Raw genomic sequence first — 55,512 nt, forward strand, 5'->3', positions numbered from 1 at the left:
GGAGTCCGTGCGGCCGCCCGTGGTGGCCGGCAGCCGCCTGGACCAGGTGTGCATGGACACCCCGCCGTCGGCGTACGAGGCCGAAGTGGCCTTCTGGAGCCGCCTGTTGCCCGACTGGTCGGGCAGGCCGGGCTCCCGGCCCGAGTTCCACATAGTCGAGCCGCCACCGGGGCTGCCGATCCGTATCCTGCTCCAGCGGCTCGACACGGAGAGCGCTGTCCGCGCCCATCCCGACCTGGCCTGCGGCCCGGACATCGACGCCGTACGCGCCCGGCACGAGGAGCTCGGCGCGGTCCTCGTCGCCCGCCGACCGCACTGGACGGTGATGCGTGACCCGACCGGCGGCCTGTACTGCCTGACCGGGCGCGACACGGAGACGGGCGGGCTGCCACGAGCCGCTTCCCGGGCCACCGGACCGACGTCCGACCACTGAGCGCCGGGCCGCTTACGGCCCCTCTCCCAGCGGCGCGCCCACCCGCAGGTTCCACCGTCCCGCCCGGCCGCTCAGGTCCACGGCGGTCAGCGGACGCACGTCGAGGCGCCAGAAGGCCGGTTCCGGCAGGCCCAGCGCACGCACGAGCAGGGCTCGCACGACGTCGGGTTCCACCACGGCGGTCACCCGCCCCGGAGTGCGGGCGGTGTCCTCCAGCCAGGCCCCGGCCCGGTCGCACAGCTCCCGCACCGTCTCCCCGCCGTGCGGGGCATGGGCCGGGTCCGCCAGCCAGGACGCGACCGCGTCCGGCTCGGCGGCCGTCACCTCGGTGAGGGTCCGGCCGCGCCAGCGGCCCACGTCGAGAGCGGCGAGCGCGGGTACCTGGGGCGCGGGCAGGCCCAGCGCCTCGGCGGTCTGCCGGCACCGGGTGGAGGGCGAGGCCGCCGAACGGCCCGCGCCCGGCAGCAGGGCCGCGACCGACCGGGCCCGGCGCACCCCGGCGGCGTCCACCTCGCAGCTGCCGTCGTCGAACCGCGCCTCGCGCAGGGCCGAAGTGATCGCCGGTGAGACCAAGGTCACTCGGCTGGTCATCGGTCTCCGCTCGGTGAGGTCAGGAGGTCGGGGCGGCGGGGGCTTCGGGTTCGGGTTCCTCTTCGGTCTCGGCGGCTTCGGTCTCGGCGGCTTTGTGCTCGGCGGCCTTGTGCTCGGCGGCCTTGTGCCGGGGGCCCGGTTCCACGTACGCCTCGCAGCGCGGGTCGTGACACGGGCCCGGTACCCAGCGCGGGACCCACGCGCCCAGCGTCTTGTGTCGCCGGATGACGGACTGCACTGGCTGCCCACAGGTGGGACAGACACGTTGTTCCCGGTCCATGCCTCCAGAGTAGGGCGGCACGGACCCGAGCGCTCCCCGCTGTACGTCGGTGTTGGTCAGCGTTCCCTGTCGTACGTCCGTACGACCGCGCCGTTGCCGAAGGAGCGCACCCCGCCGAGGGTGAAGCGGGCGACGTCGAAGCCGGCGCCGAACATCGGCATGCCGGCGCCGTAGACCATCGGGTAGGTCTTGATCACGAGTTCGTCGATCTCGTCGAACAGCTCGCCCGCGAGACGGGAGCCGCCGCACAGGTAGATGTCGAGGCCGCCGTCCTCCGCCTTCAGCTCGCGGACCCTGTCGAGCAGGCCGTCCGCGATGATCTCGACGTCCGGGGAGGGCGACTCGCCGAGGGTGCGGGAGGCGACGTACTGGCGCAGGTGCGCGTACGGGCTGGTGATGTCCTCCTTCAGCGCCACGTCGTAGCTGGCCCGGCCCTGGATGACCGTGTCGAACCTCTTGTTCTCCAGGTCGTCGAAGCCGAGCGCGCGGCGGCCGGGGGTCGACATGGTCTCCGGGTGGTCCGTCTTGAGGAAGTCGAGGAACTCCTCGTCGACGTAGGGGAACATCGCCGCGGCGTCGCCGTTCACGTCTCCGATGAAGCCGTCGACGGAGCAGGCGATGAAGTACGTGAGCTTTCGCAAGTGGGGCTCTTTCCGTAGGCTGGCTTCCGAACCACTCCAGTTGTAGTACTTCGGATGTAGTGGTTGCAAGCGGGTTTCCCGGTGTTTCGGGAAACGGAGCCAAGTGAGAGAGAAGGTTCCGCATGGCCGGAAATCCGGAGCGCCGGGCAGCCCTGGTGGACGCCGGGGTGGAGGTGCTCGCGCGTGAGGGCGCGCGAGGGCTCACGTTCCGCGCGGTGGACTCGGCGGCCGCGGTGCCGGTGGGCACCGCGTCCAACTACTTCACCGGGCGCGACGACCTGCTGAGGCAGATCGACGCCCGGCTGCACGTCCGGCTGGCGCCCGACCCCGAGGTGCTGGGCGCGCTGCTGGCGAAACCGCGCGACCGCTCCCTGGTCACCGCGTTCATGCACGACCTGATGGCCCGCGCGACCCGTGACCGGAGCGGCTACCTCGCCCTGCTGGAGATGCGCCTCGAGGCCACCCGGCGCCCCGAGCTCCGCGCCTCCTTCACCACGTCGGTGCGCGGCGACCTCGACCACGGGATGTTCTTCCACCGCGAGGCCGGCCTGCCCGGCGGCGACGAGACCGTCGTCGTCCTGTACCTCGCGATGCTCGGGCTGATCCTGGAGCACCTGACCCTGCCGGGCGTCCTGGACGGCGTCCTGCCGGGGGTGGGGGTGCCGGAGGGGCTGGTCGAGCGGATCGTGGCGACGGTGGTCCCGGACGGCGCCGAGGAACCCGCGTAGGACGCACGGCGGCGGGCCCCGCACACCGTGGGGATGTGCGGGACCCGCCGGACCGGAGCCCGCCGGAAGACAGTCCGGCTTCGCCCGTCGTCCCCCCTCGCCCTCGTCCTCCCCCTCGTCCTCGCCCTCCCCCTCGCCCTCGGACCGGGCAGGTCCTAGCTGCTGCGCCGGGTCACGAACTCCGCCAGGGACAGCAGGCCGCCCGCCGACTCCGGGTCCGGGATCGCCCGGGCCAGTTCGTGCATCGCGCGGGCCATACGGTCGGCCGCCTGCTCCTGCGCCCACTCACGGCCGCCGGCCCGTTCGACGGCCAGCGTCGTGCGGTCCAGGTCGGCCGGGTCGTAGGGCGCCGCGTACAGCTCGGCCAGTTCGCCGGCCGCCGGAGTGCCGGACGTCAGCGCGGCGACCACCGGCAGGGACTTCTTGCGGGCGGCGAGATCCGCGCCGGCCGGCTTGCCGGTGTGCCGCGGGTCTCCCCACAGGCCGATGACGTCGTCGATGAGCTGGAAGGCGAGCCCGGCCTCCCGGCCGAACGCGTCCAGCGCGTCGACGTCCTCCTCGGCAGCCCCCGCGTAGAGCGCGCCCACGGCGCAGGCGCAGCCGAGCAGCGCTCCCGTCTTGGCCTCGGCCATGACGAGCACCTCGTCCAGGGTGATGTCGGCGGGGCCGCGCTTCTCCATGGCCGTGTCCGCCTGCTGGCCGGCGCAGAGTTCGACCACACAGGCCGCGACCCGGCGGGCGGCGGCCGAGGACGCGGGATGCGGATCCGCGGCCAGCAGTCCGAGGGCGAGGGCCTGCAGGGCGTCCCCGGCGAGGATCGCGTCGGCGTCGCCGAACACGGTCCAGGCGGTGGGGCGGTGCCGGCGGGTGGTGTCCCGGTCCATCACGTCGTCGTGCAACAGCGTGAAGTTGTGGACCAGTTCGACCGCCGCGGCCGCCCGCAGGGCCGCCGCGCGGGCCGCCGGGCCACCGAGCGCGGTGGCCGCGGCGAGCACGAGGGCCGGGCGGATCGCCTTGCCCGCGTTGGCCGCCGCCGGGGTGCCGTCCGCGTGCTCCCAGCCGAAGTGGTAGAGCGCGACCCGGCGCATGGAGCCGGGCAACGAGTCGATGGCCTGGCGCAGTTCGGGGTCGACCGACGCCCGGGAGCGCTCCAGGATCACCGCCGCGTCGTGCCCGTCGGCCGGCCCGGGACCGCTGTCGCCCTGGCTGCCGATGGGCCTCCGCCTTTCGCGCGTCTCACCCCGGTACCGCCTGATGGCGGAAGTCACCGCCAGCGGCCGATCTCGACGTTCTCCAGGACGCCCAGCGCGTCCGGCACCAGGACCGCGGCGGAGTAGTAGGCCGTGACCAGGTACTTGATGATGGCCTGTTCGTTGATGCCCATGAACCGCACGGACAGGCTCGGCTCGATCTCGTCCGGGATGCCGGACTGGCGCAGGCCGATGACGCCCTGGTCCTCCTGGCCCAGACGCAGCGCGATGATGGAGCTGGTGCGGGCCTCGGTGACCGGGATCTTGTTGCACGGGTAGATCGGCACCCCGCGCCAGGTCGGGATCCGGTTGCCGCCGACGTCGATCGTCTCGGGGACGAGGCCGCGCTTGTTGAGCTCACGGCCGATCGCGGAGATCGCGCGCGGGTGGGCGAGCAGCATCTTGGTGCCGCGCCGCCTACTGAGCAGTTCGTCGAGGTCGTCCGGGCTGGGCACGCCGTCGTGCGGCTGGAGCCGCTGGTCGTACTCGCAGTTGTGCAGCAGCCCGAACTCGCGGTTGTTGACGAGCTCGTGCTCCTGGCGCTCCTTGAGCGCCTCGACCGTCAGCCGCAACTGCTGCTCGGTCTGGTTCATCGGCTGGTTGTACAGATCGGCCACGCGCGAGTGGATGCGCAGGACGGTCTGGGCGATGCTCAGTTCGTACTCGCGCGGCCGGGCGTCGTAGTCCACGAACGTGTGCGGGATGTCCGGCTCGCCGGCGTGACCGGCGGCGAGGTCGACCTCCTTCTCGCCGTACTTGTTGGTGCGCTGCTCGGGGATCGCGCGCAGCTGCTGGAGGTGCTCGCGCAGGGATTCGGCACGCTCCGCGACCTGCTCGACGTCCTGCCGGGCCAGGATCAGCACCGTGCAGGCCGTGTCGGCGCGGGCCGTGTACTCCCAGATGGCGTCCGCGTCGAGCAGCGCCTGGTCGCCGAAGTACGCGCCGTCCGCCAGGACGCCGAGCACCTGGTCGTCGCCGTAGGGGCCGGTGCCGACCTTCTCGACGCGGCCGTGCGCCAGCAGGTAGACCTCTTCGCTCTGGTTGCCGAAGGAGGCGATGACCTCGCCCGGGCCGAACTCCCGCTGCCGGCAGCGGGAGGCGAGTTCCCCGAGCACCTCCTCGTCCTCGTAGGAGCGGAGCGCGGGCAGTTCGCCCAGCTCGGCCGGGATGACCTCGACGCGGTCGCCGGTCTTCACGAACGTGACGCGGCCGTCGCCCACCGCGTACGTCAGACGCCTGTTGACCCGATACGTACCGCCCTGCACATCCACCCAGGGCAGATTCCGCAGCAGCCAGCGGGAACTGATCTCCTGCATCTGCGGTGCGGACTTGGTCGTGGTGGCCAGGTTCCGCGCGGCCGCGGTGCCGAGACTCTGCTGCGGCTTGCCCGAATCCGCGCGGACCTCTTCGCCTACCGACATGAGAAATGCCCTCCCGATTCATGCACGGACGCCGAACTGCGCCGATGCACTTCGTTCACGCGGCAAGCCTTCCATCACGGTGTGTGCTCGTGCTATTACCCGAACGAGCGGGAATGGATCTACGTGGGCAGGGAAGAGGTACGTTTCACCGAACGGTGTTCGACAATGAGCGGGTGACCGACCTCCGCCCCCGCCTGCCCTCTCCCCTCCAGGAAGTGTCCGACGACCGGTTCGGGCGGTACGGCGTCCGGCTGCTGCTGAAGCGGGAGGACCTGATCCACCCCGAGCTGATCGGCAACAAGTGGCGCAAGCTCGCGCCCAACCTGGAAGAGGCGGCGGGCCGCACGCTCCTCACCTTCGGGGGCGCCTACTCCAACCACCTGCGGGCCACGGCCGCAGCCGGCCGTCTGCTGGGGCAGCCCACGGTGGGCGTGGTGCGCGGCGACGAACTGGCAGGCCGGCCGCTGAACCCGTCCCTGGCCCGGTGCGCGGCCGACGGCATGCGTCTGCGCTTCGTGGACCGCTCGACCTACCGTCGCAAGACCGAGCCGGACGTGCTCGGGAAGCTGCTGGACACGGCCGGCGCGCCGGACGCGTACGTCGTGCCCGAGGGCGGCAGCAACGCGGCGGCGGTCCGCGGCTGCCGTGCGCTCGGCGAGGAGCTGCGGGACCGCACCGACGTCGTCGCCCTCGCCTGTGGCACCGGCGGGACCCTCGCCGGCCTGGCGGGCGGCCTCGCCCCCGGTCAGCGGGCCCTGGGCATACCGGTCCTCAGGGGCGGCTTCCTGGGCGACGGGATACAGGCGCTGCAGGAAGAGGCGTTCGGCGGCCGACGGGGCGAGTGGGGGCTCGACGAACGCTTCCACTTCGGCGGCTACGCCCGGGTCACCCCCGAGCTCGAGACCTTCGCGGCGGACTTCGAACGACGCCACGGAGTGCCGGTGGAACGTCTCTATGTCGCCAAGTCGCTCTACGGCCTTGTCGCCCTGGCCGAGGAGGGCGCCTTCGCGCGCGGGACGACCGTGACGGCCGTGATCACCGGCCGCCCGTTCCCGTGAGGCGGCGGCGGACGGCCGCGCCTACGCCGTCTCCCGGAACGCCGCCGCCTCCTCCAGGTCCAGCCGGCGCAGCAGCGTGCGCAGCATCTCGTCGTCGATGTAGCGGCCGTCCCGCAGCCGGACGAACATCTCGCGCTCGGCGCTGATCATCTCGCGCGACAGACGCCGGTAGGTGTCGTCGACGGTCTCGCCGGTGACCGGGTTGACCTGCCCGAGGCGCTCCCAGACGGCGTTGCGGCGCCGCTCCAGGACGCTGCGCAGCCGGTCGGCGAGCGGCGGCGGCAGCGCGTTGCGCTCGTCGGACAGCAGCGCGTCCAGGCGCTCCTCGGCGACCCGGGAGGCCTGTGCCTGGGCGTTGGCCTCGGCGAGGGTCGCGGCCTGCGGGTCGGGCTCGGGGAACTTCAGCAGGCGGATCAGCGGCGGCAGGGTCAGCCCCTGCACCACCAGGGTGCCGATGACCGTCGTGAAGGTGAGGAAGAGGATCAGATTGCGGTGCGGGAAGGGCTCCTCGCCGTGGTCAACGGTGAGCGGGATGGAGAACGCGATGGCGAGCGAGACCACACCCCGCATGCCCGCCCAGGCGATGACGATCGGTCCCCGCCAGGTCGGGTTCTCCTCCCGCGCGCGGATACGCGCCGACAGCAGCCGGGGCAGGAAGGTCGCCGGGTACACCCACAGGAAGCGCGCCGCCACGACCACGAGGAACAGCGCGACGGCGTACCAGGCGGCGTCCACACCCTCGTAGGCGCCGAGACCCTTCAGGACGACCGGGAGCTGGAGGCCGATCAGCGCGAAGACCGCCGACTCCAGGACGAAGGCGACCATCTTCCACACGGCCTCCTCCTGGAGGCGGGTCGCGAAGTCGACCTCCCACGCGCGGTGGCCCAGGTAGAGCGCGACGACGACCACCGCGATGACGCCGGAGGCGTGGAACTGCTCGGCCGCCGAGTAGGCGACGAAGGGGATCAGCAGGGAGAGCGTGTTCTGGAGCAGGGGTTCCTTGAGGTGGGTGCGCAGCCAGTGCAGCGGGGCCATCAGGATCAGGCCGACGGCGGTCCCGCCGACCGCCGCCACCAGGAACTCCTCGATACCGCCGGCCCAGGACGCGCCCTCGCCGACCACGACCGCGAGGGCCACCTTGTAGGCGGTGATCGCGGTGGCGTCGTTCAGCAGCGACTCGCCCTGGAGGATCGTGGTGATCCGTGACGGCAGGCCGACCCGGCGGGCCACCGCCGTGGCCGCGACCGCGTCCGGCGGCGCCACCACCGCGCCCAGCACCAGCGCAGCCGTCAGCGGCAGCCCGGGGACGATCAGATAGGCCGCCCAGCCGACGGCGAAGGTCGCGAAGAGCACGTACCCGACCGACAGCAGGGCCACCGGCCGCAGCTGGGCGCGCAGGTCGAGATAGGAGCTGTCGGTGGCCGACGTGTACAGCAGCGGAGGCAGCAGGAGCGGCAGCACGACGTCCGGGTCCAGGGTGTAGTCGGGCACCCCCGGCACATAGGACACCACCAGGCCGACCGCCACCAACAGCAGCGGCGCGGGCACCGGGGTGCGCCGGGCCGCCGCCGCGAAAGCCGCACTGCCGGCCACCAGCAACAGCAGTGGCATCACGTCCATGTCCAGCCCGCCCTCGTTTTTCCGCGCGGTCGTCCGCACGCCCGTCGTAATCTGGCAATCATGAAACAGTGCACGCACGCCGACGCGCTGCCCCACCCGGAACCCGTCCCGCTCGGCGAGACGTGTCCGGAGTGCCTGCGGGACGGCACCCACCCGGTACAGCTTCGGCTGTGCCTGAGCTGCGGCCACGTCGGCTGCTGCGACTCCTCGCCGAGCCGGCACGCCACGGCGCACCACAAGGAGTCGGGTCACCCGGTGATGCGGACCTTCGAACCCGGCGAGAACTGGCGCTGGTGCTTCGTCGACCATGTCCTCGTATGAGGAGCCCCGTATGAGGAGACCATGACGCCCCGGCCGTCCGGCGGGTACGGTTCGACCATCTGACGCCTGGGTACGTCAACCCGGCGCGCCCTGTTCCCATTTGGGCCGACCGACCTCTAGACACGGAGCGTGTTCACAGCTTTACTGTGAGTGACGCCAGGGGGTTGGGGTCCCGGGGACAGAAACTTGAGAGCGCGATAGCGTCACCGCTGCACCACACACGCGTTACCCCGGGGGGCGACCCTCGGCCCCGAAAAGCTTGTACCACCTTGGAGGTGAGGGTGTCCCAGATCGCAGGCGAGCCCGCGACCCAGGACTTCGTGGAAGTCCGGCTGCCGGCTGCGGGTGCCTACCTGTCGGTGCTGCGGACGGCCACGGCCGGCCTCGCGGCCCGTTTGGACTTCACCCTGGACGAGATCGAGGACCTGCGCATCGCGGTGGACGAGGCTTGCGCGATCCTGCTCCAGCAGGCCGTGCCCGGCTCGGTACTCAGTTGCGTGTTCCGACTCGTCGACGACTCGCTGGAGGTCACCGTCTCCGCGCCGACCACGGACGGACACGCCCCCTCACGGGACACCTTCGCCTGGACCGTCCTGTCCGCCCTCGCGGGCAAGGTGTCCTCCGCCGTCGACGAGGACAAGACCGTGACGATCAGTCTCTACAAACAACGCGGCGCGGGACCCGGGCCGGCGTGAGGAACGGGGACGGGCCGGTGCGGGACGAAGAGCGCGGCACACGGGAGCTGCCGGCCGAGAACGCCGAGATTCCAGTCTCTCCGGACGGTTCCCGACGCATGGCGGACGGCATCGACGGCATTCCCGAGCAGGCCCGGCCGCATCCGGAGGACGACTCGGTCTCCGCGCAGGCGGGCCTGCCGGAAGGTGCCGTGCAGGGCTCGCCTCGGGAGAGGCGGATCGGGGGCTCGCCCCCGGGCCGAGCAGAGGCGAGGGCTCGACAGAGGGCGACGGGCGGGACAATGAGCGAGCACCAGCGAGACGGCGAACAGAGCGTGCCGGGCACGCAGCACGAACCACCGGCCACCCCTGTGCCGGCCACCCCTGTGCCGGCCACCCCCGTGCCGGTACCCCCCGCGCCGGGGGACCGCAGCGGCGCACGGGCGATGTTCATCGAGCTGCGCAAGCTCGAGAACACCAGTGCCGAGTACGCGGAGATGCGCAACCAGCTGGTCCGCATGCATCTGCCGCTCGTCGAGCACCTCGCGCGGCGCTTCCGCAACCGCGGCGAGCCGCTGGACGACCTCACCCAGGTCGCGACCATCGGCCTGATCAAGTCGGTCGACCGCTTCGACCCGGAGCGCGGCGTGGAGTTCTCCACGTACGCGACCCCGACGGTCGTCGGCGAGATCAAGCGCCACTTCCGTGACAAGGGCTGGGCGGTGCGGGTGCCGCGCCGGCTCCAGGAGCTGCGCCTGGCGCTGACCACGGCGACGGCCGAGCTGTCGCAGCAGCACGGCCGCTCCCCCACGGTCCACGAGCTCGCCGAGAAGCTGGCGATCTCGGAGGAGGAGGTCCTGGAGGGCCTGGAGTCCGCCAACGCGTACTCCACCCTCTCCCTGGACGTGCCCGACACCGACGACGAGTCACCGGCGGTCGCGGACACCCTCGGCGCGGAGGACGAGGCGCTGGAGGGCGTCGAGTACCGGGAGTCCCTCAAACCGCTCCTGGAGGACCTCCCGCCGCGCGAGAAGCGGATCCTGCTGCTGCGCTTCTTCGGCAACATGACCCAGTCGCAGATCGCGCAGGAGGTCGGCATCTCGCAGATGCACGTCTCGCGCCTGCTGGCCCGCACGCTGGCCCAGCTGCGGGAGAAACTTCTCGTCGAGGAATAGCGGTACGAGCGGTACAGAGGAGCGGCGGCGAAAACGGCCTACTCCGACGCGCGGCCCGGCCCCCGGATCCCGAGGGCCCGGGTCGTCTCGCCGTTGACGATCAGGACGAGCGAGGCGACGGCGGTGGCCGCGAGCGCGATGCCCGCCGGGATGGCCAGGCTGTCGGCCTGCAAAAGGTTGTAGGCCACCGGCAGCGCCATGATCTGGGTGATGACGGCGGGTCCCCGGCTCCAGCTGCGCAGACCCAGCAGCCCGCGGGCGGCGAGCAGCGGCAGCAGCGCGAGCACGATCAGCGTGACTCCGCCGGTGACGGCCTGCTGACGGTCGCCCGGGTCGCCGCTGAGCCCCAGGGCGAGCATGCACACCCCGCCGACGACCAGCGCCAGCCCTTCCAGGGCGACGAGCGCGGCGGCGTACGTCAGCCGACGCGGGCGGGGTCCGGCGGTTTCCGGGGCGGCGGAAGTCTCGTCACTGCTCACCCCAGAAGGGTAGCCCGCGCCTCTGAGCGGGCCCCTGGCCACCCGCGCGCGAAGGCGCGGCGCTCGTGTCGAGGCTCACTCCGCGATCTCTTACCCGATCCCCACCTCGGCCTGTGCCCGGTACCACCCAGTAGGTACGCTGCAACTCATGCGTGCACTTCTCGTGGTCAATCCGGCGGCAACCACTACCAGTGCACGGACGCGCGACGTCCTCATCCACGCGCTCGCGAGCGAGATGAAGCTCGAGGCGGTCACCACCGAGTACCGCGGGCACGCGCGTGACCTGGGCCGGCAGGCAGCGGACAGCGGAAACGTCGATCTGGTGGTGGCCCTCGGTGGCGACGGCACGGTCAACGAGGTGGTCAACGGCCTCCTGCACGCCGGCCCCGATCCGGAGAACCTGCCCGGTATAGCGGTGGTCCCCGGCGGTTCCACCAACGTCTTCGCCCGCGCCCTGGGGCTGCCCAACGATCCGGTGGAAGCCACCGGCGCACTGCTGGACGCCCTACGTGAGGGCAGTGAGCGTACGGTCGGGCTCGGCCTCGCGGCGGGTACGCCGGGCACGGAGGACGAGGCGGTGCCCTCGCGCTGGTTCACGTTCAACGCCGGGCTGGGCTTCGACGCCGGGGTGGTGGGGCGGGTGGAGCAGCAGCGCGAGCGCGGCCGGAGATCCACCCATGCTCTTTACATCCGTCAGGCCATGCGCCAGTTGTTGGGTGAGTCACAGCGCCGGCACGGGTCGATCACCCTGGAGCGTCCGGGTGCCGAACCGGTGACCGATTTGGTGCTGTCCATAGTCTGCAACACGGCTCCGTGGACCTATCTGGGCAATCGCCCGGTGTACGCGTCACCTAAGGCCTCGTTCGATACAGGGCTCGACGTACTGGGTCTCAGCCGTCTGTCCACGGCCTCGGTTGCCCGATATGGCACCCAGTTGCTCACTTCGTCCCCCGAACGGGGACCGCACGGCAAGCATGCCGTCTCCCTGCACGATCTGGACCAGTTCACCTTGCATTCGAAGGTCCCTTTGCCCCTTCAGATGGACGGTGACCACCTGGGGCTGCGAACAAGCGTGACGTTCACAGGCGTACGCCGTGCACTGCGTGTGATTGTGTGAGCAGAAAGGGCTGAAGTCCTTTCACTCGAACGTTTAGGCCAGGGTCCACCCCATGGAAGTACGGCTGTGACCTAGTCGACACCGAGGAATCAAAAAAAACTTTCCGGAAGGGGTTGTATCCGCCGCTGAGGTTTGCGAGTCTCTACGTGGCGATCGGGACAGCCCGCAACACCGGCATCCACTGATCACCGGAACCCCTCTTCAAACAACAGGACCGCGCCAGGGAACCTGGCTGGTGGCCCTTCACTTGTTGAGGGATTCGTGAAAGCGTTCACATTCACAAGCAACTTGCACGTAATACCAAGGAGAGGTAGCAGCCATGGACTGGCGTCACAACGCCGTTTGCCGCGAGGAAGACCCCGAGCTCTTCTTCCCCATCGGCAACACCGGTCCTGCGCTGCTGCAGATCGAGGAAGCCAAGGCCGTCTGCCGTCGCTGCCCGGTTATGGAGCAGTGTCTGCAGTGGGCGCTCGAGTCCGGCCAGGACTCCGGCGTCTGGGGTGGCCTCAGCGAGGACGAGCGTCGTGCGATGAAGCGCCGCGCCGCCCGCAACCGGGCCCGTCAGGCTTCCGCCTGACAACACCCGCCCCGCAAGCCTGAGCTTGGCGGCGCGTACAGCGAGTACGCATCTCCCGCCCCCGAGCCGCAGCGCGCAGTACCCCCGATGCGCAGCACAAGCTGGCAACGAGCATTCGAGCCCCGGACCCCTGAACGGTCCGGGGCTTCTTGCTGTGCGCCCACCCGGTCCGCCCGTGCCGTCGCCTGACCGCGCCACCTGCCCGCGCCGTCGCATGCCCGCCACTTCTGTTACTTCTGTGCGCGCACCGGGATGTCCAGGATCACCTGGGTGCCGCGCTCCGGCCCCGGGACCATGTCGAAGGTTCCGCCCAACTCGCCTTCCACCAGCGTCCGTACGATCTGGAGGCCGAGGTTGCCGGAGGTGTGCGGGTCGAAGCCCTCGGGCAGCCCGACGCCGTCGTCCTGGACGGTGACCAGGAGACGCGTCTCCTTGGTGGTGCCGCCGCGGACCGCGGACACCTCGACCGTGCCGGTGTCGCCCTCGACGAAGCCGTGCTCCAGGGCGTTCTGCAGGATCTCGGTGAGGACCATGGACAGCGGGGTGGCGACCTCGGCGTCCAGGATGCCGAAGCGTCCGCTGCGCCGGCCGGCGACCTTGCCGGGCGAGATCTCGGCGACCATCGCCAGCACCCGGTCGGCGATCTCGTCGAACTCCACCCGTTCGTCCAGGTTCTGAGACAGCGTCTCATGCACGATGGCGATCGAACCGACCCGGCGGACCGCCTCCTCCAGCGCCTCCCGGCCGCGCTCGGACTCGATACGCCGTGCCTGGAGGCGGAGCAGGGCCGCCACCGTCTGGAGGTTGTTCTTCACCCGGTGGTGGATCTCCCGGATGGTCGCGTCCTTGGTGATCAACTCACGCTCGCGACGGCGCAGTTCCGTGACGTCCCGGAGCAGCACGAGCGCGCCGATGCGGGTGCCCTTGGGCTTGAGCGGGATCGCCCGGAACTGGATGACCCCGTCCTTGGCCTCGATCTCGAACTCGCGGGGCGCCCAGCCGCTGGCGACCTTGGCGAGCGCCTCGTCCACCGGACCCCGGGTCGGGGCGAGTTCGGCGGTGGTCAGGCCGAGGTGCTGGCCGACCAGGTCGGAGGCGAGGCCCATGCGGTGGTAGGCCGACAGCGCGTTCGGGGAGGCGTACTGGACGATTCCGTCGCCGTCGACGCGGATCAGGCCGTCGCCGACGCGCGGGGCGGCGTCCATGTCCATCTGCTGGTTGGGGAACGGGAAGGAGCCGGCCGCGATCATCTGTGCGAGGTCGGAGGCGCTCTGGAGGTAGGTGAGCTCCAGGCGGCTGGGGGTGCGCACGGTGAGCAGGTTGGTGTTGCGGGCGATGACCCCGAGAACGCGGCCCTCACGCCGTACGGGGATCGACTCGACCCGTACGGGGACCTCCTCACGCCACTCCGGGTCGCCCTCGCGCACGATCCGGCCCTCGTCCAGGGCGGCGTCGAGCAGCGGACGGCGGCCGCGCGGGACGAGGTGGCCGACCATGTCGTCCTGGTAGGAGGTCGGGCCGGTGTTGGGCCGCATCTGGGCGACCGAGACATAGCGGGTGCCGTCCCGGGTGGGGACCCACAGGACCAGGTCGGCGAAGGAGAGGTCGGAGAGCAGCTGCCACTCCGAGACCAGCAGGTGGAGCCACTCGAGGTCGGAGTCGTCGAGTGCGGTGTGCTGGCGTACGAGTTCGTTCATGGAGGGCACGTCTGCGAGCGTACCCGTGGGTCTGTGCGGGGCCTAAACCTGTCGGCGGCGCCCGGTCGGCCGCGAGGGGCGCCCGGGCCCGGAAACACCCGCGGGCCGCGGCGCCTGAGAGGGACCCTCAGCCCTCCCGGCACCGCAGCCCGGAGCAATATCGGCCGCGGGGTGTGCGGTCCCGTCGACCGAAGGGTGAGGAACCGGGGCAGTCAGGGCAGAGAGCTCCGGGTCCTCGGTCCGCCCTCCTGTGCGGGGAAGACGGAGGTTCTGTGTCGCGCTCCCCTCCATTGTGGACTAGACCACTAGGGGTGTCCATGTGTGGAAGGTCGTTCGTTGTCGTGACTGTTCGGACGCTCTGACATCCACAACGCAGCCTAGCCTGTGCGGGTTCCCGCGCGGGGCCAGTTACGCGCGGCATTTTCCGCGATCCGCTGCCGGAGCGGCCCTCCTCCCCCTCCCGCGCCCCGAGACGGACACGGTCGACTCTGTTAGATTGACCCCATAGATTGGTCTAAACCACATAGCCCTTCCGGGCCCCCGGTGCCCCTCTCAGAACGGCAGGCCAGCGTGGAAGTTGTCATCGTTGCGGACGCCCGGTCGGGCGGCGAGCTCATCGCCGAGGCCATGGCGCAGCTCCTGCGGCGCAAGCCGGACGCCCTGCTCGGTGTGGCCACCGGCTCCACCCCGCTGCCCATCTACCAGGCGCTGGCGGCCGAGGCGCGCTCCGGATCGGTGGACACCGCGCGGGCGCGGATCGCCCAGCTCGACGAGTACGTGGGCCTGCCCGCCGAGCACCCCGAGTCCTACCGTTCGGTGCTGCGGCGCGAGGTGCTGGAGCCACTGGGCATCGGCATGGAGGCCTTCCTCGGGCCGGACGGCACGGCCACGGACGTAACTGCCGCGTGCGAGGCGTACGACCGCGCGCTGGCCGCGGCCGGCGGAGTGGACCTCCAGCTGCTCGGGATCGGCACCGACGGGCACATCGGCTTCAACGAGCCGTGCTCCTCGCTGGCCTCGCGCACCCGGATCAAGACGCTGACCGAGCAGACCCGCGTCGACAACGCGCGCTTCTTCGACGGCGACATCGAGCAGGTCCCGCACCACGTGATCACGCAGGGCATCGGCACGATCCTGGAGGCGCGGCACCTGGTGCTGCTCGCCACCGGTGAGGGCAAGGCGGACGCCGTCGCGGCCACCGTCGAGGGGCCGGTCGCCGCGGTGTGCCCGGCCTCCGCGCTCCAGCTGCACCCGCACGCCACGGTCGTCGTCGACGAGGCCGCCGCGTCCAAGCTGAAGCTCGCGGAGTACTTCCGGCACACGTACGCCAACAAGCCGGCGTGGCAGGGCATCTGAGGGCACCGTCACCACCGACGACGAAGGCGCCGGACTCCTCCTCGGGAGTACGGCGCCTTCGTCGTGGTGGCGCTCAGGCGTGCGTGCCGGCCGCGATGACCTCCGCCGCCGCGCGGCCGCACACCCGGGCCGCGCCGTGGGTGGCGATGTGCAGGGCGCCGCGGGGCGGGGCCTGGGGGACGCCCATCTCGACGACGACCGTGTCCGGGCGCGCCGTGAGGAGCGTGTCGAGGGCCGCCGCCATCCAGGCGTGCCGGTGCTCGTCGCGGACCACGGCCACGATCCGCCGCTCGCCCGCCGCGACCAGCGCCGCGTGTCCCGCGTCCGTGCCCGCGAAGCTGCCGGTCTCCGTCCCCGGCAGCAGCCGGCCCAGCTCCGCGGCCACGCCCCAGGGGGTCTCGTCGCCGACGGCGATGTTCGCGACCGGGGTGAGCGCGGCGACGTACGGCGCTTCGGTGAGCGGGGTGAAGACGTCGTCGCCGGTGAGGCGCAGTGCCCGGCGGGCGGCGATCAGCCCGACATCGGCTCGCCCGGCGCTGCGGCCCGCGCGCGCCGCCCCCTCGTCGGGGCCGGCCGCGGCCGAGCTCCGCGAAACCGTCCAGCGGGCCAGTGCCCGCACCCGCTGCGCCGCGTCCGCGAGGCGTTGCTCGGGGAGCTCGCCCGTGCGGACGGCGGTGACCAGGGCGTCGCGCAGGCGGCGTACCGTCTCGTCGTCCGCCAGGCCGCCGCCCACGCAGATGGCGTCGGCGCCGGCCGCGACGGCGAGGACGCTGCCGCGCTCGATGCCGTAGGTCGCGGCGACGGCCTGCATCTCCATGCCGTCGGTGACGATCAGGCCGTCGTAGCCGAGTTCCTCGCGGAGCAGGGTGGTGAGGATGCGCGGGGACAGGGTCGCCGGCCGGGCCGGGTCCAGGGCGGGGACCAGGATGTGCGCGCTCATCACGGCGCGGGTGCCGGCGGCGATGGCGGCGCGGAACGGGGTCAGTTCGCGTTCCGTCAGGACCGCGGGGTCGGCGTCGATGCGCGGGAGCGCGTGGTGGGAGTCGACGGCCGTGTCGCCGTGCCCCGGGAAGTGCTTGGTGCAGGCCGCCACGCCCGCCGACTGGAGGCCGGTGACGTAGGCGGCGGTGTGCCGGGCGACCAGGCCGGGGTCGGCGCCGAACGAGCGGACCCCGATGACCGGGTTCGCGGGGTTGGAGTTCACGTCGGCGGAGGGCGCCCAGTTGAGGTTGACGCCGCACTCCGCGAGGCGGCGGCCCAGCTCCGCGGCGACCTCCAGCGTGAGCGAGACGTCGTCCACCGCGCCCAGCGCGTGGTTGCCGGGGAAGCTGGAGCCGGTGCGCACCTCGAGGCGCGTGACGTCTCCGCCCTCCTCGTCGATCGCGACCAGGACGTCGTCCCGCTCCGCGCGCAACTGCGCGGTCAGCGAGGCGAGCTGCTGCGGCGAGGCGATGTTCCGGCCGAACAGGCCCACGGAGGCCAGACCCTCGCCCAGGCGGCGCAGTAGCCAGTCGGGGGCGGTGGTGCCGGGGAAGCCGGGTTGGAGGACCGTCAGGGCGTCACGGGTGAGAGTGTCCGTGCCGCTGGCGATTGTCGTCATCGGGGGCGTTATCCCTTCACGGCGCCCGCGGTCAGCCCCGCGGCCATCTTGCGCTGGACGAGGAGGAACAGGGCGACGATCGGTAGCGCCATCATGGTGGCGCCGGCCATCATCGGGGCGTACTCGGTGCCGTGCTTGGTGGAGAAGTTGCTGAGCCACACGGTGGCCGTCTGGTTCTTCTGGCTGAGCAGCATCAGGGCGTAGAGGTACTCGTTCCAGGCCTGGATGAAGCCGTAGACCGAGGTGGCGACCATGCCCGGCGCCAGCAGGGGGAAGACCACCCGGACGAAGGCCCCGGTGCGGGAGCAGCCGTCGACCATCGCGGCCTCCTCCAGCTCCTTCGGGATGTTGACGATGAAGCCGCGCAGCGTCCACACCGTGAAGGGGAGGATGAAGGTCAGGTACGTGAGGATCAGGCCGGTCAGCTTGTCGTACTGGCCCAGGTCGTTCAGGAGCAGGAAGACCGGGATGATCATGGCGACGAGCGGGACCATCTGGACGGCCAGGATGCCCACGATCACGATCTTGCGGCCGCGGAAGGCGAACCGGGAGATGGCCAGGGCGGCCAGCATGCCGACGACGACGCCGATCGCCACGACCGCCAGGGAGACGAGCAGGCTGCGGCCCACCGGGCCCCAGAAGTCGGCGATGTGCAGCGCGCGGCTGAAGTTGTCGAGGGTGAGTCCCGTAGGCAGCAGGCTCGGGTCCGGGTCGATCGCGTCCTTCGCCGGCTTGAACGCGGTGTTGAGCATCCAGTAGACGGGGAAGCCCGCGACGACGAAGACGAGCACGCCGAGGAGGTTCCAGCCGGACTTCGACCTGCGGCGCCCGGACCGGCTTCCCGCCCGGCTCGCCTCGGAGGCAACGGCACTCATTCGACCTCTCCGATCTTCAGCATCTGGCGCATGTAGACGGCGACCACACCGAGCAGCAGCAGCACGGTGATCAGGGCGATCGCCGAGCCCTGTCCGTAGTCGTTGACGACGAAGGCGCGGTCGTAGGAGTACGTCGTCAGGATCTGGAACTCGGCTTCCGGGTGTCCGTTGCGCATGACGAAGACCTGGGGGAAGACGCCCATGTCCCAGATGACCGACAGGGTCGTGAGCATCACGATGATCGGCTTGAGGATGGGCAGGGTGACGTACCGGAAGACACCCCAGGCGCCCGCGCCGTCGAGGCGGGCGGCCTCCTCCAGTTCGGCCGGGACCTGGGTGAGGCCGGCGCTGAGGGTGATGACCACGAAGGGCACGGCGCCCCAGACGACGAGGAGCATGATGACCGCCAGCCCCTGCGGTCCGCTGGCGAACCAGTTGTGGCCGATCAGGTCGACGCCCGGCAGCCTGCTCAGGACCGCGTTGAGGATGCCGTAGTCGGCGTCGAACAGCCACTTGAAGACGGTGGTGGCGACGATGACCGGCATGCCCCAGCCGGCCACGAGCGCGATGTTCACGAGGGTCTTCACCCAGCCGGAGACCCGCTGGAGGAGCAGCGCGATCAGCATGCCGATGACCATCGTGAAGATCACGCAGCCGGCCGCGAAGACGATCGTGCGGATGACGACCTGCCAGAACTCGCCGTCGTCCAGCACACCCGTGAAGTTGTCGAACCCGACCGACTCGGCCGGCTGGAAGCCCCACAGCTGCGACTGCCCGAACTTCTGGAAGGAGAGGGTGACCAGCCGGACCAGCGGATAGCCCATCACCAGGGCGAGGACCAGCAGGCAGGGGGCGAGGAGCAGCCAGGGGGTCGTGGCCCCGCGGGAACCGCGGCCGCCGCGTGGTCTCTTCGCGCCGGGTCCGCCCGCGGGCGGTGGTGGTGGCGACTGCCGCGTCGGCGGCACTTTGGCAGTGGTCGTGTCTGCGGCACTCATCCGCGCGCTCCTCAGCGGTCCCTCGGGTCGTACGAAGGCGAAGCCCCGTACGGGTCGTACGGGAGGCAGGGCCCCGCCCCGATGAAGCCCTCCGGGGTCGACGGGGCCCTGCCCTCAGGTCACTTGGTGTTGATGACCTTGTCGATCGCGGCGTCCGCGTCCTTCGCGGCGGCCTCGACCGTCTTCTTGCCGGTGCCGATGCTCTGCAGCATGGTCTGCAGCACCTGGGCCTTCTCGACCTGGCCCCAGCCGGGAGCCATCGGGACGAACCAGTTGGACTCGGCGGCGGTGGCCGGGACCGCGGTGGCCGGGTCGCTCTTGAGGGTCGCGAGGTCGGTCTTGTTGTTGGGCAGGTTGCCCTTGGCGATCAGGCCCTTCTGGCCGGACGGGCCGGTGAAGGCGTTGATCCACTCGGCGGCGAGGGCCTGCGCGTCCGACTTCACCGGGACGGCGAGGTCGGAGCCGCCCAGGAAGACGGGGAGGTTCTTGCCGGACGGGCCGGGCATCACGAAGTTCTCGACGTTGTTGGCGAGCTTGCCGGTCTTGTCGTTCTCCTTCGCCGCGGCGGTCGCGCCCTCCCAGGCGGGGGCGAAGATCATGCCGGACTTGCCCTGGCCGTAGACGATGTAACGGTCGGACTCGTCCTTGGTCTTGTCGCCGTGCATGTACTTGTCGAGGACGTTCTTGAACTCGGTGAGGCCCTTGATCGACTCGGGCGAGGACAGGTTGGCCTTCCACTGGCCGCCGTCCTCCTTGGCGATCGAGCCGCCGGCGTCGTAGACGAAGGACATGGCCGCGTACCAGTCACGGGTGGGCTGGTACCAGGCGGAGAACTTGTCGCCCTCCTTCTTCTGGACCTTGTCCAGGGCGGCGGTCAGCTCGGTGTACGTCTTCGGCGTGGTCTTGACGCCCGCCGAGGCGAAGAGGTCCTTGCGCCAGTTGGCGACCCGGCCGCCCGCGTAGTACGGGACGCCGTAGGTCTTGCCGTCGTAGGTCACCGAGGCCTTGAGGCCGTCGAGCCAGGCGGAGGAGTTGTCGAACTTGGCGGTGTCGAGGGGAGCGAAGGCACCCTTGACCATGTAGCCGAGCATCTCGGTGTTGCCCATCTCGACGACGTCGGGGGCCTTGTCGGTGGCGAGAACCGCGTCCAGCTTGGCGTTCTTGTCCGGCCAGCCGTAGTACTCGTGGTTGATCTTGACGCCGGGGTGCGCCTTCTGCACCGCCGCGTCGGCGGCCTTCACGAGATCGGGCCAGTTGTTCTGCGCGTCGACGGTGAGCCAGACCGTCAGCTCCTTGGCGTCGGTGCCCTTCGAGTCCCCGCTGCCACTGTCGTCCCCGCACGCCGCGATGGAGACCATCATGCCCGCGATACCGATCGCGGCTATCAGCTTGCGCTTCACGCCATCCTCCTCAGGGATGCCACACCCCCCGCCCACGGGCCGGGAACTCGATCTGGACCAATGGTGTAGACCAGTGCGCAGAGCTTGGCTCAGACCAATAAGCCTGTCAAGGGTGGCCGAACCCCCTCCGAACAGCCGTTATGGGACCTACATATGCAGGAACCTTTAAGTAAGAAGCCCTCGAAAACCCGGGCCTCGGAGGGTGCCGCTCCGGTAGACCATTTGCCCTGGTGGACTAGACCAGCAAAGGTTGCGACGGTATACAGAGGGATCACGGAACGGTGGGGCAGCATCCCCGCGTCCGTGCCACGATGTGAGCCGCGGCCGACGGCGTGTCGGCCATTTCGGCACCCGCAGCCGGGAAGGCAGGCCATGAGCACCGACGTCAGCAGTGCGGAGAACGAGGGTGGGGCGACCGTCCGTACCGCGCGTGTGCCCAAGTACTACCGCCTGAAGAAACACCTGCTCGACATCACGGAGACACAGTCTCCGGGCACCCCGGTCCCGCCGGAGCGCACTCTGGCGGCCGAGTTCGACACCTCGCGCACGACCGTCCGCCAGGCCCTGCAGGAACTCGTCGTCGAGGGCCGTCTCGAGCGCATCCAGGGCAAGGGCACCTTCGTCGCCAAGCCGAAGGTGTCCCAGGCACTCCAACTCACCTCGTACACCGAGGACATGCGCGCCCAGGGCCTCGAGCCGACCTCGCAGCTCCTGGACATCGGCTACATCACCGCCGACGACCGCCTCGCCGACCTCCTCGACATAACGGCCGGCGTCCGGGTGCTGCGCATCGAGCGCCTGCGCATGGCCAACGGCGAACCGATGGCCATCGAGACGACCCACCTGTCGGCGAAACGCTTCCCGGCCCTGCGCAGGTCGCTGGTCAAGTACACCTCGCTGTACACCGCCCTCGCCGAGGTCTACGACGTCCGTCTCGCCGAGGCCGAGGAGACCATCGAGACCTCGCTGGCCACCCCGCGCGAGGCGGGTCTGCTGGGCACCGACGTGGGCCTGCCGATGCTCATGCTCTCCCGCCACTCACTGGACCAGGAGGGCCGGCCGGTGGAGTGGGTGCGGTCGGTGTACCGGGGCGACCGGTACAAGTTCGTGGCCCGGCTGAAGCGGCCCACCGAGTAGCCGTCGAGCGGCCCGGCGAGCAGCCCACCGAGTAGAGGGTCTGTGGAGGGTCTTCCGCTGGGCTTATCCGTCACTTACATTGCCTGCGCATTACATCTGTGATCAAGGCGATCAGAGTGAGGGGACGGCCGCCGATGTCCGACGAGGAAACGAGGGAACCGGTGGTGACGCCTGCGCGCGTCGCCATCGCCCTCTGTCTGATCGCGCCCTTCGTGGCAATGCTGTGGGTGGGTTCGTACGCGAAGGTGGATCCGGCGTTCATCGGGATCCCCTTCTTCTACTGGTACCAGATGCTGTGGGTGCCCCTGTCCGCCGCGCTCACCGTGACCGCGTACAAGCTGTGGCAGCGTGACCAGCGCGGCCGCGCCGCCGGTTCTTCGGCTTCCTCCGCGAAGGGTGGTGCGTCGGAGTGAAGGACGGCGTGAACGGCGTCGCGCTCGCCGTCTTCATCTTCTTCTTCCTGGCCGTCACGGTCATGGGCTTCCTGGCCGCGCGCTGGCGCAAGGCCGAGAACGACAGCCTCGACGAATGGGGCCTCGGCGGCCGGTCGTTCGGCACCTGGGTCACCTGGTTCCTGCTCGGCGGCGACCTGTACACCGCGTACACCTTCGTCGCCGTACCCGCGGCGATCTACGCGGCGGGCGCGGCCGGCTTCTTCGCGGTTCCGTACACGATCCTCGTCTACCCGCTGATCTTCACCTTCCTGCCCCGCCTGTGGTCGGTGTCCCACAAGCACGGCTATGTGACGACCTCGGACTTCGTGCGGGGCCGGTTCGGCTCGAAGGGCCTGTCGCTGGCGGTCGCCGTCACCGGCATCCTGGCGACCATGCCGTACATCGCGCTCCAACTGGTCGGCATCCAGGCCGTGCTCGACGTGATGGGCGTCGGCGGCGGCGAGGACACCAACTGGTTCGTGAAGGACCTGCCGCTGCTGATCGCGTTCGGCGTGCTGGCGGCCTACACGTACTCCTCGGGTCTGCGGGCCCCCGCCCTGATCGCGTTCGTGAAGGACACGCTGATCTACATCGTCATCGCGGTGGCGATCATCTACATCCCGATCAAGCTGGGCGGGTTCGACGACATCTTCGCCAAGGCCGGCGAGGCGTTCAGCCAGACCAACCCGGCGACGGGCAAGCCGCGCGGCGCGCTGGCACCGGCGGAACCCGGCCAGTGGACGTACGCCACGCTGGCGTTGGGCTCGGCGCTGGCGCTGTTCATGTACCCGCACTCGATCACGGCGACGCTGTCGTCGCGCAGCCGTGAGGTCATCCGTCGCAACACCACGATCCTGCCGCTGTACTCCCTGATGCTGGGCCTGCTGGCGCTGCTCGGCTTCATGGCGATCGCGGCCGGGGTCAAGGTCACCAACGGGCAGCTGGCGATCCCGCAGCTGTTCGAGGACATGTTCCCGTCCTGGTTCGCGGGGGTGGCGTTCGCGGCGATCGGCATCGGCGCGCTCGTACCCGCGGCCATCATGTCGATCGCGGCCGCGAACCTCTTCACCCGCAACATCTACAAGGACTTCATCAAGCCGGACGCGACGCCCGCGCAGGAGACGAAGGTCTCCAAGCTGGTCTCGCTCCTGGTGAAGGTGGGCGCCCTGGTCTTCGTCCTCACCATGGACAAGACGGTCGCCATCAACTTCCAGCTGCTGGGCGGCATCTGGATCCTCCAGACGTTCCCGGCCCTGGTCGGCGGCCTCTTCACCCGCTGGTTCCACCGCTGGGCCCTGCTCGCCGGCTGGGCGGTCGGCATGCTCTACGGCACCTTCGCCGCGTACGGTGTCGCGTCCCCGACCCAGAAGCACTTCGGCGGCTCGTCGAAGGAGATCCCGGGCATCGGCGAGATCGGCTACATCGGTCTCACGGCGTTCGTGATCAACGTCGTCGTCACGGTGGTGCTGACCTTCGTCCTGAGGGCCGCCAAGGCTCCCGACGGCATCGACGAGACGAAGCCGGAGGACTACACGGCGGACGCGGGCGACCCGGGCGTGGCGGTGGAGCTGCCCCCGGCGACGGCGGGCGCCGGCCACTGAGTGGCCCAGGGGCGGGCGATGGCCGGCCGGACGGGTCCTAGTCCCGCGTCCGTCTGGCCATCGCGTCCCAGAAGCGGTCCAGTTCACGGACCCGCATACCGACCCAGTGCGGGGTCTTTCTGCGCAGCCCCCGGGGCAGCCAGCGCCGGACGCTGCCGGGCAGCAGGGCCTGTTGCTGGCGGCAGAACGGCTCGCGGATCTCTCCCCGGGGCACACCGCCCCGGGGCGGGTACGGACAGAGCTGGAACCTGCAGCCGGGCAGACAGGTCGAGCCCGGTGCGGGCGGGGTGGACGTGCCGACGCGCAGTCCGGGCCGCAGCGGCTCCCGGTCCGTGCAGATGCACGACGGCAACGACATTCCGGGCTGTTCCATGCGGGCCAGGCGTTCCTCGACCTCGTCCGGGTGCCCGTCCCGTTCGATGAGGTTCAGCATCACCAGTACGTCGGCAACGAGACGCTGGGCGCGCGGGTCGAGGGTGCTCCAGCCGACCGAGGGCGCAATCCACAGGCTGTGCTTGCGGTATCCCCCGGTGCTGCCCGCGCGGGCGCCGATGTTGTCGGCGACGCCCTTCTCGTCGATCCACAGGAACCGCTCGGGCTGTCCGGTCTCCAGGGCGAGGGCGACCAGGTCGCCGGCCTCGGCGACGAACGGATGCAGGCGCCGCCGGGCCGGTGCGCCGGGCCGGGCCGGGTGCCCCGGCACCGCGTTCACCGTGCCCGCCATCGACAGCCAGCGCTTCACCGTCCCTACGGCGGTGGCTCCGCCGAGCCGCTGGAACGGCTGGTGACCGTCGGGCCGGCCGCCGGCACCGTCCGGGAGCTCCCACAGGCACAGTGCCTGGAGCAGGCTGAGCTGCGCGTACCAGCAGCGTGACTGCTGGAGCACGGTCTCCGCCTGGCGGATCAGGTCGTTGCGGCCCCCCAGGTAGGTGTGCGGGTGTCGGTGGCGCCGGTTGGCCGCGTACTTGAAGCCCTGGGCCAGCGCGGCCTCCAGGGCGAGCGGCAGATCGGGGGCGCCGCCGGTGAACTCCGGGTCGAGGTGGCGCAGCCACTTGGTGAGGCGTTCCCGGGCCTCGTCGCGATGGGCCTCGTCGACGGAGCCCAGAAGCATCGGAAGCATCCAGGCCCGCATCACGAACTCCCGGAAGAGATCGACCCGTCGGTCGCGGTAGCGCCGGTTCAGTTCCTTGCGGTCCTCCTGCAGCCGCCCGATGTCCTCGGCCGACACGCCCCCCGGGGACGTACGGTCCGCCCGCGCCCTGCCCATGCGTTCGGACCAGGCCTCGTACTCCTGTCTCTTCCAGGCCTTCAGCTTGTCCAGCCGGTCGTTGTACTCCTGCACGGGATCGCTGTTCAGGCCGACCCGCTCGCGGATCACGGCGAACGCCGCGTTGCCGCCGGTGCCGAACTCCTGGGCGACGACGAGGCGGATGGAGTAGGAGGGTTCCTGGATGCCCAGCCGGAAGAGCTCCCAGTACAGCGGGGTGGTGTCGATCCGGTCGGAGACCTTCCGCAGCGCGGCACCCAGCTGTTTGAGCACTCTGCGCTTGGCGTCCCGCAGGGTGCGCCGGTCCCCCTTGATGCCGGCCCAGTGCGCGCGCACCGCGGTGACGATCTCGCCCAGCTGTCCCGGGTCGTCCTCGGCGCTCTCGATCTCCAGGGCGGCCGCATAGAGGTCCAGGGCCTTGGGGTCGTCGGTGCGGCGGCCCGCGGCGGCGCACAGCCGGTGGGCGAGCGGGCGGCCTCGCACGGGCGTCTGCCGTACGAGTTCCGCGATCTCCTTGCGTATCTCGGCGCGCACACCGTGTCCCCGGGCCGGAGGGTTCGCCGCCCGGCCACGGGACAGCAGGACGAGGGCGATGAGCAGTTCCCGGCTGGGGCCGGGCGGTTGCAGCGCCTGCTCGGCCAGGTCTCCGGCGCCCCGCTCCCCCAGGTGGTTCAGCAGGCGGCAGCCGAAGTAGGCCTGGATGATGCTGTGCGGGAAACGGACCCTGTGCTCGAAGCCCTCCACCAGTCTGAGCTTGCTCGCGTGGGCCGCGAAGCGGGCGAGGACGGCATGGCACTGGTCCATGTTGCCCTCGCGCAGCCGCCTGCGCTCCGCGTCGCCGAGCCGCTCGCACAGCGCGTCCCAGATCCGGCGCCGGTGCCAGACGGAGAGGGTGTTGCCGCGCTTGCCGTACTGGTCGAAGCCGCGGCCGGCCCACACGTGCTCGGCTCGGGTCCGCACGCGCCGCGCCGGGCCGGGGTGCAGGATGTCCGGGTCGAGCAGCTCCGCGAAGCCGACCTCCAGCTTGTCCTGGAGCAGCCCGACGCAGGCCAGGGCCGAGACCACTTCGAGCGTGTCGTGGCGCTCCCGCGGGGTCAGCGCGACCTCCTCGCGCAGCTTCCCCTCGCACAGCGCCTCGGCCCAGGTCTCCAGCAGCCAGAGCCGCAGGGTGGCGCGGTCGCGGCTGCGGGTGTTCAGGTGCCGCGGATCGTCGTCCGGACGGTCGTGCTCCAGGATTCCCCGCCGGTGGAGTTCACGGGCGATCTGGAGATAGATCGGCGACTCGGTCACCTCCGCCGTCTCCACGATCCAGTCCACCCGGCGCTCGTCGGTCTCGGGTACGTCCGCCTCGACGAAGCGCAGTGCCTCCTCCTCACTGAGCGGTTCCAGGACCACGATCGCGGCGGAGGTGGCCTCCAGCGGGCTGTGCGGCCGGGAGGCGATGACCAGGGGCAGCTTCTCCTCGCGGGCGCGCTCGATGGCCCGGCGGATGACGTTGTCCCGGTTCTGCTGCCGGCCGTCGTCGAGAAGGGCCTCCTCCAGGCCGTCGGCGAGGACGACCGGCTTGTCGTCGGCGAGGAGTTGCTGCCCACCCGGTCGGTCTTGCTGCGCGCCAGAATGCCCTTGGGTGCCTCCTGGGCGAAGCGCTGCCTCGCCAGGCGTTCGAAGTTCAGGTCGGTGCCGTCCGCCGCGTCCCGCAGTCTGACCGGCACCGGTACGGCGTGCTGGCGGGCCAGGAGTTCGGTGAGCCGTACGAGGACGGCGGTCTTCCCGGTTCCGACTCCGCCGACGAGCAGATACGGCCGCCGGGTGTCGCGCTCCCGCAGCCGCTCGGCGATGACCTGGGCGATGTCCTCGCGGCCCACGATCTCGGCGGTGTCGTATCCGGCGGTGGGCACCAGCCGGCGCGGATCCCGCAGTGCCTTGGTGAGATAGCGCCGCTTGGTCCAGCGGTACCACCAGAACAGGAAGAGCGCGGCGGCGATCGAGGCGGCGAGGATCGGGCCGACGAACTTGAAGACGGTGTCGAACCCCTGGTTGCCCTGCCGCCACTGCTCGAAGCCGGTCGTGTCGTGCGTGACGAGGATGAACAGGCCCTCCCCGACCCAGGCGAGCAGCGCCAGCACGGCGACCAGCCAGATCACCCTGGTGACGTTGGCGTAGGAGACCCATCGGCGCCATTTCCTGGGGCGGGTGGCGCCGCGGCGGGCCTCCAGACGGATCGTCAGGGAGTGCCAGCGGCCGACGAACCCGTGTCCGACCCGGTGTCCCGCCCGTCGGAAGACCAGTGTGGCCATCGGCGCGTCGCGCGGTCGCTCCTTGCCGGGCGGATGGCGGACGACCCTCGTCATGGCGTGCTCCTTGCGAGTTCCGAGAAGGCGGTTCCCGGGACGGAGGACTCGCGGGACACAGGATTCGCACGGCGCCGACGCCTACTTCCACGGAATCACTCCCGGCACGCTCCGCAACCCGGGACCACGTCTGCGAACATCCGGATTTCGTCCGTACACCCGAGCGGGACCGGCATCCCGTGCCACACCGGAACGATCTCACCCTGATCGCCTGTCAGCTGACGCTCTGAAACCGCCCCGACACAACATCTGGTGGTGGCGTGACAGGTGAGCACAAGATGTATGCTCATGCTCGCTGTCGCCGCAGGGGAATCCGGTGCGAATCCGGAACTGTCCCGCAACGGTGTACTTGCGTGCATGCATACCCGTATGCGCACGCCTGTTCAGTCCGAGGTCCTGCCGACAGCGTGCCCGGCCGTCCGGTCCGGGTGCCCTGACGTCCGGGTCTCGTGGAGTGGGCCGGTGGACGCGACGCCCCGCGCGCTCGTGTGCTGCCCCCTGCCCTCCGCCAGGCCCATCGCCGAGCGAGGGAGAGCCCCACGTGACCATCGCGCCAGCCGACCCGGTTTCCGTCACCGAGCTGGAGACCGACGGTCCCGGTACCGCGTTGCTGCGGACCCTGACCGAGCTGACCGCCGACCTGCCCGACGCCGACCCCGGCCGGGTCGCCGCCGCCGCCCTGCGCGGCCGGTCCGCCCGGGCCGACGAGGGAGAGCTGCGCGAGCTGGCCACGGAGGGGGCCGCGGGCCTGATCTCCGAGGACCCCGCCTACTCGAAGCTGGCCGCCCGGCTGCTGACGATCAGCATCGCCGCGGAGGCCGCCTCCCAGGGCGTCACCTCGTTCACCGGATCGGTCGCCGTCGGCCACCGCGAGGGCCTGATCGCCGACCGCACCGCCGAGTTCGTGCGCGTCCACGCGGTCCGCCTCGACGCCCTGATCGACGAGCAGGCCGACGACCGCTTCGGCTACTTCGGGCTGCGTACCCTGCACTCCCGCTACCTCCTGCGGCACCCGATCACCCGCAAGGTCGTCGAGACGCCCCAGCACTTCCTGCTGCGCGTCGCCTGCGGCCTCGCCGAGGACGACACGCCCCGTTCCCTGGACGAGGTCGCCGCGCTCTACCGGCTGATGAGCCGTCTGGACTACCTGCCGTCGTCCCCCACGCTCTTCAACTCCGGTACCCGGCACCCCCAGATGTCGTCCTGCTACCTGCTCGACTCGCCGCTGGACGAGCTGGACTCCATCTACGACCGCTACCACCAGGTGGCCCGGCTGTCGAAGCACGCGGGCGGCATCGGACTGTCGTACTCCCGTATCCGCAGCCGCGGTTCGCTGATCCGTGGCACCAACGGGCACTCCAACGGCATCGTGCCGTTCCTGAAGACGCTCGACGCCTCGGTCGCCGCGGTGAACCAGGGCGGCCGGCGCAAGGGCGCGGCGGCGGTCTACCTGGAGACCTGGCACTCCGACATCGAGGAGTTCCTGGAGCTGCGGGACAACACCGGTGAGGACGCCCGCCGGACGCACAACCTGAACCTCGCGCACTGGATCCCGGACGAGTTCATGCGCCGGGTCAACGCCGACGCCCCCTGGTCGCTGTTCTCCCCCGCCGACGTGCCCGAGCTCGTCGACCTGTGGGGCGAGGAGTTCGACGCGGCCTACCGCAAGGCCGAGGAGGCGGGCCTCGCGAAGAAGACCATCCCGGCCCGTGATCTCTACGGCCGCATGATGCGCACCCTCGCACAGACCGGCAACGGCTGGATGACCTTCAAGGACGCGGCCAACCGCACCGCCAACCAGACGGCCGAGCCGGGCCACGTCGTGCACTCCTCCAACCTCTGCACGGAGATCCTGGAGGTCACGGACGACGGCGAGACGGCGGTCTGCAACCTGGGTTCGGTGAACCTCGGCGCGTTCGTCGACACGGCGGCCGGCGCGATCGACTGGGAGCGGCTGGACGAGACCGTCCGCACGGCCGTCACCTTCCTCGACCGGGTCGTCGACATCAACTTCTACCCGACCGAGCAGGCGGGCCGCTCCAACGCCCGCTGGCGCCCGGTCGGCCTGGGCGCGATGGGCCTCCAGGACGTCTTCTTCAAGCTGCGGCTGCCCTTCGACTCGCCCGAGGCCAAGGCGCTGTCCACCCGGATCGCCGAGCGCATCATGCTCGCCGCCTACGAGGCCTCCGCCGAGCTGGCCGAGCGCAACGGCCCGCTGCCGGCCTGGGAGAAGACCCGTACGGCCAGGGGCGTGCTGCACCCGGACCACTACGGCGTCGAGTTCACCTGGCCCGAGCGCTGGGCGGCCCTGCGCGCGCGGATCGCGCGGACCGGCATGCGCAACTCCCTGCTCCTCGCCATCGCCCCCACCGCCACCATCGCGTCCATCGCGGGCGTGTACGAGTGCATCGAGCCGCAGGTGTCCAACCTGTTCAAGCGCGAGACGCTGTCCGGCGAGTTCCTCCAGGTCAACTCCTACCTGGTGCAGGACCTCAAGGACCTCGGCGTCTGGGACGCCCGCACCCGTGAGGCGCTGCGCGACTCCAGCGGCTCGGTGCAGGAGTTCGCCTGGATCCCGGCGGAGGTGCGCGCCCTGTACCGCACGGCGTGGGAGATCCCGCAGCGCGGCCTGATCGACATGGCCGCCGCCCGCACCCCGTACCTGGACCAGGCCCAGTCCCTGAACCTGTTCCTGGAGACGCCGACCATCGGCAAGCTCTCCTCGATGTACGCGTACGCCTGGAAGTCGGGCCTGAAGACGACGTACTACCTGCGCTCCCGCCCGGCGACCCGCATCGCCCGCGCGGCCCAGGCGCAGGCTCAGCCCGAGAAGACCATCCCCGTGCAGCAGGCGACCGAGCCCGACGCCGTCGCCTGCTCCCTTGAGAACCCCGAGTCCTGCGAGGCCTGCCAGTAATGACCACCGCACCCGAGAAGACCGAGAAGAACCTGCTCGACCCGGGCTTCGAGCTGACCCTTCGCCCGATGCGCTACCCGGACTTCTACGAGCGCTACCGGGACGCCATCAAGAACACCTGGACCGTCGAGGAGGTCGACCTCCACTCGGACGTCGCCGACCTGGCGAAGCTGTCCGAGGGCGAGCAGCACATGATCGGCCGGCTGGTCGCGTTCTTCGCGACGGGCGACTCGATCGTGGCGAACAACCTCGTGCTCACGCTGTACAAGCACATCAACTCCCCCGAGGCGCGCCTCTATCTGTCGAGGCAGCTCTTCGAGGAGGCCGTTCACGTCCAGTTCTATCTGACGCTTCTGGACACCTACCTCCCCGACCCGGAGGACAGGACGGCGGCCTTCGACGCGGTCGAGAACATCCCGTCGATCCGCGAGAAGGCCGAGTTCTGCTTCAAGTGGATCAACGAGGTCGAGAAGCTGGACCGGCTGGAGACCAAGGCCGACCGCCGCCGCTTCCTGCTCAACCTGATCTGCTTCGCCGCGTGCATCGAGGGCCTGTTCTTCTACGGCGCCTTCGCGTACGTCTACTGGTTCCGCAGCCGGGGTCTGCTGCACGGCCTCGCCACGGGCACCAACTGGGTGTTCCGTGACGAGACGATGCACATGAGCTTCGCCTTCGAGGTGGTCGACACCGTCCGCAAGGAGGAGCCGGACCTCTTCGACGACCGGCTCCAGGAGGAGGTGACCGCCATGCTGCGGGAGGCCGTCGAGGCCGAGCTCCAGTTCGGGCGCGACCTGTGCGGCGAGGGGCTGCCGGGCATGAACACCGACTCGATGCGGCAGTACCTCGAGTGCGTCGCCGACCAGCGCCTGTCGCGGCTCGGGTTCGCCCCGGTGTACGGCTCGGAGAACCCCTTCTCCTTCATGGAGCTCCAGGGCGTTCAGGAGCTGACCAACTTCTTCGAGCGCCGTCCGTCGGCGTACCAGGTCGCGGTGGAGGGCACCGTCGACCTGGACGAGGACTTCTGACCCTCCCTCTCCCCTCGGGCCTCCTGGGCCTCCCTGATCTGCCGGTCGGCGCGCCGGTCGCGCACGATGCCGAGCACGGACGGGAGGACCAGGAGGACGAGGATCCCGAGGACCATGAGCATTCCGATGAGGCCTTCGATCTGGTTCGTGTTCATGGACATCAGTCTGCTGCCGGACACTCCTGACCGTGAGTGGCAGGACTGCCGTACACCTTCAAATTCCTGCCACTTCGGGTGCACACTGGCAGCATGCTGAAAAACGTGGCCGCCGTCCTGGTCGACGGTGTGCATCCCTTTGAACTCGGCGTCGTCTGCGAGGTGTTCGGCCTCGACCGGAGCGACGAAGGGCTGCCGGTGTACGACTTCGCCGTGGTGTCGGCGGAGGGCCCGGTCCTGGGCACCCACGTCGGCGGGCTCACCGTGTCCACGCCGTACGGCCTCGACCGGCTGGACGAGGCCGACCTGATCGCCGTACCGGCCGCCGACGCGAACATCGACCGCGCGTATCCGCCCGAGCTGCTCGACGCGCTGCGCCGGGCCGTGGACCGGGGTGCCCGGGTGCTCAGCGTCTGCTCCGGGGTGTTCGTGCTGGGCGCCGCGGGGCTGCTCGACGGCCGGCGCTGCGCCGCGCACTGGCGGCACGCGGACGTGCTGGCCCGCCGCTATCCCCGGACGTCCGTCGAGCCGGACGTGCTGTACGTCGACGAGGACCCGGTGATCACCTCGGCCGGCACGGCCGCCGGTATCGACGCCTGTCTGCACCTGGTCCGCAAGGAGCAGGGGCCCGAGGTCGCCAACCGGATCGCCCGGCGGATGGTGGTGCCACCGCACCGGGACGGCGGCCAGGCCCAGTACATCGAGCGGCCACTGCCCCGGTCGCGGTGCGACACGGTCGGCGAGGTGCTCGCGTGGATGGAGCAGCACCTCGACGAGGAGGTCACGGTGGAGCAGCTCGCGGAACGCGCGCACATGTCACCGCGCACCTTCGCCCGCCGGTTCCAGCAGGAGACGGGCACCACCCCCTACCGCTGGCTGCTGCGTCAGCGGGTGCTGCTGGCCCAGCACCTGCTGGAGGCGACGGACGAGACGGTGGACGCGATCGCCTGGCGCGCCGGCTTCGGTACGGCCGGCGCCCTGCGCCACCAGTTCGTGCAGGCGCTGGGGACGTCCCCCAACGCCTATCGGCGCACGTTCCGCGGCCCGCAGGCCGTCGCCTGAGCCGCGGCTCTCACCCGGAGACCGCCCGCAGCAGCAGCCGGCGCGGCCGCAGCGTGATGCCGATGCGCGTCCGGTTGTCGGAGCCCGGCACCGCCTCGAAGCGGAACGCGGAAGCCACCACCGCGACGATCAGCGTCAGCTCGGCCATCGAGAAGTGGTCGCTCGGGCACTTCCGGTTGCCGACGCCGAACGGCGTCATGGCGTACTTCGGCACCTCCGGGGAGCCGCCGGGCAGCCAGCGGTCGGGATCGAACTCCGTGTGCCGCTCGTACGACCGCGGATCGCGCTGTACGGCGTACGGGCTGTAGACGATGTCGGCGCCCGCGGGAATGCGGTAGCCGCCGAGCTCGGTCTCGGTCACCGCGCGCCGGGTCAATATCCATACGGCGGGATACAGCCGCATGGTCTCGACGACGACATTGGCGGTGTGCTGGAGCTTTCGGACGTCGCCGAATGCGACCGGACGGTCACCGACGACCCTTTTCACCTCTTCGCGGATCTTGTCCACCTGGTCGGGGTGCTCCGTGAGGACGTGGAGCAGCGACATGACCACGGAGCCGGCTGTTTCGCTGCCCGGGGTGAGTATCGCGATGACCTGGTCGTGGATCTCCTGTTCCCCGATCGGCTCACCATTCTCGTCCTTCGCCTCCAGCAAAGCCGTCAGCAAATCGTCCGGTTTTTGACCGGATGCACGGCGGTCGGCAATGATCTCGTCCACCAACCGATGCAGATCGGCCAGCGCCCGGTTGAATTCGCGGTTGGCCGGAATCGGTACCCGATAAAGCGGCCCGAGGGGCACGACCATGCGCTGGTACATACCGGCGAACAGTGTGGCGAGCGCGGAGGTGATGCGCTCGGACCGGTCGTCCATATAGCTGCCGCGCATCAGACAGCGGGCGGAGATGCGCACGGACACCCGGAAGGACTCCGCGGTGACGTCGAGGACCTCGCCGCCTCGCCAGCGCTCGACGAGCGCGTACGCCTCCTCCTCCATGATCGGCCCGTAGCCGGGGATGGCGTCGAGCCGGAACGCGGGCTGGATCGTGCGCCGCTGGCGGCGGTGCAGCGGACCGTTGGCCGTGGCCACGCCCTCCTTGCCGAGCAGGCTCTCCAGGGACTCCCACAGGGGCCCCGAGATGATGTAGTCCGGGCTGAGCGCCAGGGCGCCGGTGAGCTCCGGCGCGGTGACGGCGTACACCGTCTTGGGGCCGAGCCTGAGGCGCACGATGTCGCCGTGGTCGCGGAGCCGGGCCAGGAAGGCCAGCGGGTCACGCGCCAGCTTCCAGCCGTGTCCGAGGAGCGGAACCCTGCCACCGGCCAACGGTGGCTCACGCAGTTCGGGCGCCGCGGGGGTCGCGGGTTTCACCGACTCGACGGTCATTTCTCACCTGCCGCTTCGTTGTTGACGTACGGGGGCGTGGACCGGTCGTCCCAGCTGTCGACCATGTATCGGCCGGACTCGTGGTGGAACCAGTAGACGGAACTGAACCAGTTCCGCATATTGCCGAGGCAGGACCGCACGGCGGCGCCGAGTTGATTTCCGCGGACCGTCCCGTCGGCCAGCCGTTCGGCGAGCCGTAAGACGTCCTTCTCGACGACGAGGAACTCGGAAATGCATCCCTCGACGCGTCGCCTGACTTCCTCCACCGCCTCTTCAAGGGTCAGTCCCTCATGGGTGATGAGACTGATTCCGAGATTGTGCACCTCATCGCCCGCAATTTCCTTGGGAAGCGAGCAGAGGTCGTTGTACCAGGCGGCGAATTCCTGACTCAGCAGCGCCGCTCGGTGAAATGCGGGGTGTTTTCGCACCAGGTCCGGGAGTTCACGTCCCGCACTCGGCTCCAGCAGGTCGGTCCAGATCCAGTGCGCAAAGGTGAGCCGACGCAGCGCCAGGTATTCTTCGACTCCGGGAATGCGCCCGTCGATTCGGTTGTGGAATTCCCGGTCGTACGCCTCGATCACGGCGTGGAAGTGCCGGGTGAACCGGGCGTTCCAGGTAACGGGAAGGAAGGAGTGGAGCCGGCTCACACTGTCCCCGAGCCCGGCGACCAGCGGATCCGGGTGGCGCAGATGCTCCGCCGGGGCGTCCAGGGCCGCGTGTAAGCGGAACCTGAGCCGCCGCCAGGAGGACGTGCGGCCGTGTACGACGTCACGGTCGTGCCGATCGTCCCAGACGAAGAACCACGCGCTGTAGTCGGCGATGGCCTGCATGACCTCGTCGGGTGCGCCGAGGTAGAAGCCCGCCATCAGGTCGGTGTAGCAAAGTCCGTCGGCATATTCTGCGACCTTGTCCGCCGGCATCAACCGCATTTCCAGCAGCCAGGAGCGTGTCTTCTCCTGCAACTGAGGCCAATACGGATGCAGTTGCCGGGGAAACGCCGCCTCGATGACCGGAAGAGAGAGCGAGGGAGGGACCGCGGGCGCGGCCACCGTCGCTGTGGTGCTGTATGTGGTGCTGTATGGGAAAGCTGGCACGGACAACCCCTCTCAGCCGCCAGTGGGCACACACCCCTCCCCCCGTGCCGGGCGTGCGCCGTTGCGTATCCCCGCACTTCCCATTCAGCACTACAACTGACCGTTCTGGGAACGGATTTGCTTCATTCACCACCCCAACATGCCGAGAATCCGCCCCCGCGTGACTGGTTACGGATCAGCAGATGTGCAGTAGATGTGCGTAAGCGATCGAACGTCCGTCGGACACACGAACGACGCCCGGCCGGAAGGATCCCGGCCGGGCGTCGTGGTGGTGCGGGTGGGCTCAGTCGTTGGCGACCACGGGATAACGGGGCTCGTTCTCGGCCATCTGCCGCAGGGCGTCCTTGCGTTCACGCTTGGACAGACGGTCGATGTAGAGGTAGCCGTACAGGTGGTCGGTCTCGTGCTGCAAACACCGAGCGAAGTAACCGGTGCCGCGCACCTTGATCGGATTGCCCTGCTCGTCCTGCCCGGTCACCTCGGCGTAGTCGGGACGGGCCAGCGGCGCGTAGGCGGTGGGCACCGACAGACAGCCCTCGTTGCTGTCGTCCAGCCGGCGCCGGTCGGCGGGCAGTTCGACGAGCTTCGGGTTGCAGACGACCCCGGTGTGCCGGGCGCCCTCGTCGTCGGGGCAGTCGTAGACGAAGACCTTCAGGTCGACGCCGATCTGGTTGGCGGCCAGGCCCACTCCCTCGGCGGTGTGCTGCGAGGCGAACATGTCCGCGACCAGCTGCCGCAGCTCCTCGCCGAACTCGGTGACGTCCTTGCACTCCTTGTGCAGCACCGGGTTCCCGACGACGGTGATCGGCCGCGAAGTGCCGGCCTCACGCCATGCCAGCTCGCGCGCCTCCGCCTCCTCGGTGTCGATGACGAAGCCCTCGTCGTCCACGGGGAGCACGCCCGCGTGCTGCTGATCGGTGTCCTGCTGCGCCATGACCGACGTATGCCTTCCTCGGAAAAACAGGGGGTGTGATGCGGATACAGGGTACGTGGAGCGCTCCGTCAGGGGCGCGGGGAACTGCGCGACCAGCCACGAACCGACCCGCGGCCGAGCCAGGGCCCTAGCAAACCTCTTCCAGATCCCGCCAGTCACGAGAGTCCGGGCTGTCCGCAACCCATCCGTCCAGGAGCCCCCTCACCAGCGAAGCCGGCGCAGCCACCCCGCACTCCCGCTCCGGCACCCACAGCTGCCCGTCCGTCCGGTGCCCGAGCGGACCCGGATGCCCCGGCTCGCTGTGGTCGTGCGGGTCGAGATGCTCGCCGTCGCCCTCGTCGGACGGCATCCGTGACTCCGAGCACATCCGGCAGAGCAGCCGCACCGAGGACGACCAGTCCTCCGCCGCGAAGCCCGCGTCGGCCGCCAGCTGCTCCAGCGCGTCCCGGTCGGACTCGGTGGCCGCCTCCAGCAGGACGACCCAGGTCGGCACGGGCGACGGCGCCCACAGCTCGATCTCGTCGAAGACCGGGTAGGAGTGGCCCGTGACCGTGGTCCGCTCGCCGTGCGGCACCCCGTCGTGCAGCACGACCTCGCCCCAGCGCCGCCCGGACGAGGGCAGCGGGATGGACAGCACCTCCATCCGGGCGGGGTCCAGCCGCCGCCCCCACACCACCTCGGCCTCGCCCTCGGGCGACAGCCGTACGGCCGCGCTGCCCAGCTCCATGCCGACCGGCTCGCCCGCGCCTATGGCGTTGCCGGGCACCCGCAGCCCGTACGCCTGCCAGGCCCGGCGGGCCAGCGGCCAGTCCTGGAGGGCGGTGGCCGCGATGCCCACGTTCCACCAGTCGGGGGCCCCGGCCTCGCGGTCGAGCAGGGCGACGGCCCGCAGCCCCGCCGTGCGGGCCTGCTCCCAGTCGTGCCGGAACTTGTGCAGCAGAGCGAGGTTGAACCAGGACTCGGACAGCCAGGGTTCCAGGTCGGCGGCACGTGTCAGCAGCGCGCCCGCGTCCTCGTACCGCCCGTCGCCGATCAGCGTGAACGCGCGGTCGGTGGCCTGCCGCCAGGAGGCGGAGGGCCGGTGCCGTCCCTTGCCGAAGATCCTCACGATTCCCGCCTGCCAGTTCCGTTCTGTGGGCTGGCCAGTGCCCCCGGACACTCTCTCCCTCGCATCCAACCACGTGTGGCCGGAGGGCCGCTCATTACCCATGGGTTACCCACCCGCGGGCGAGGTCAGACAACGCCGCGAAAGCACCCTGGCCAGGGCCTCCACCACCTCGGGCGCGTACTCCCCGCCGGTGCCGAGGCGCAGCTCCTCCAGGGCGGTGAGGGGCCCACCGGGACCGCTGCCCCGGACCTTCTCCTCGTATGCGTTCACCACCCGGACTATGCGCGCGGCCACCGGCTGCTCCGGGTAGGGGTCGGCCTGCCGCTCGACGACCGTGGCGACCTGGGCGCCCGCCCCGGTCTGGCGGACGACGGCGCCGCCGAGCAGCGCGATCCGCCGCTGCTGGGCCGCCGGCAGCCCGGCGGTGGCACCGGCCGGGACCGGGTCGACGAGGCTGAGCTGGCCGATGTCGTGCATGAGGGCCGCGTACTCCAGGACGCTCAGCTCGGGCTCCGGCAGCCCCAGGTCCAGGCCCACGGCCTGGCTGAGGGCGGCGACCCGGCGGGCGTGCCCGGCCGGGGTGTACCCGGCGATCTCCGTGGCCCGGGCCAGCGAGGCGATGGTCTGCCGGTAGGTGGCCCGCACCGCCGCGTACCGGCGCAGGGACAGCTGGGTGAGCAGCAGCGGCACCGAGAACACCGGCAGCGCCCACAGCCCGACGACGGCCACCGCGAGCGCCATCACCGCCCCCGTCGCGCAGACCGCCGAGCCGATCCCGGGCACCGCCCGCAACTCGTCCCGCAGCAGAGGGGTGAACGGCCAGCCGGTACGGGAGTGGGCGAGCGCGGCGGCGACCACGGCGTCGCACAGCACGGTCAGGACGAGCAGCGCGAGCAGCAGCAGCGCGTAGGCGGGCCCGCTCCAGGCGTCGAACACCCCGCGGTTGTGGAGGGGCTGGAAGCAGGCGGCGGCGAACCCGACGGCCAGTACCCGCCGGACCAGGTGGTCGAGGACGGCCTGTCCACGGGCCAGCTGCGGCACGCTGCCGAGCAGCGAGGCGGCGACCACCACCGCCACGACCTGGGTGACCCCGTGCTGCGTGGGGTGCCCGGCGTGCCCTCCGACCAGCGCGTACGACAGTGACCCGGCGGCACCGAGCGGCGCGGCCTCCCGCAGCCGGGGTCCGCTCTGGGGGCGGGTCAGCTCCCCGACGGCGACGAGGATCCCGAAGGCGAGCGCGACGGGGCGGTCCTCGACACCCGTCAGGAACGTGCCGAGGAGGGAGACGCCGACGAGCAGCGCGGCCGCGGAGTGGAGGGCGACGTGCGAGCGGCGGACGGTCATCGGCGTGCCTCGGACCGGCCGTCGGAGGTCTGCGCGGGCACGGCCGGCCGGTCCTCCTCGGCGGTCACGACGGGATGCCAGCCGTCCCGGGCGATGGCGTGCGCCAGCGCCGCGACCATCCGGGGGTCGAACTGGGCGCCCGCGCACCGCCGCAGCTCCTCCAGGGCGACATGCACCGGCCGGGCCCTGCTGTAGGACCTGGTGGACGTCATGGCGTCGAAGGCGTCCGCGACGGCGACCACCCGGGCCGGCTCCGGGATCTGGCTGCCCACCAGCCCGTACGGATAGCCCTTGCCGTCGATGCGTTCGTGGTGGTGGAGGATCGCCGAGCGGGCCTCGCCCAGGAAGGAGATCCCGCGGGTGATCTCGTGCCCGTACTCGGGGTGCAGCTCGATCACGCGCCGCTCCTGGGGTGTCAGCGGCCCCTCCTTGCGCAACAGCCGGGTGGGGACGCCGAGTTTGCCGACGTCGTGCAGGATCCCGGCGAAGCGGAGCATGTCGATCCGGCCCTCGTCCATCCCCAGTTCGCGCCCGATCAGAACGGAGGCCTGACCGACGCGCTCGCTGTGGCCGCGCGTGTAGCCGTCCTTGATGTCGACGGCCTGCACCAGGGCGCGGATGGTCGCCTGGTGAGCGGCGCGCTCCCGGTGGTACTGCGCGAACACCCACCACGACACGGCCATCGGGAACAGCACGAGCAGGGCGGCCACCGGCCCGTACGGGCTGAGCCACAGCACGGCCATCATCAGCCCGCCGAGCCCGTGCACCGCCAGCGGCGCCAGGGAACGCAGGAACAGCCCCCGGCAGGCCCGCCGCAGCGGCAGCCCCTCGGCGAGCGCGAGCATCCCGCCGTCCAGCAGGGCGAGCGCGGCGCAGAACACCAGCACGGCCGCGCCGGCCGGCACCAGCGCGTACGGCAGGTCGGAGCCGGCCACGGCGTCCCGCCCGCCGAGCGCGGCGTGCACCCGGGCGGCCGCCCACACGGCGAGCGACGCGTGGGCGGCCCGCCAGACCCGGCGCAGCAGAAAGGGGCGCCGCTCGACGTGCGAGAACAGCGCCCCGGGAAGCGGGACGAGAGCGGCCGCGGCCGGCGAGAGCAGGAACGCCCCGGCCAGCAGCACGGGGTGGAGGGTCCCCGCGAACCTGCGCCGGGCGATCCGCTCGCCGCCGGCGTACAGGACGGCGAGCAGGGCGACGGCCCACCAGGGGGTGCGCGCGCCGGGCAGCGAGGGGAGCGTGCAGAGCAGGGAGCCGAGGGCGACACAGGCGGCGTATCCGCGCGCCCGCGCCGGAATCCCTTCCATGACGCCTCCCCCAGCCGTACCTGTCCGGGCTCAGGAGCCTAGGACGGCCGGGGGTGGGTCCGCGGGCGTATCACCCGCGGATTAGCACATTCGAGTGACGGCAGCGCTTTCTGAAAGCGGCTCAGGTCTCCTGGGCCGTCGCCGTCACGTCGTGCTCGGGGACGGCCTGGCCGGAGCGGATCAGGTCGATCCGGCCCATCACCTTGGCGCGCAGGTCGGTCGGCACGTCGTCACGCCCGCAGCACCGCTTGACCAGCTTCTTCACGGCCTCCTCCAGCCCGTACTTCTCCAGGCAGGGGGAGCACTCCTCGAAGTGGTGCTGGAACTTGTCCCGGTCCAGCGGAGGCATCTCGCTGTCGAGGTACTCGTACAGGTGGTCGAGGACCTCACCGCAGTCCGTCTCGTGCGGATCTCCGCAGCTCATGAGCCCGAACCTTTCGCTTCGTTCGACTCTCCGGCACCGGCCGGGACCAGCCCGCGCTCACGGGCGTAGTCCTCGAGCATGCCGCGCAGTTGACGGCGGCCCCGGTGCAGCCGGGACATCACCGTACCGATGGGTGTCCCCATGATGTCCGCGATCTCCTTGTACGCAAAGCCCTCTACGTCCGCGAGATACACGGCGATCCGGAACTCCTCGGGGATGGCCTGAAGCGCCGCCTTCACGTCCGAGTCGGGCAGGTGGTCCAGCGCCTGCGACTCCGCGGAGCGCAGACCGGTGGACATGTGCGACTCGGCACGCGCCAGCTGCCAGTCCTCGATCTCCTCGGCCGCGCTGCGCTGGGGTTCACGCTGCTTCTTGCGGTACGAGTTGATGAAGGTGTTGGTGAGGATCCGGTACAGCCAGGCCTTGAGGTTGGTGCCCTCACGGAACTGGTGGAAGGACGCGTACGCCTTCGCGTACGTCTCCTGCACCAGGTCCTCGGCGTCCGCCGGGTTGCGCGTCATGCGCAGCGCGGCCGAGTACATCTGGTCGAGGAACTCGAGCGCGTCCCGCTCGAAGCGCGCGCTGCGCTCGGCGGTGGACTCCGCACCCGTCTCCCGGCTCACGCCCTGGCCCTCGGGCAGCTCCGCCTGGCCGTTGTCGGTCCCTGCGTCGGTACCGGTGACCGGACCCACCTCCTCAAGATCGCGGGTAGGACCGAAACCGATCCCACTCGAATCGGAGGATAGACGACTACCCGCGCCTGCCGCCGCTCCAATAGGAGCGGTCCTGGCCGCGTGCAGCACCGTCCAGTCCAGATCGGTGCGGCTGCTGCGGCTCGGGCAGATGGTCGAACCCATGCGGCGGACTTCCTCTCCCACTGACGTCGGTGCCGGTTGTTCAGCACTTCTGTCCGCCTCAACAGCGCCGGGCCCCTCCACATTCCCCACCCGTCGCCTCACCCGAGTGACGCGACCCACCCGACGACTCCCGCGGTGACGACCTCCAGCGTCTCCTCCTGCGTGACCCCGGCCCGCTTGGGCACCGCGAAGCCGTGATCGCCGTACGGCACCTCCACGAGGTCGTACCCGCCCGCGGGGAACTCGTCCGGCCTGCCGAAGGGGTCGTTGCCGCCCTGGACCACGAGGGTCGGCACCCCCGCCCCGAGCAGCTCGTCGGCGCGGGACTTCTCCGGCCTGCCCGGCGGGTGGAGCGGGAAGCTCAGCGCCAGCACGGCGTGCGCACCGAGCTCGGTGGCCGTTCGGCAGGCCACCCGCGCGCCGGCCGACCGGCCGCCCGAGATCACCGGCAGCCCGGGGGCGACGACGGCCGGCCAGATCCCGCGCCAGCCGACGTCGAGGGTCTTCGGCGCGGGCGCGACCTTCTTGCCCGCCACCCGCCAGGGCTGCTCGACGAGGGCGACGCTCACCCCGCGTCCGGGCAGCACGGCGGCGAGCGCCCGCAGGTCCCGGGCCTCGACACCGCCCCCGGCGCCATGGCTGACGGCGAGGACGAGCCGCGGCTGCTCGGCGCGGTGCCAGGTGATGCGGGCGGTACCCGCCTCGGTCTCCACCGTTTCGGTGCTCACGACTGTTTCGCTGCTCACGTCAGAAGAGTGTGCCCTCCTCGGGCCCCTCCAGCTCCTTCAGCAGCTCCGGGCCGTTGTTGCGGACGTTGCTGACGGCCGTGGACACCGGGTAGGCGCGCATCAGCCCCTCAGGCGGGGGTTCGAGGAGGGAGCGGAGGTCGTCGACGTCCGTCCTCGCCGGGTCGAGCCAGGCGTCCCAGCGGTCCGGGGTCAGCATCAGCGGCATCCGGGGGTGGATGTCGGCGAGGGCGTGCGGGCCGTCGGCGGGGGCCACGGCGAGCGGGGAGGTCTCCGCCTCGGTCGTGATCACCGAGCACGTCACCCACCAGGCCCGCGGATGGTCGTCGGGCAGGGTCCGGTCCCGCCAGAACTCGTACAGCCCGGCCATCGCGAAGACCGTGCCGTCGGCCGGGAGCACGAAGTAGGGCTGCTTGCGCGGGCGCTTCTTCTTGCCCTCGACCTCCAGGTCCCGCTCCTGGACGCCGGTGACCCACTCGTAGTAGCCGTCGGCGGGCAGGACGCAGCGCCGGGTGGCGAAGGCGCGGCGGTAGGAGGGCTTCTCGTGGACGGTCTCGGCGCGCGCGTTGATCATCCGCGCGCCGCCCTCGGGGGTCTTCGCCCAGGAGGGGACCAGTCCCCACTTCAGCTTCCGCAGCTGCCGAACCGGCTGCTTGTCGTCGGCGTCCTTCAACGGACGGTCGAGGACGGCGTAGACCTCCTTGGTCGGCGCCACGTTGTAGTCGGGCTCCAGGGCCTCCTCGGGCTCCCATTTCTCGACCTCAAAGATTCCTGCGAGATCCTCGGGCCTGCGACTCGCTGCATACCGTCCGCACATACGTGCCACACTGCCAGACTCCGTGAGCCGAAAGGGAGCCACCAGAAAACATGGAGAGCACCGCCGCCCTCGCGCTGCCCGACCTGTGGGACCGCCTCGTCGGCACCCAGACCGATCCCGACCTGTGGGTGGTGGTGGCCACCGCGGTCGCCGCCCTCGCGGTCGTCGTGCCGCACACCCTGTGGCGGATATCGCGCAACGCCATCACCATCGCCCACGAGGGTGGTCACGGCCTGGTCGCGCTGCTGACCGGCCGCCAGCTGACCGGGATCCGGTTGCACTCCGACACCAGTGGCCTGACCCTCAGCCGGGGCAAGCCGCACGGCCTCGGCATGATCCTCACCGCGGCGGCCGGCTACACCGCTCCCCCGCTGCTCGGCCTGGGCGGCGCCGCCCTCCTCGGGGCCGGCCGCATCACCCTGCTGCTGTGGGTGGCCACGGCCCTGCTGGTCGTCATGCTGGTGATGATCCGCAACGCGTACGGCGCCCTCACGGTGGTCCTCACCGGCGGCACCTTCCTGCTGGTGTCCTGGCTGGCGGGACCGCAGGTACAGGCGGCCTTCGCGTACGCCGTGGTGTGGTTCCTGCTGCTGGGCGGCGTCCGCCCGGCCTTCGAGCTCCAGGCGAAGCGCTCCCGGGGCGGCGCGGGCGACTCGGACGCGGACCAGCTGTCCCGGCTGACCCACGTACCGGCGGGCCTGTGGCTGTTCCTGTTCCACGCGGTGAGTCTGTGCGCCCTGCTGGGCGGGGGCCGGTGGCTGCTGGGGCTGTGAGGGAGCCCCGGAGCGGCGCGTCACGGGCGGGCGGGATGTGACGTCGGCGGCTCCACCGCGGGGCGCGGCCGGCCCCGACGGCGCCGCACCCGATGCGCGGCCGACCACTAAAGTGGAGCCCATGGCCCCGAACCCCGCACACACCGCCCTCTGGCCCGCCCCGCACGCGAGCGAGGCCGTCGCCGCGACGGTCCACGTGCCGGGGTCCAAGTCCGTCACCAACCGTGCCCTGATCCTCGCCTCCCTCGCCTCCGAGCCCGGCTGGCTGCGCCGCCCCCTGCGCTCCCGCGACACCCTGCTGATGGCGAGCGCCCTGCGCGAGATGGGCGTCGGCATCGAGGAGACCGTGTCGTCCAGCTCCTCCGGCGCGGGGAGCCCCGACGGCACCGGCGAGGCCTGGCGGATCCTCCCCGCGGGGCTGCGCGGACCGGCCACGGTCGACGTCGGCAACGCGGGCACGGTGATGCGCTTCCTGCCGCCGGTCGCCGCCCTGGCCGACGGCCCCGTCCACTTCGACGGCGACCCGCGCTCGTACGAGCGTCCCCTGAACGGCGTCGTCGACGCGCTGCGGGTCCTCGGTGCGCGGATCGACGACGACGGGCGCGGCGCGCTGCCGCTGACCGTGCACGGCGGGGGCGCGCTGGACGGCGGGACGGTGGAGATCGACGCCTCGTCCTCGTCCCAGTTCGTGTCGGCCCTGCTTTTGTCGGCCCCTCGCTTCAACCAGGGCGTGGAGGTCCGCCACACCGGCTCCACGCTGCCCTCCGTACCGCACATCCGGATGACGGTCGACATGCTGCGCGCGGTCGGCGCGCAGGTGGACACCCCGGAGTCGGGCGGCGAGCCGAACGTCTGGCGGGTCACCCCGGGCGCCCTGCTGGGCCGGGACCTGACGATCGAGCCGGACCTGTCCAACGCCCAGCCGTTCCTGGCGGCGGCGCTGGTGACGGGCGGCCGGGTGCTGATCCCCGACTGGCCGGCCCGCACCACCCAGCCGGGTGACCGGCTGCGCGAGATCTTCACCGAGATGGGCGGTTCCTGCGAACTGGCCGACTACGGCCTGGTCTTCACCGGCTCGGGCTCGATCCACGGCATCGACGTCGATCTGAGTGACGTCGGCGAGCTGACCCCGGGCATCGCGGCGGTCGCCGCCCTCGCGGACTCCCCGTCCACCCTGCGGGGCGTGTCCCACCTGCGCCTGCACGAGACGGACCGGCTGGCCGCGCTGACCAAGGAGATCAACGAGCTCGGCGGCGATGTGACGGAGACCGCAGACGGTCTGCACATCCGCCCGCGCCGGCTGCACGGCGGGATCTTCCACACCTACGACGACCACCGCATGGCGACGGCCGGCGCGATCATCGGCCTGGCCGTGGAGGGCGTGCAGATCGAGAACGTGGCGACGACGGCGAAGACCCTGCCGGACTTCCCCGAACTGTGGACCGGGATGCTCGGGGTATAGGGACTTTCGCCATGCGCCGCTACAGCAAGAACACCGACGAGGACGACATCCGCAGCCGCCCGAACCGCAAGGGCAACCGGCCGCGCACGCACATCCGTCCCAAGCACGAGGACTCCGTCGAGGGCATGGTCCTCACCGTCGACCGGGGCCGGCTGACCTGTCTGGTCGACGACCGGATCGTGATGGCGATGAAGGCCCGCGAGCTGGGCCGCAAGGCCGCGATCGTGGGCGACCGGGTCGCGATCGTCGGCGACCTGTCCGGCAAGAAGGACACCCTCGCCCGGATCGTCCGCATCGAGAAGCGCACCTCGGCACTGCGCCGCACCGCGGACGACGACGACCCCTACGAGCGCGTCGTCGTGGCCAACGCCGACCAGCTCGCCGTGGTCACCGCCCTCGCCGACCCCGAGCCCCGCCCGCGTCTGATCGACCGCTGCCTGGTGGCGGCCTTCGACGCCGGCCTCACCCCCCTGCTGGTCATGACGAAGTCGGACCTGGCCTCGCCGGACAAGCTGCTGGAGCTGTACGGCCATCTCGACATCCCGTACGTGGTCACCAGCCGCGACGAGCTGGAGAACGGCGACGCGGCGGACCGGGTGCGCGCGTTCCTGGCCGGGCGGATCACGGCGTTCGTCGGTCATTCGGGCGTCGGGAAGACGACCCTGGTCAACGCGCTGGTCCCGGAGGAGCGGCGCCGGGTGACCGGCCATGTGAACGCGGTGACCGGTCGCGGCCGCCACACCACGACCTCGGCGCTGGCCCTGCCCCTGGCGGGCACGGACGACTGGGTGATCGACACCCCGGGCGTACGGTCCTTCGGCCTGCACCACGTCGACCCGTCCCGGGTGGTCCTCGCCTTCCCCGACCTGGTGCCGGGCACGGAGGGCTGCCCGCGCGCGTGCAGCCACGACGAGAAGGACTGCGCGCTGGACGCGTGGGTGGCCGAGGGTCATGCCGATCCGGCGCGGCTGTACTCGCTGCGCCGGCTGCTGGCCACCCGGGAGCGCACCGAGGGCGACTGATCCACCGGCTGACCACCGACTGACCCCGGCTGATCCACCGGCTGACCACCGCGTTGTTTGCGTCCCCCCGGCCCCGGTAAGTGCATAATCGCACCGAGCCGGAGCCGGACCGGGCCGGGCGTACGGAGGGACAGCACATGGCGTGGCTGCTGGTCGTCGTGGCCGGGTTGCTCGAGACCGGTTTCGCCGTGTGCCTCAAGCTGTCCCACGGCTTCACGCGGCTCTGGCCCACCATCGCCTTCTGCGCCTTCGCGCTGGGGAGCTTCGGTCTGCTGACCCTCTCCCTGAAGAAGCTCGACGTGGGCCCCGCCTACGCCGTGTGGACGGGCATCGGCGCGGCGGGCACCGCGATCTACGGCATGGTCTTCCTGGGCGACCTGGTGTCGGTCCTGAAGCTCATCTCGATCAGCCTGGTGATCATAGGAGTGATCGGGCTCCAGCTGTCGGGGTCGGCTCACTGACCCGACCGGTCGGCCGGCTGCCGCTGGAGCGCCCCCCGCACCAGCTCCGCGACGCCGTCCTCCCCCGCCGGGGGCGCGGCCACACAGGACAGGGCGAGCCGGACGGCGAGTTCGCAGGAGCGGGCCAGGTCGGCGGCGTCGGTTCGGACGGCGCCGGGACCGCAGAGCACGGCCACGGCCCGGTCGCGGACGGCGCCCACCAGGTCGCCGGGCGAGGGCAGCGGCCCGTCGGCCCGGCGCTGGGCCGGGACGGCGGAGGAGGACGGCACCGCCGAGAGCGTCGGCGAGGGCAGGCGCTCGCTCCAGAAGCCGGTGAGGACGGCCCGTACGAGAACGTTGTCGCGGGCGGCGGAAGTGGTCCACTCGGCGGTGGCGGTGAGCCTCTCCCGGACGTCGCCGTGCACGGCCAGCGCCCGCTCGACCCCGGCGAGATATCCGTCGGCCTCGCGCCTCACGAGCGCCCGGGCCAGGCCCTCCTTGCTGCCGAACTCGTTGTACAGCGTCTGCCGGGACACCCCGGCCGCCGCGGCGACGTCCACCATCCGCACCGCGGCCCACGGCCGTAGTGCGAGCGCCTTGAAGGCGGCGTCCAGTAGGGATTCCCGCGCTGCAGGCATCATCGCCTCCCTGGGGCGAGCGGCTCTGCGCCCAGGTTTGACGCGGACGGGAGCACTGTCAAGGGTTCGCGGCGGCGGCGATGGTTCACCGGCCGTGTCCACGGCTCCTCCACGTCCACCCCGCGGTCCCCTGTGGCCCGTTCTCACCTTCGGCGGATACGGTTCGTCCCATGCCGGACTACCACGACGACCTCCGACTCGCGCACGTCCTCGCGGACGCCGCCGACGCCGTGACCATGGACCGTTTCAAGGCCCTCGACCTCAAGGTCGAGACCAAACCGGACATGACCCCGGTGAGCGAGGCCGACAAGGCCGCCGAGGAACTCATCCGCGGTCAGCTCCAGCGGGCCCGTCCACGCGACGCGATCCTCGGCGAGGAGTACGGCGTCCAGGGCACCGGCCCGCGCCGCTGGGTCGTCGACCCGATCGACGGTACGAAGAACTACGTGCGGGGCGTGCCCGTCTGGGCCACCCTCATCTCGCTGACGGAGGCGGGCGAGGGGGGCTACCAGCCCGTGGTCGGCGTGGTCTCCGCCCCGGCGCTGGGCCGTCGCTGGTGGGCCGCGAAGGGGCACGGCGCCTTCACCGGCCGCAGCCTGACCTCCGCCACCCGGCTGCGCGTCTCCCGGGTCTCGGAGCTCTCGGACGCCTCCTTCGCGTACTCCTCGCTGACCGGCTGGGAGGAGCGCGGGCACCTGAACGGCTTCCTGGACCTGACCCGCGAGGTGTGGCGCACGCGCGCGTACGGCGACTTCTGGCCGTACATGATGGTCGCCGAGGGCTCGGTCGACCTGTGCGCCGAACCCGAGCTCTCGCTCTGGGACATGGCGGCCACGGCGATCGTCGTGACGGAGGCCGGCGGCACCTTCACGGGCCTCGACGGCCGCCCGGGTCCGCACAGCGGCAACGCGGCCGCGTCGAACGGCCTGCTCCACGAGGAACTGCTGGGTTACCTCAACGAGCGTCACTGAAAGACCCGCCCGAGACTCACAGATGAGCGCGCGCGCCCTCAATTGGCTGCGCGCGCCCTCTTGTTGACCCCCGCTTTACCTGCCACGCTGACAGCACCCCCCACTTGTGAACTTGTGAATCCATGAACAATCGTGGGTTCTTAGGAGGTGGCTCCAGCCATGCTCGTCCGCGACGCCATGAGCACGGTGGTCCTCACCATCGGCCCCGCACACACCCTCCGTCAGGCCGCCGCCCTGATGTCCGCCCGCCGCGTCGGCGCGGCCATCGTCCACGACCCGGACGCCGGCGGCATCGGCATCCTCACCGAGCGGGACATCCTCAACTCCGTGGCACTGGGACAGGACCCGGACACGGAACGCACCCACGCCCACACCACCAATGACGTCGTCTTCGCCGCCCCGAGCTGGACCTTGGAGGAAGCGGCCCAAGCCATGGCCCACGGCGGCTTCCGGCATCTGATCGTCCTCGACCGCGACGAACCGGCCGGCATCGTCTCGGTCCGCGACATCATCCGCTGCTGGGCGCCTGCGCGGCAGCAGGTACCGGCCTGAGCGCACGAACGGGCCGGACCCCCGAAGGGAAGCCCGGCCCGTTCGTCCACGACAAGCGGTCCAGTGCTGTCAGCCGCGCAGGGCCTGGACCGCGGCCTCCAGCCGCTCGCCGTGAATTCTGTCGACTTGATCCTACAGTGGACTTCATCCAAATCAATCAGTGATCTAAAGTCACACCTGTTCGGGACCTGGTCCGTGTAGCTGCTAGGCTGATTTCATGAGCGATCTCCTGGAACGGCTGCGCGGACGCGGATGGCGGATGACCGCCCAACGGCGCGTCGTGGCCGAGGTGCTCGACGGCGACCATGTCCACCTGACCGCCGACGAGGTGCACTCCAGGGCCGTCGTCCGGCTGCCCGAGATCTCCCGGGCGACCGTCTACAACACGCTCGGCGAGCTGGTCTCGCTCGGCGAGGTGCTCGAGGTCGCCACCGACAAGCGCGCCAAGCGGTACGACCCGAACGCGCACCGCCCGCACCACCACCTGGTGTGCGCCCGGTGCGGGGCCATCAAGGACGTCCACCCGAGCGGCAACCCGCTGGCCGACCTCCCCGACTCGGAGCGCTTCGGCTTCACGGTCTCGGACGTCGAGGTGACGTACCGCGGGATCTGCCCGAACTGCGCGGCCGTGTAACGCCCTTCCCCGTACGCGCAACCCTGTTGCGCATCGCGGCGGGGCGTACCCGCACATGACTGAGGGCCGGAACCCTTTCGGATTCCGGCCCTCGATCTTCAGTAGCGGGGACAGGATTTGAACCTGCGACCTCTGGGTTATGAGCCCAGCGAGCTACCGAGCTGCTCCACCCCGCGCCGTTGAATGCAACGTTACGTGAAGGGGAAGGACAAAGGCAAATCCATTGACCGGCACCTGTCGACGCAGGTCAGAGCACTTCAGCGTCAGCCCGTCCGGCGTTTGAGGACGAGGCCCGTTCAGGGCCGACAGCGGGGGCCGGCCCCCGGGGACGGGACGGGAAGGGGCGGCGGGGGCGAAATCCAGCCGTACGGGCCGCAGCCCGGCTCCACGACCCCGCCCCAGAACAGGGACGCCGTCAGGCAGACAGCTCTTCCCGCAACGCGTCCCGCAACCGAGCCGCCCGCTCGGCCACCTCCCCCGGCCCCAGCGACACCGCCCGGTCCGCCCACCGCTGCCCCTCGGCCAGCTCCCCGCGACGCGCGTAGACCAGGGCGAGCCGCAACGCCGCCCGCCCGTGCCCGGCATCGGCCGCCCGCGTCCACCACACAGCCGCCTCGGGCTCGCTGCCCTCTCGCGCGAGCAGCAGTCCGAGGTTGAACGCACCGTTGCGCGACCCGGCCTCCGCGGCCGTCCGGTACCACCGTGCCGCCTCCACCACGTCCCCGCGCGCGGCGGCCAGCATCCCGACCCGGACCTGCGCCCGCCGGTGCCCCTGGGTCGCGGCCCGCTCGTACCACTCCTCGCACTCGGTCTTCTCGTGCACGGTCTCCCCGAGCTCGTGCGCGGGCTGCGGCGGCCGCCGCGCGTCGAGCACGGCCGCCAGCCGGTACGCCGCCTCCGCGCTCCCGCCGCCGGCCGCGCACCGCAGATGCCGCTCGGCCTCCTGCTCGTCCCCGTCGCGCAGGCGCGCGATCCCGACCTGGAGCGCCGCCTCGGTGTGCCCGGCGGCGGCCGCCCGCTCGTACCAGCGCAGCGCGACGGCCTCCTCGCCCCGCCCCGCGAACAGGATCCCGAGGTTGAACGCGGCGTCGACGCTGCCCGCCTCCGCCGCCTTGGAGAACCAGGGCTCGGCCCCGGCCGTGTCGCCGCCCTGGAGCAGCAGGATGGCCAGCGCGTTGGCCGCCTCCCGGTGCCCGGCGTAGGCGGCGCGCCGGTACCACTGCTCGGCCTGCACGGTGCGGCCCTGCTCGGCGCAGAGCAGCGCGAGGTTGTAGGCGCCGTTGTCGTCCCCGGCGTCCATCGCGGCCCGGTACCAGCGCTCGGCGGTCTGGGTCTGTCCCCGCTCGGCGTGCAGCGCACCCAGCGCGTTCGCCGCGTTGCCGTCGCCCTCCTGCGCGGCCCGCAGCCACCAGACGGCCGCGCTCTCGGTGTCGCCGGCATCGCGCAGCAGGAACCCGAGCGCGCAGGCGGCCCGTGCCTCGCCGTCCTTGGCGGACGTCAGGTACCAGCGTCCGGCCTCCTTCAGGTCGCCGCGCCGCTCCAGGATCGTCCCGAGGTGCAGGGCGGCCCGCCGGTGTCCGCGCGCGGCGGCCTGGCGGTACCACTGCTCGGCCTCCGCCCGCACGATGACACCGTTGTCATGCTCGCACCCGTCCGCGTCGCCGTCCGTGCGGGAGCCCCTGCACTCCTGGTGGTCGAGGGCTCGGGCCAGCCGGTACGCCGCCTCCCGGTGCCCCCGCTCGGCGGCGGCTCGCATCCACTGCTCGGCCCCGGGGTCCCCACGGTGCTCCAGCAGGTCGGCGAGGGCGTACGCGCCCAGCGCGTGTCCCTGCTCGGCGGACTGGCGCAGCCAGTACTCGGCGGCCGGCTCGTCGCCGCACTCGCGGCGGTGGCGGCCCAGGGCGTGCGCGGCGGCGGCGGAGCCGGCGACGGCGGCGACCCGCCACCATCCGGCGGCCTCGTCGGGGTAACCGCGCTGGTGGAGAAGGACGCCCAGGTTGTTGGCGGCGGCCCGGTCGCCCTCCGCGGTGGCGGCACGCAGATGGGGCTCGGCTCCGTCGAGGTCACCGCGGCGCAGCAACATGGCCCCGAGGACGCTGACGGCCTCGACATCGCCGGCTTGCGCCGCGAGCCGCAGGCTCATCTCCTCGACGGCCTCCCCCGTCTCGACGGCGTCCGCCGTCTCGTCCCGGCTCTCGTCCGGGGTCGCTTCCTCACCGGAAGGCTGCACAAACCGCCCTGTCTCGAACAGAGTTGCCTTGTCCCCCATAACGTCCATCGTCGCACCACCCGCAACCCGGGTACACCTGGTATACCGCGGCCCGTAAGGTCACTTCAGCGTTTTGTCGACATGCCCACAGAGAGACAAGTCAAACACAGATCGCTCAACTCCCCACAGCGGCGCGGCCACCAGTCCCCCCGGCACATGCGTTCGCACACCACGAAGGCCCGGATCCTTTTCAGGATCCGGGCCTTCGTATTCAGTAGCGGGGACAGGATTTGAACCTGCGACCTCTGGGTTATGAGCCCAGCGAGCTACCGAGCTGCTCCACCCCGCGTCGTGTTCCACAACCGTATCACGACGCGGGGTGGGCAAGATCAGCCGCTGCTGGGACTGGGACTCGGACTCGGACTGCTACCGGTACTTCCTCCGGAGCTGCTGCCGGAGCCACCGCTCGGACTCGCCGAACTCGTCGGGCTCGGACTGCTGCTCGCCTTGGCGCCCTTGTCGGCCTCGGCCTGCGCGTCCTCGGCCCGCTTCAGCGCGTCCTCGAGATCCTTCTGCGCCTTGGCGTACGCGTCCCAGTCGGGCTTCTTCAGAGCCTCCTGGCCGGCCGTGAACGCCTCCTGGGCGTCGGCCAACGCCTCCCGGACCGTCGGGTTGGTGGACGTCGGTGGTGTGGTCGTACCGCCGCCCTCGTCCGCCGGTGGCGGGGTCGCGCCCTCCGCGCCGAAGACCTTGTTGAGGGCCTCGTCGAGGGTGTCCTCGAAGGCGGTGTTGCCTCCGTAGGTCACCAACACCTTCTTCAGGAGCGGGTACTTGAGTCCGCCACCACGCACATAGACGGGCTCCACGTACAGCAGACCGCCGTCGAGCGGCACCGTCAGCAGGTTGCCGTACTCGATGTCGGAGTCCCCGCCCTTCAGGAGCCGGATGGACTCGGCGATGTCCTGTTCGGAGTTGAACTGGCTCTGCACCTGTTTGGGTCCGTCGACGGTCGTACTGGTCGGCAGTTTCAGAACTCTGATCTTGCCGTAGTCGGGAGTTCCCGCCTCGGAGTCGACCGCCATGAACGCACTGAGGTTGTCCCGGCCGTTGGGCGTGAACGTCGTCGTCAGCGAGAACGCCTGCGCCTTCTGGTCCGGCATCTTCATGCTCAGGTAGTACGGCGGGACCGCGTCACCCGACTTGTTGGACGGGTCGTCCGGCACCTGCCACACCTCGCTGCCGCTGAGGAACGTCGTCGCGTCCTTCACGTGGTAGCGGGTGAGCAGCTCACGCTGGACCTTGAACAGGTCCTGCGGGTACCGGAGATGGGCCATCAGGTCGGCCGAGATGGACGACTTGGACTTCACCGTGCCGGGGAACGCCTTCATCCAGGTCTTCAGGACCGGGTCCTTGGTGTCCCACTGGTAGAGCTTGACCTCGCCGGTGTACGCGTCGACGGTCGCCTTCACCGAGTTGCGGATGTAGTTGACCTGGTTCTGCTGGGCCACCACCGCGCGGTTGTCGTTGGTCGCGGTCAGCGAGTCGGCCGTGGTGTCGCCGAGGGTCGTACGGGAGGCGTACGGGTAGCCGTTCGTCGTCGTGTACGCGTCGACGATCCACTGGATCTTGTGGTTGACCACGGCCGGGTAGGCGTCGCCGTCGATGGTCAGCCACGGGGCGACCGCCTCGACGCGCTCCTTGGGCGTGCGGTTGTACAGGATCCGCGAACCCTCGCCGATGGCGCCGGAGTACAGGATCTGCGGTTCACCGAACGACACCGCGTACGCGGCCCGGTTGATCGGGTTGGAGAGGTTGACCCCGCTCTTGCCGGTGTAGCTGGTGGTCTTCTCACCGGCGTCGTCGGAGTAGTCGATCTCCTTCTGGGGACCGCCGACGATCGAGTACGCGGTCGTCTTCTCGCCGTAGTAGATCCGCTGCTGGTACGTGCCCAGGTCGCCCTCGGAGGGCAGGTTGGACTCGGTGAAGAGCGGGCGGCCCTCGGCGTCGGAAGTGGTGCCCTTGGCGGCGACCACGCCGTAACCGTGGGTGTAGCGGAAGTGGTTGTTGATCCAGTTCTGCTTGTCGACGCCCGCGAGGTTCAGCTCGCGCAGACCGATGACGGTGTCCTGGTCGGCGCCGTTCACGTTGTAGCGGTCCACGTCCAGGTTGGTCGGGAACGCGTAGTACTTCCGCATCTGCTGGAGCTGCTGGTACGTCGGGGAGACGATGTTCGGGTCCAGGACGCGGATGCTCGCCGTGGCGTCGACGTCGTCGCGCAGCGTCGTCTTGTCCTTGGTGGTGCTCGTACCCGAGTACTCGGTGACCTGCGCGCCGTCGATGCCGTACGCCTCACGTGTCGCCTTGAGGTTCTTCTCGACGTACGGGGCTTCCTTGGCCTGCTCGTTCGGCTGGACCTGGAACTTCTGGACGATCGCCGGGTACAGCCCGCCGATGAGGATCGCCGAGAGCACCATCAGGCCGAAGCCGATCACCGGCAGCTGCCAGGTGCGCCGCCACAGGGTGGCGAAGAACAGCAGGGCGCAGATGACGGCGATGCAGAACAGGATCGTCTTGGCCGGCAGATAGGCGTTGGCGTCGACGTACCGCAGGCCCGTCCAGTTGTCCGTCGCCTTGAAGTCGCTGGACTTCACGGCCAGGCCGTAACGGTCCAGCCAGTAGGCGACCGCCTTCAGCGTGACGAAGATGCCCAGCAGCACCGACAGATGGCCGGTGGCCGCGGCGGTGGCGCGCGCGCCCGGGCTGGTGACGCGCAGCCCGCCGTACAGGTAGTGGGTGAGCGCGGCGGCGATCAGCGACAGGATCGTGGCGGCGAAGCCGAAGCCGAGCAGGAACCGGTACCAGGGCAGGTCGAACGCGAAGAACGACACGTCGAGGTGGAACTGCGGGTCCTTCTGGTGGAAGGGCACGCCGTTGACCCACATCAGCCAGGTCCGCCACTGACCCGCCGCCGAGGCGCCCGCGATCAGACCGACCAGGGCGGTGATGCCGAGCAGCAGCCATGTCTTGTACGGGGCGATGCCCATGCGGTAGCGGTCGAGGCTCTGCTGCTCCACCGACATCGCGCTGAGCGGCGGCCGCAGCCGGTGCGCCAGCCAGATGTTGAAGCCGACCGCGAGGGCCATCAGCAGGCCGAAGACGAAGAACAGCCCGATCTTGGTCCACAACGTGGTCGTGAAGACCGACGAGTAGTTCACCGAGCGGTACCAGAGCCAGTCCGTCCAGAAGCCCGCGAACATCGTGAACGCCATGCCGATCACGGCTAGGACGCCCAGTGTCATGAGCAGGGTCCGGACGCGCCGGGACGGGCGGCCCACTCTGATCCGCGGCCCCGTGGGGCCTCCGCCGCGGTCCGGCATCTGGAAAGCCAAGGTGCGCACCTCGAAAGTCGCAGTTGATCCATCAGGCCCGCGTGTTCGTGGACCGTTCGCGGCCCCCGGTGATCGGGGGCCCACACCTATGCAACTTACTCACCGTTTACTCGGTTCCCGATTCCACCCCTGAACGAGGCAGGATTGTGACCATGTCCAACACTCCCATGGCGGCGAGCCCGCTCACCCGGGCCGTACTCGAGATCGACGAGTACGCCTCCGGCCTCGGCTGGGACCAGCCCGCCCGCCTTTTCGCCCTCGTAGACACCGCTCGGCTGCGAACTCAGGAACCGTCGCTCGCCGCCCAGCTCGGCCTTCAGGACGAGTCCGAGACCACCGGTCTCACCCCGATCGAGCAGGACGAAGTGCCAACGGACAAGCCGCTCGACGAGTTCCTCGCCACGATCGCCTGGCCCGACGCGGTGGTCGGCTGCGCCCTCACCGTGGAGCGTCTGATGCTGCCCCCGTCCGCCGAGGCTCAGGTCCCGCAGGGCCTGAGCGACAAGAAGCTCGCGAAGTGGGTCGCGGAGCATCCCGACCGTCAGGAGGTCCGGATCACGGTCGGCGTCCTGCGTGACGGCACCCGCGACTCGGCCCTCCGGCTGCGCGAGAAGGACGCCCCGACGGAGGTCCTCACCGGGGCGGGTCTGGTGCCGGGCCTCGCCGAGGCGTTGTCGGTGACGTTCGCGGAGTAGCCCTTCCGGCTACTTCCCGCACTTCGGCAGGTCCGCGGTGTCGCCGCCGCGGATGTCCTTGAGGGCGTCGAGGGCGTCGTCGATGGTCTTCACCTTGACGAGCCTGAGCCCCGAGGGGGTGTCCTTGGCGGCGGCCGCGCAGTTCTCCGCGGGGGTCAGGAAGTACTGGGCGCCCTGACTGCGCGCGCCGACCGTCTTCATCTCGATGCCGCCGATCGGCCCGACCTTGCCGGCGTCGTCGATGGTGCCGGTGCCGGCGACGAACTCGCCGCCGGTCAGGCTGCCCGGGGTGAGCTTGTCGTAGATGCCGAGCGCGAACATCAGACCGGCGCTCGGCCCGCCGACGTCGGCGAGCTTGATGTCGATGGTGAACGGGAAGGTGTGGTCGGTCCCGGCCGAGATCCCGACGATGGCCCGCTTCTCGCCGCTGTCGTCGGAGGTCGCGGTCGTGATGGTGACGTCCTGGGTCTTGGTCGCCGTC

52 protein-coding genes, 2 tRNA genes and 1 riboswitch (2 of these 55 running past the window's edge) are annotated in these 55,512 nt (G+C 70.7%); of the genes, 23 read left to right on the plus strand and 31 right to left on the minus strand.

Annotation, left to right across the window (positions count from 1 at the left end):
• Positions 1-433, plus strand: the 3' portion of a protein-coding gene (locus OG933_RS15550; protein ID WP_405627522.1) for a VOC family protein. Its footprint begins 353 nt before the window's first position; only the last 433 of its 786 coding nucleotides appear in the window; the start codon falls outside the window, past its left edge; its stop codon occupies positions 431-433.
• Between the two features lie 12 nt (positions 434-445).
• Here the strand turns inward: OG933_RS15550 and OG933_RS15555 are convergent, their stop codons facing one another.
• Genes OG933_RS15555 through OG933_RS15565 form a run of 3 tightly spaced genes read right to left on the minus strand, consistent with a single transcriptional unit; the run spans position 446 to position 1,945 of the window.
• Complete coding sequence (locus OG933_RS15555; protein ID WP_405627523.1) at positions 446-1,024, minus strand: histidine phosphatase family protein; 579 nt, start codon at positions 1,022-1,024, stop codon at positions 446-448.
• Between the two features lie 19 nt (positions 1,025-1,043).
• Positions 1,044-1,304 (minus strand): hypothetical protein, encoded by a 261-nt coding sequence (locus OG933_RS15560; RefSeq protein ID WP_405627524.1) that lies wholly within the window; start codon positions 1,302-1,304, stop codon positions 1,044-1,046.
• A 56-nt stretch (positions 1,305-1,360) separates the two neighbouring features.
• Entirely contained in the window at positions 1,361-1,945 is a 585-nt protein-coding gene (locus tag OG933_RS15565) for a dihydrofolate reductase family protein (protein WP_362530244.1), read from the minus strand.
• A gap of 122 nt (positions 1,946-2,067) precedes the next feature.
• Here OG933_RS15565 and OG933_RS15570 point away from each other — a divergent pair, with 122 nt between their 5' ends.
• Entirely contained in the window at positions 2,068-2,673 is a 606-nt protein-coding gene (locus OG933_RS15570; protein ID WP_405627526.1) for a TetR/AcrR family transcriptional regulator, read from the plus strand.
• Positions 2,674-2,828: 155 nt separating this feature from the next.
• On the opposite strand, the gene OG933_RS15575 is transcribed toward OG933_RS15570, so the two are convergent.
• Positions 2,829-3,887 carry a family 2 encapsulin nanocompartment cargo protein polyprenyl transferase gene (locus OG933_RS15575; protein WP_405633402.1) on the minus strand — a complete coding sequence of 353 codons (1,059 nt, stop codon included), beginning with the start codon at positions 3,885-3,887 and terminating at the stop codon, positions 2,829-2,831.
• 50 nt (positions 3,888-3,937) lie between these two features.
• A complete protein-coding gene (locus tag OG933_RS15580) occupies positions 3,938-5,344 on the minus strand; it encodes a family 2B encapsulin nanocompartment shell protein (RefSeq protein ID WP_362530251.1) in 1,407 nt (468 codons plus the stop codon).
• 173 nt (positions 5,345-5,517) lie between these two features.
• Between OG933_RS15580 and OG933_RS15585 the strand changes: the two genes are divergently transcribed.
• Positions 5,518-6,402: a 1-aminocyclopropane-1-carboxylate deaminase/D-cysteine desulfhydrase gene (locus OG933_RS15585; protein ID WP_405627528.1), complete on the plus strand. Its 885-nt coding sequence runs from the start codon at positions 5,518-5,520 to the stop codon at positions 6,400-6,402.
• 21 nt (positions 6,403-6,423) lie between these two features.
• Here the strand turns inward: OG933_RS15585 and OG933_RS15590 are convergent, their stop codons facing one another.
• Positions 6,424-8,022: a Na+/H+ antiporter gene (locus OG933_RS15590; RefSeq protein ID WP_405627529.1), complete on the minus strand. Its 1,599-nt coding sequence runs from the start codon at positions 8,020-8,022 to the stop codon at positions 6,424-6,426.
• 60 nt (positions 8,023-8,082) lie between these two features.
• Here OG933_RS15590 and OG933_RS15595 point away from each other — a divergent pair, with 60 nt between their 5' ends.
• The 3 genes from OG933_RS15595 to OG933_RS15605 all read left to right on the plus strand — a co-directional run bounded on the left by OG933_RS15595 (position 8,083) and on the right by OG933_RS15605 (position 10,192).
• Positions 8,083-8,343, plus strand: coding sequence for a UBP-type zinc finger domain-containing protein (locus tag OG933_RS15595; protein ID WP_020130754.1), 261 nt, complete (start codon positions 8,083-8,085; stop codon positions 8,341-8,343).
• A 281-nt stretch (positions 8,344-8,624) separates the two neighbouring features.
• A complete protein-coding gene (locus tag OG933_RS15600; protein WP_020130755.1) occupies positions 8,625-9,038 on the plus strand; it encodes an anti-sigma regulatory factor in 414 nt (137 codons plus the stop codon).
• 17 nt (positions 9,039-9,055) lie between these two features.
• On the plus strand, positions 9,056-10,192 hold the full coding sequence (locus OG933_RS15605) for an RNA polymerase sigma factor SigF (RefSeq protein WP_405627531.1): 1,137 nt from the start codon (positions 9,056-9,058) through the stop codon (positions 10,190-10,192).
• A 38-nt stretch (positions 10,193-10,230) separates the two neighbouring features.
• Here the strand turns inward: OG933_RS15605 and OG933_RS15610 are convergent, their stop codons facing one another.
• Positions 10,231-10,671, minus strand: a complete 441-nt coding sequence (locus OG933_RS15610) for a hypothetical protein (protein WP_362530258.1) — start codon at positions 10,669-10,671, stop codon at positions 10,231-10,233.
• Positions 10,672-10,819: 148 nt separating this feature from the next.
• Between OG933_RS15610 and OG933_RS15615 the strand changes: the two genes are divergently transcribed.
• Both OG933_RS15615 and OG933_RS15620 read left to right on the plus strand, forming a co-directional pair.
• A complete protein-coding gene (locus OG933_RS15615; protein ID WP_028806993.1) occupies positions 10,820-11,788 on the plus strand; it encodes a diacylglycerol kinase family protein in 969 nt (322 codons plus the stop codon).
• Between the two features lie 319 nt (positions 11,789-12,107).
• Positions 12,108-12,365 (plus strand): WhiB family transcriptional regulator, encoded by a 258-nt coding sequence (locus OG933_RS15620; RefSeq protein WP_016639615.1) that lies wholly within the window; start codon positions 12,108-12,110, stop codon positions 12,363-12,365.
• Between the two features lie 230 nt (positions 12,366-12,595).
• On the opposite strand, the gene OG933_RS15625 is transcribed toward OG933_RS15620, so the two are convergent.
• On the minus strand, positions 12,596-14,062 hold the full coding sequence (locus OG933_RS15625) for a sensor histidine kinase (RefSeq protein ID WP_200839949.1): 1,467 nt from the start codon (positions 14,060-14,062) through the stop codon (positions 12,596-12,598).
• Between the two features lie 570 nt (positions 14,063-14,632).
• On the opposite strand from OG933_RS15625, the gene nagB reads away from it, so the two are divergent.
• Positions 14,633-15,418 carry a glucosamine-6-phosphate deaminase gene (gene nagB, locus OG933_RS15630; protein ID WP_362272579.1) on the plus strand — a complete coding sequence of 262 codons (786 nt, stop codon included), beginning with the start codon at positions 14,633-14,635 and terminating at the stop codon, positions 15,416-15,418.
• A 73-nt stretch (positions 15,419-15,491) separates the two neighbouring features.
• On the opposite strand, the gene OG933_RS15635 is transcribed toward nagB, so the two are convergent.
• The 4 genes from OG933_RS15635 to OG933_RS15650 form a co-directional block, all read right to left on the minus strand.
• Entirely contained in the window at positions 15,492-17,018 is a 1,527-nt protein-coding gene (locus OG933_RS15635; RefSeq protein WP_405627532.1) for a glycoside hydrolase family 3 protein, read from the minus strand.
• Between the two features lie 8 nt (positions 17,019-17,026).
• Positions 17,027-17,893, minus strand: a complete 867-nt coding sequence (locus OG933_RS15640; protein WP_028806995.1) for a carbohydrate ABC transporter permease — start codon at positions 17,891-17,893, stop codon at positions 17,027-17,029.
• Positions 17,890-18,888 carry a sugar ABC transporter permease gene (locus OG933_RS15645; protein WP_362530270.1) on the minus strand — a complete coding sequence of 333 codons (999 nt, stop codon included), beginning with the start codon at positions 18,886-18,888 and terminating at the stop codon, positions 17,890-17,892. Before OG933_RS15645 ends, OG933_RS15640 begins: the two co-directional genes overlap by 4 nt.
• Positions 18,889-19,007: 119 nt before the next feature.
• Positions 19,008-20,288, minus strand: coding sequence for an extracellular solute-binding protein (locus OG933_RS15650; RefSeq protein ID WP_362530272.1), 1,281 nt, complete (start codon positions 20,286-20,288; stop codon positions 19,008-19,010).
• Between the two features lie 372 nt (positions 20,289-20,660).
• Here OG933_RS15650 and OG933_RS15655 point away from each other — a divergent pair, with 372 nt between their 5' ends.
• The 3 genes from OG933_RS15655 to mctP all read left to right on the plus strand — a co-directional run bounded on the left by OG933_RS15655 (position 20,661) and on the right by mctP (position 23,460).
• Positions 20,661-21,425 carry a GntR family transcriptional regulator gene (locus tag OG933_RS15655; protein WP_020130765.1) on the plus strand — a complete coding sequence of 255 codons (765 nt, stop codon included), beginning with the start codon at positions 20,661-20,663 and terminating at the stop codon, positions 21,423-21,425.
• A 134-nt stretch (positions 21,426-21,559) separates the two neighbouring features.
• The gene (locus OG933_RS15660) at positions 21,560-21,838 is read left to right on the plus strand and encodes a DUF3311 domain-containing protein (RefSeq protein ID WP_362530275.1); all 279 of its coding nucleotides are present in this window, start codon (positions 21,560-21,562) and stop codon (positions 21,836-21,838) included.
• Positions 21,835-23,460, plus strand: a complete 1,626-nt coding sequence (gene mctP / locus OG933_RS15665; RefSeq protein ID WP_405627534.1) for a monocarboxylate uptake permease MctP — start codon at positions 21,835-21,837, stop codon at positions 23,458-23,460. Before OG933_RS15660 ends, mctP begins: the two co-directional genes overlap by 4 nt.
• A 37-nt stretch (positions 23,461-23,497) precedes the next feature.
• Here the strand turns inward: mctP and OG933_RS15670 are convergent, their stop codons facing one another.
• Positions 23,498-26,122 carry an ATP-binding protein gene (locus OG933_RS15670; protein ID WP_405627536.1) on the minus strand — a complete coding sequence of 875 codons (2,625 nt, stop codon included), beginning with the start codon at positions 26,120-26,122 and terminating at the stop codon, positions 23,498-23,500.
• A complete protein-coding gene (locus tag OG933_RS15675) occupies positions 26,014-27,078 on the minus strand; it encodes a hypothetical protein (RefSeq protein ID WP_405627538.1) in 1,065 nt (354 codons plus the stop codon). The genes OG933_RS15670 and OG933_RS15675 overlap by 109 nt, the downstream gene beginning before the upstream one ends.
• A 307-nt stretch (positions 27,079-27,385) precedes the next feature.
• Positions 27,386-27,475: riboswitch (cobalamin riboswitch) on the plus strand.
• Positions 27,476-27,619: 144 nt separating this feature from the next.
• Between OG933_RS15675 and OG933_RS15680 the strand changes: the two genes are divergently transcribed.
• Together OG933_RS15680 and OG933_RS15685 are read left to right on the plus strand one after the other, a co-directional pair.
• On the plus strand, positions 27,620-29,995 hold the full coding sequence (locus tag OG933_RS15680) for a ribonucleoside-diphosphate reductase subunit alpha (protein WP_362530281.1): 2,376 nt from the start codon (positions 27,620-27,622) through the stop codon (positions 29,993-29,995).
• Positions 29,995-31,020, plus strand: a complete 1,026-nt coding sequence (locus OG933_RS15685; RefSeq protein WP_142266113.1) for a ribonucleotide-diphosphate reductase subunit beta — start codon at positions 29,995-29,997, stop codon at positions 31,018-31,020. The genes OG933_RS15680 and OG933_RS15685 overlap by 1 nt, the downstream gene beginning before the upstream one ends.
• Here the strand turns inward: OG933_RS15685 and OG933_RS15690 are convergent.
• Positions 30,933-31,175 (minus strand): hypothetical protein, encoded by a 243-nt coding sequence (locus tag OG933_RS15690; RefSeq protein ID WP_082412921.1) that lies wholly within the window; start codon positions 31,173-31,175, stop codon positions 30,933-30,935. The genes OG933_RS15685 and OG933_RS15690 overlap by 88 nt on opposite strands.
• A 93-nt stretch (positions 31,176-31,268) precedes the next feature.
• Here OG933_RS15690 and OG933_RS15695 point away from each other — a divergent pair, with 93 nt between their 5' ends.
• A complete protein-coding gene (locus OG933_RS15695) occupies positions 31,269-32,237 on the plus strand; it encodes a helix-turn-helix domain-containing protein (RefSeq protein WP_028806997.1) in 969 nt (322 codons plus the stop codon).
• A 10-nt stretch (positions 32,238-32,247) separates the two neighbouring features.
• Here OG933_RS15695 and OG933_RS15700 read toward each other — a convergent pair whose 3' ends face one another.
• From OG933_RS15700 to OG933_RS15745, 10 genes are all read right to left on the minus strand, one after another.
• Entirely contained in the window at positions 32,248-33,618 is a 1,371-nt protein-coding gene (locus OG933_RS15700; RefSeq protein WP_405627540.1) for a cytochrome P450, read from the minus strand.
• Positions 33,615-34,667, minus strand: a complete 1,053-nt coding sequence (cyc1, locus tag OG933_RS15705) for an epi-isozizaene synthase (RefSeq protein WP_405627541.1) — start codon at positions 34,665-34,667, stop codon at positions 33,615-33,617. The genes OG933_RS15700 and cyc1 overlap by 4 nt, the downstream gene beginning before the upstream one ends.
• A gap of 328 nt (positions 34,668-34,995) precedes the next feature.
• Entirely contained in the window at positions 34,996-35,646 is a 651-nt protein-coding gene (gene def / locus OG933_RS15710; protein WP_020130774.1) for a peptide deformylase, read from the minus strand.
• 127 nt (positions 35,647-35,773) lie between these two features.
• On the minus strand, positions 35,774-36,754 hold the full coding sequence (locus OG933_RS15715) for a hypothetical protein (RefSeq protein WP_362530294.1): 981 nt from the start codon (positions 36,752-36,754) through the stop codon (positions 35,774-35,776).
• A gap of 105 nt (positions 36,755-36,859) precedes the next feature.
• The gene (locus tag OG933_RS15720) at positions 36,860-38,098 is read right to left on the minus strand and encodes an HD-GYP domain-containing protein (RefSeq protein WP_405627542.1); all 1,239 of its coding nucleotides are present in this window, start codon (positions 38,096-38,098) and stop codon (positions 36,860-36,862) included.
• Entirely contained in the window at positions 38,095-39,402 is a 1,308-nt protein-coding gene (locus OG933_RS15725) for an HD domain-containing phosphohydrolase (protein ID WP_405627544.1), read from the minus strand. The genes OG933_RS15720 and OG933_RS15725 overlap by 4 nt, the downstream gene beginning before the upstream one ends.
• Positions 39,403-39,523: 121 nt before the next feature.
• The gene (gene rsrA, locus OG933_RS15730; RefSeq protein WP_054242759.1) at positions 39,524-39,826 is read right to left on the minus strand and encodes a mycothiol system anti-sigma-R factor; all 303 of its coding nucleotides are present in this window, start codon (positions 39,824-39,826) and stop codon (positions 39,524-39,526) included.
• Entirely contained in the window at positions 39,823-40,683 is an 861-nt protein-coding gene (locus OG933_RS15735) for a sigma-70 family RNA polymerase sigma factor (protein ID WP_405627546.1), read from the minus strand. Before OG933_RS15735 ends, rsrA begins: the two co-directional genes overlap by 4 nt.
• 98 nt (positions 40,684-40,781) lie before the next feature.
• The gene (locus OG933_RS15740; protein ID WP_405627547.1) at positions 40,782-41,429 is read right to left on the minus strand and encodes an alpha/beta family hydrolase; all 648 of its coding nucleotides are present in this window, start codon (positions 41,427-41,429) and stop codon (positions 40,782-40,784) included.
• A gap of 1 nt (position 41,430) precedes the next feature.
• Complete coding sequence (locus tag OG933_RS15745; RefSeq protein WP_078615800.1) at positions 41,431-42,246, minus strand: SOS response-associated peptidase; 816 nt, start codon at positions 42,244-42,246, stop codon at positions 41,431-41,433.
• 50 nt (positions 42,247-42,296) lie between these two features.
• Between OG933_RS15745 and OG933_RS15750 the strand changes: the two genes are divergently transcribed.
• From OG933_RS15750 to OG933_RS15765, 4 genes are all read left to right on the plus strand, one after another.
• Positions 42,297-43,019, plus strand: coding sequence for a M50 family metallopeptidase (locus tag OG933_RS15750; protein ID WP_267018505.1), 723 nt, complete (start codon positions 42,297-42,299; stop codon positions 43,017-43,019).
• Between the two features lie 121 nt (positions 43,020-43,140).
• Complete coding sequence (gene aroA, locus OG933_RS15755; protein WP_362530307.1) at positions 43,141-44,481, plus strand: 3-phosphoshikimate 1-carboxyvinyltransferase; 1,341 nt, start codon at positions 43,141-43,143, stop codon at positions 44,479-44,481.
• Between the two features lie 11 nt (positions 44,482-44,492).
• Complete coding sequence (gene rsgA / locus OG933_RS15760; RefSeq protein WP_362530310.1) at positions 44,493-45,503, plus strand: ribosome small subunit-dependent GTPase A; 1,011 nt, start codon at positions 44,493-44,495, stop codon at positions 45,501-45,503.
• 137 nt (positions 45,504-45,640) lie between these two features.
• Complete coding sequence (locus OG933_RS15765) at positions 45,641-45,964, plus strand: multidrug efflux SMR transporter (RefSeq protein ID WP_020130785.1); 324 nt, start codon at positions 45,641-45,643, stop codon at positions 45,962-45,964.
• Here OG933_RS15765 and OG933_RS15770 read toward each other — a convergent pair.
• Positions 45,958-46,584: a TetR/AcrR family transcriptional regulator gene (locus tag OG933_RS15770; protein ID WP_405627551.1), complete on the minus strand. Its 627-nt coding sequence runs from the start codon at positions 46,582-46,584 to the stop codon at positions 45,958-45,960. The genes OG933_RS15765 and OG933_RS15770 overlap by 7 nt on opposite strands.
• 167 nt (positions 46,585-46,751) lie before the next feature.
• On the opposite strand from OG933_RS15770, the gene hisN reads away from it, so the two are divergent.
• The 3 genes from hisN (at position 46,752) to OG933_RS15785 (ending at position 48,738) form a co-directional block, all read left to right on the plus strand.
• Positions 46,752-47,552, plus strand: coding sequence for a histidinol-phosphatase (gene hisN, locus OG933_RS15775; RefSeq protein WP_020130787.1), 801 nt, complete (start codon positions 46,752-46,754; stop codon positions 47,550-47,552).
• 159 nt (positions 47,553-47,711) lie between these two features.
• On the plus strand, positions 47,712-48,104 hold the full coding sequence (locus OG933_RS15780) for a cyclic nucleotide-binding/CBS domain-containing protein (protein ID WP_020130788.1): 393 nt from the start codon (positions 47,712-47,714) through the stop codon (positions 48,102-48,104).
• 217 nt (positions 48,105-48,321) lie between these two features.
• A complete protein-coding gene (locus OG933_RS15785; RefSeq protein WP_362530317.1) occupies positions 48,322-48,738 on the plus strand; it encodes a Fur family transcriptional regulator in 417 nt (138 codons plus the stop codon).
• 102 nt (positions 48,739-48,840) lie between these two features.
• Here the strand turns inward: OG933_RS15785 and OG933_RS15790 are convergent.
• From OG933_RS15790 to OG933_RS15805, 4 genes are all read right to left on the minus strand, one after another.
• Positions 48,841-48,914 (minus strand) — tRNA-Met (locus OG933_RS15790).
• Between the two features lie 239 nt (positions 48,915-49,153).
• Positions 49,154-51,016, minus strand: coding sequence for a tetratricopeptide repeat protein (locus tag OG933_RS15795; RefSeq protein ID WP_362530320.1), 1,863 nt, complete (start codon positions 51,014-51,016; stop codon positions 49,154-49,156).
• 206 nt (positions 51,017-51,222) lie between these two features.
• A tRNA-Met gene (locus OG933_RS15800) sits at positions 51,223-51,296 on the minus strand.
• A gap of 40 nt (positions 51,297-51,336) precedes the next feature.
• The gene (locus tag OG933_RS15805) at positions 51,337-54,324 is read right to left on the minus strand and encodes a UPF0182 family protein (protein WP_362530401.1); all 2,988 of its coding nucleotides are present in this window, start codon (positions 54,322-54,324) and stop codon (positions 51,337-51,339) included.
• A 164-nt stretch (positions 54,325-54,488) separates the two neighbouring features.
• Here OG933_RS15805 and OG933_RS15810 point away from each other — a divergent pair, with 164 nt between their 5' ends.
• Positions 54,489-55,031: a PPA1309 family protein gene (locus OG933_RS15810; protein WP_028807002.1), complete on the plus strand. Its 543-nt coding sequence runs from the start codon at positions 54,489-54,491 to the stop codon at positions 55,029-55,031.
• A 9-nt stretch (positions 55,032-55,040) separates the two neighbouring features.
• Here the strand turns inward: OG933_RS15810 and OG933_RS15815 are convergent, their stop codons facing one another.
• Positions 55,041-55,512: the end of a PDZ domain-containing protein gene (locus OG933_RS15815; protein WP_362530323.1), read on the minus strand. It continues 620 nt past the right edge of the window; the window shows 472 of its 1,092 coding nt (coding positions 621-1,092); the start codon falls outside the window, past its right edge; the stop codon is at positions 55,041-55,043.

Source organism: Streptomyces sp. NBC_00016 (assembly GCF_045040885.1).
GTDB lineage: Bacteria > Actinomycetota > Actinomycetes > Streptomycetales > Streptomycetaceae > Streptomyces > Streptomyces coriariae.

What these genes read in the sequence shown, in the direction of transcription:
- OG933_RS15555 (WP_405627523.1), bottom strand. Translation starts at nt 1,024, where the DNA reads ATGACCAGCCGAGTGACCTTGGTCTCACCGGCGATCACTTCGGCCCTG.
- OG933_RS15560 (WP_405627524.1), bottom strand. Translation starts at nt 1,304, where the DNA reads ATGGACCGGGAACAACGTGTCTGTCCCACCTGTGGGCAGCCAGTGCAG.
- OG933_RS15570 (WP_405627526.1), top strand. Translation starts at nt 2,068, where the DNA reads ATGGCCGGAAATCCGGAGCGCCGGGCAGCCCTGGTGGACGCCGGGGTG.
- OG933_RS15580 (WP_362530251.1), bottom strand. Translation starts at nt 5,344, where the DNA reads ATGTCGGTAGGCGAAGAGGTCCGCGCGGATTCGGGCAAGCCGCAGCAG.
- OG933_RS15590 (WP_405627529.1), bottom strand. Translation starts at nt 8,022, where the DNA reads ATGGACGTGATGCCACTGCTGTTGCTGGTGGCCGGCAGTGCGGCTTTC.
- OG933_RS15595 (WP_020130754.1), top strand. Translation starts at nt 8,083, where the DNA reads ATGAAACAGTGCACGCACGCCGACGCGCTGCCCCACCCGGAACCCGTC.
- OG933_RS15615 (WP_028806993.1), top strand. Translation starts at nt 10,820, where the DNA reads ATGCGTGCACTTCTCGTGGTCAATCCGGCGGCAACCACTACCAGTGCA.
- OG933_RS15620 (WP_016639615.1), top strand. Translation starts at nt 12,108, where the DNA reads ATGGACTGGCGTCACAACGCCGTTTGCCGCGAGGAAGACCCCGAGCTC.
- OG933_RS15625 (WP_200839949.1), bottom strand. Translation starts at nt 14,062, where the DNA reads ATGAACGAACTCGTACGCCAGCACACCGCACTCGACGACTCCGACCTC.
- OG933_RS15635 (WP_405627532.1), bottom strand. Translation starts at nt 17,018, where the DNA reads ATGACGACAATCGCCAGCGGCACGGACACTCTCACCCGTGACGCCCTG.
- OG933_RS15640 (WP_028806995.1), bottom strand. Translation starts at nt 17,893, where the DNA reads ATGAGTGCCGTTGCCTCCGAGGCGAGCCGGGCGGGAAGCCGGTCCGGG.
- OG933_RS15645 (WP_362530270.1), bottom strand. Translation starts at nt 18,888, where the DNA reads ATGAGTGCCGCAGACACGACCACTGCCAAAGTGCCGCCGACGCGGCAG.
- OG933_RS15655 (WP_020130765.1), top strand. Translation starts at nt 20,661, where the DNA reads ATGAGCACCGACGTCAGCAGTGCGGAGAACGAGGGTGGGGCGACCGTC.
- OG933_RS15660 (WP_362530275.1), top strand. Translation starts at nt 21,560, where the DNA reads ATGTCCGACGAGGAAACGAGGGAACCGGTGGTGACGCCTGCGCGCGTC.
- OG933_RS15675 (WP_405627538.1), bottom strand. Translation starts at nt 27,078, where the DNA reads ATGACGAGGGTCGTCCGCCATCCGCCCGGCAAGGAGCGACCGCGCGAC.
- OG933_RS15685 (WP_142266113.1), top strand. Translation starts at nt 29,995, where the DNA reads ATGACCACCGCACCCGAGAAGACCGAGAAGAACCTGCTCGACCCGGGC.
- OG933_RS15690 (WP_082412921.1), bottom strand. Translation starts at nt 31,175, where the DNA reads ATGAACACGAACCAGATCGAAGGCCTCATCGGAATGCTCATGGTCCTC.
- OG933_RS15695 (WP_028806997.1), top strand. Translation starts at nt 31,269, where the DNA reads ATGCTGAAAAACGTGGCCGCCGTCCTGGTCGACGGTGTGCATCCCTTT.
- OG933_RS15700 (WP_405627540.1), bottom strand. Translation starts at nt 33,618, where the DNA reads ATGACCGTCGAGTCGGTGAAACCCGCGACCCCCGCGGCGCCCGAACTG.
- def (WP_020130774.1), bottom strand. Translation starts at nt 35,646, where the DNA reads ATGGCGCAGCAGGACACCGATCAGCAGCACGCGGGCGTGCTCCCCGTG.
- OG933_RS15720 (WP_405627542.1), bottom strand. Translation starts at nt 38,098, where the DNA reads ATGACCGTCCGCCGCTCGCACGTCGCCCTCCACTCCGCGGCCGCGCTG.
- OG933_RS15725 (WP_405627544.1), bottom strand. Translation starts at nt 39,402, where the DNA reads ATGGAAGGGATTCCGGCGCGGGCGCGCGGATACGCCGCCTGTGTCGCC.
- rsrA (WP_054242759.1), bottom strand. Translation starts at nt 39,826, where the DNA reads ATGAGCTGCGGAGATCCGCACGAGACGGACTGCGGTGAGGTCCTCGAC.
- OG933_RS15735 (WP_405627546.1), bottom strand. Translation starts at nt 40,683, where the DNA reads ATGGGTTCGACCATCTGCCCGAGCCGCAGCAGCCGCACCGATCTGGAC.
- OG933_RS15745 (WP_078615800.1), bottom strand. Translation starts at nt 42,246, where the DNA reads ATGTGCGGACGGTATGCAGCGAGTCGCAGGCCCGAGGATCTCGCAGGA.
- OG933_RS15750 (WP_267018505.1), top strand. Translation starts at nt 42,297, where the DNA reads ATGGAGAGCACCGCCGCCCTCGCGCTGCCCGACCTGTGGGACCGCCTC.
- aroA (WP_362530307.1), top strand. Translation starts at nt 43,141, where the DNA reads ATGGCCCCGAACCCCGCACACACCGCCCTCTGGCCCGCCCCGCACGCG.
- rsgA (WP_362530310.1), top strand. Translation starts at nt 44,493, where the DNA reads ATGCGCCGCTACAGCAAGAACACCGACGAGGACGACATCCGCAGCCGC.
- OG933_RS15765 (WP_020130785.1), top strand. Translation starts at nt 45,641, where the DNA reads ATGGCGTGGCTGCTGGTCGTCGTGGCCGGGTTGCTCGAGACCGGTTTC.
- OG933_RS15770 (WP_405627551.1), bottom strand. Translation starts at nt 46,584, where the DNA reads ATGATGCCTGCAGCGCGGGAATCCCTACTGGACGCCGCCTTCAAGGCG.
- hisN (WP_020130787.1), top strand. Translation starts at nt 46,752, where the DNA reads ATGCCGGACTACCACGACGACCTCCGACTCGCGCACGTCCTCGCGGAC.
- OG933_RS15780 (WP_020130788.1), top strand. Translation starts at nt 47,712, where the DNA reads ATGCTCGTCCGCGACGCCATGAGCACGGTGGTCCTCACCATCGGCCCC.
- OG933_RS15785 (WP_362530317.1), top strand. Translation starts at nt 48,322, where the DNA reads ATGAGCGATCTCCTGGAACGGCTGCGCGGACGCGGATGGCGGATGACC.
- OG933_RS15795 (WP_362530320.1), bottom strand. Translation starts at nt 51,016, where the DNA reads ATGGACGTTATGGGGGACAAGGCAACTCTGTTCGAGACAGGGCGGTTT.
- OG933_RS15805 (WP_362530401.1), bottom strand. Translation starts at nt 54,324, where the DNA reads ATGCCGGACCGCGGCGGAGGCCCCACGGGGCCGCGGATCAGAGTGGGC.
- OG933_RS15810 (WP_028807002.1), top strand. Translation starts at nt 54,489, where the DNA reads ATGTCCAACACTCCCATGGCGGCGAGCCCGCTCACCCGGGCCGTACTC.